This is a genomic window from Flavobacterium kayseriense (assembly GCF_014305095.1).
In the GTDB taxonomy this organism is placed as follows: domain Bacteria; phylum Bacteroidota; class Bacteroidia; order Flavobacteriales; family Flavobacteriaceae; genus Flavobacterium; species Flavobacterium kayseriense.
This window is the reverse complement of the sequence record NZ_JACRUI010000002.1, coordinates 173015-230685: the sequence shown is the minus strand read 5'-3', so window position 1 is coordinate 230685 and position 57671 is coordinate 173015. Positions and strand designations below refer to the sequence as shown.

Genomic DNA, 57671 nt, shown 5'->3' with positions numbered 1-57671 from the left:
ACACCACTAGCTTTAATATCAGTAGGATTGCAGCTAAGTTTTGATAGTAGGAGTGCACATTGGCGTTTTCTTGGTTTGGGTTTATTCTTTAAACTAATACTAATGCCCGCTATATTTTATGTTGGTTATATTCTGATCTTAGGTCAACAATCGATGATGATAGATGTCGTTATAATGGAAACGGCTATGGCGCCTATGATTACAGGTTGTATTCTAGCTTCGACTTATGGCTTGAAACCCAAGTTAAGTAGTATGATGATTGGATTTGGAATTCCGTTATCCTTCCTCACATTAGCCTGTTGGTATTTGCTACTTCAAATTTCACACTAGTTATTTAGCTTTATTTTATGTTATGTTTGGCTTTAGTCGTGTTTATTTTTAGTAATTTTAAGTAACTAAAAAACAAAACAAAAATGGCAACGATACGATTAGGAGATATTGCTCCAGATTTTACAACAGAAACTACACAAGGCACAATTCAATTTCATGATTGGCTAGGTGATTCATGGGGAGTACTTTTTTCTCATCCCTCTGATTTCACACCGGTTTGTACTACTGAATTAGGAACAGTCGCTAATTATTACCCTGAATTTGTAAAAAGAAATACAAAAGTTATTGCCTTAAGTGTTGATGGAGTAGAATCTCATTTAAAATGGATAAAAGATATTGAGGAAACTCAAAATGTAACTGTACAATATCCCATTATTGCGGATGAGAGTAAAACCGTTGCGTCATTATATGATATGATCCATCCCAATGCAGATGATACTTTTACAGTGCGCTCTGTATTTATTATAGGCGCTGATAAAAAGGTAAAATTAATTTTGACCTATCCTGCTTCTACAGGAAGGAACTTTGATGAATTACTTCGCGTAATTGATAGTTTGCAACTAACAGCAAATTACAGTGTTGCTACACCTGCAAATTGGAAAGATGGTGATGATGTTGTTATTTCTCCTTCTATTAAAGATGAAGATATACCAGCAAAATTCCCGAAGGGTTTTAACCGCATTAAATATTATTTAAGAATGACTCCGCAACCTAATAAGTAGTTGCTTTGTTTCTCAAAAAGAAGTGCCACGAAAATCATTTTCGTGGCACTTTTTATTCTTAGAATCTAACACTTTGATAGTTTTCACAAACCTAAATTGATTTTTGCATATTGTAAAAGCAGAATTGTTTTTGCATCTGTTATTTCTCCAGTTGCAATCATTGCATAAGCTTGCTCGTATTTCATCTCTAGTACTTCTATGTTTTCTTGCTCTTCCTCTAATCCTCCACCGTCATTTACTTTCATCGATTCATTGTACTCACCAACAAATAGATATAAGATTTCGGTTAAAACTCCCGGTGACATATAGGCTTCCATCACTTTTTGAACCTTTGTTATGCGATAACCTGTCTCTTCCTCCGTTTCTCTAATGATACATTGCTCAGGCTCGTCTAAGTCCAATAGTCCTGCACAAGCTTCTATTAGCATTCCGTTTTTATTACCATTTAAGTAAGTAGGTAGTCTAAATTGTCGAGTCAAAATAATATTTTTGTTTTCAGAATTGTACAACAAAATAGCTGCACCATTGCCTCTATCATAGACCTCTCTTTTTTGAGTAATCCAAGAATTGTCATTTTTTTTATAATCAAAAGTTACTTTGTTAAGTAGGTACTTATTGTTTGAAAGTAGTTCTGTTTTCTGAATTTTTATTTCGGGATTGTACATAAATTGTTTTTCTTAAAAATAAAAAACGCTCTGAAATTTCAGAGCGTTAGTTTATGTTATTTCAATATCGTTTGTTTTCTATCTGGACCTACAGAAACAATTTTTATTGGTACTTCAATTTCTTTTTCGATGAATTCGATGTATTCTTTTAGCTCTATCGGTAACTCCTCATAAGTAGTCATTCCCGTTAAGTCTTGTTTCCAACCTTTAAATTCTTGGTAAACAGGAGTAACGTTTTCTGGCTCTATGTTGTACGGGAAATGTGCAATGTTTTTCCCTTTGTAATTGTACTCTGTACATACCTTTAAAGTTTCAAAACCAGAAAGAACATCACCTTTCATCATCATTAATTGCGTAACTCCATTTACTTGTACAGCATATTTTAGTGCTACTAAGTCTAACCATCCACAACGTCTTTGTCTACCTGTTACAGAACCAAATTCGTTTCCTACACGTGCCATTGTTGAACCATCTTCGTCAAAAAGTTCTGTAGGGAATGGTCCGCTACCAACTCTAGTAACATAAGCTTTAAAAATTCCGTATACTTCTTTGATTTTGTTTGGAGCAATTCCTAAACCTGTACAAGCACCAGCAGCTGTAGTATTTGATGAAGTTACAAATGGATACGTTCCAAAGTCAACATCTAGTAATGAACCTTGTGCTCCTTCACATAGAATTGATTTACCTGCTTTTTGAGCTTGGTGTAAATACTCTTCACTATCGATAAAATCTAATTTTTTTAAGTCTTCAATAGATTCGAAAAATTCTTTTTCTAGTTCTTCTAAATTGTATTGAATGTTTACATCATAAAATGCAATTATAGCTTCATGCTTGTCAGCAAGTGCTCTATATCTTTCTTTGAAATCTTCTAGTTCAATGTCTCCAACACGAATTCCATTTCTACCCGTTTTGTCCATATAAGTTGGGCCAATTCCTTTTAAAGTAGAACCAATTTTCGCTTTCCCTTTTGAAGCCTCAGAAGCTGCATCAAGCAAGCGGTGTGTAGGTAATATTAAGTGCGCTTTTCTAGAAATAATCAATTTTGATTTTAAGTCTAAATTAAATTTAGCTAAACCATCAACTTCACTTTTAAAAACAACAGGGTCGATAACAACTCCGTTTCCAATGATGTTTACGTTATTGCCGTGAAAAATTCCAGAAGGGATCGTTCTAAGAACATGTTTTATACCGTCGAATTCTAAAGTGTGTCCAGCATTTGGTCCACCCTGAAAACGAGCTATAATATCGTATTTTGAAGTAAGTACATCAACTATTTTTCCTTTTCCCTCATCTCCCCATTGTAATCCTAGTAATAAATCTACGGTCATTCTATTTTATTATTTGTAGTTAATTTTTTTATTGATACGTAACTAAATGTTACAATTGCTCTTCTGTAGTAATGCTATCTTCGATCGCTGTTTCAGTCTTAGGCTTTTTCTTTACACCATATAAATACAAGGAATGATTGGTGATTTCGATATCAAATATTTCTTCTATCGTTTTTTTAATCGTTTGTATCCTTGGATCACAAAATTCTATTACCTCACCGGTGTCAGTCATAATGATATGATCATGTTGCTTGTCAAAATAAGACTTTTCGTAATGTGCTTGATTTTGACCAAACTGATGTTTTCTAACTAATGCACAATCTAATAGTAATTCAATTGTATTGTATAGAGTAGCTCGGCTTACGCGATAGTTTTTGTTTTTCATTTTGATATAAAGATTCTCGATATCAAAATGTTCTTCACTTTCGTAGATTTCCTGAAGGATAGAGTAACGTTCAGGAGTTTTTCGGTGTCCTTTTTGTTCAAGATACATTGTAAAAACATTTTTTACAATTTCTTGGTTTTTGTTGTTATCTGTGGAAATGAGTGTCATATCTGGCAAAGATAAATTTTTATTTTAATAGTTATCAAGTTAAAACAGAGATAAGCGAATAAATTTGTGACTTTTGAAACAACTTTTCGATTTTAGAATACTCTTTTAACTATTGATTTCATGAATATTATATGCTAATTTACTAGTTTTTATAGACTCGAGTTACTTTATCTATACCATCTATCTTCTTAATGTTATCAATTAGTTTTTTCAAAATAGTTATGTTTTGAACAATAACGGTTAGTTGTCCTTTAAAAAGGCCTGCGTCTCCATTCAAGGAAATACTTTGAATATTCACATTCATATTATTTGAAATTACCTTAGTCAGTTCATTGGTAAGTCCTAAAGTATCCATACCTGTAATGTTAAGTATCGCTTTAAATTCTTCTTGAGAGGAGTCTATCCACTTGGCTTGCATGATGCGATACGCGTAATTGGATTGCATGGAGATCGCATTCGGGCAATCTTTTTTATGCACTTTTATGCCTTCGTTTATGGTTACAAAACCAAATACTTGATCGCCTGGTATTGGGTTGCAACAAGTAGATAATTTGTAATCTAATTTATCTTGGTCTTTGCCAAAAACTAATAGGTCATAGTTGTTACTGAGTACTTGTTTGTGAATGTCAGCATCTGCGGTTGGTCCGGTACGCTTTATCTTGTTTTTAAAGAAATTGATTAAAGTATTGCTTTTTTGCGCAGCAAAATCTTTAAGCTGTTGGTTTTCGATCGAGCCGACACCTACTCTGTAAAAGAGGTCTAAACTTGTTTTCAGCTGAAAAAAGTTCACTAACTCATTAACAACCGTTTCGTTTAAAGTTATTTTAAGATGCTTTAATTTCCTTGTTAGAACTTCTTTTCCATCTTCGGCAATTTTCTTAGTGTTCTCATTAAGAACATTTCTGATCTTATTTTTTGCTCTAGAAGTGGTAACGTAATCAAGCCAGTTGATTGTGGGTTTTTGATTTGGAGAGGTGATGATTTCAACTTGATCACCGCTTTTTAATTCATAATTTAATGGAACTAATTTTCCGTTTACGCGGGTACCTCGTGTCTTTATACCAATTTCGGAATGAATACTAAAGGCAAAATCTAGTGATGTTGCTCCTTTAGGTAATGATTTAATATCTCCTTTAGGTGTAAAAATATAAATCTCTTTTGAATAAAGATTCATTTTAAAATCTTCAACAAAATCGACAGCACTAGACTCTGAGTTTTCGAGAGCCTCTTTTAGTAAATTTAACCAAACGTCTAATCCGCTTTCTTCGGTAGCTCCATTTTTGTACTTGTAATGTGCTGCATATCCTTTCTCGGCTATTTCATCCATTCGCTCGCTACGCACTTGTATTTCGACCCATCGACCTTTTGGTCCCATAACGGTAATGTGCAAGGCTTCATACCCAGTTGACTTGGGTGAGGAGATCCAGTCGCGTAATCGGCTTGGACTGGGTCTATAATGATCTGTTACAATCGAGTATATTTTCCAAGCAAGAAACTTTTCGTCGTGAGGAGATGATTTGTACACGATTCGCAAAGCAAATTTGTCATATACTTCATCAAAGCTCACATTTTGCGCTTTCATTTTTCTGCGGATAGAGTAAATCGACTTTGGTCGGCCTTTCATAATGTAATCGACACCTTCTAAATTCAAGGACGATTTGATTACATCAGAAATGTCTTTTATATAAGCATCTTGCTGCTCTTTTGTTTCTCTTATTTTGCCTACGATATCATTATAAACAGCAGGCTCAGTATATTTTAACCCTAAATCCTCTAGTTTTGTTTTGATGTTATAAAGCCCTAGGCGGTGTGCTAAAGGAGCGTAAATATACAAAGTTTCAGAAGCGATTTTAACTTGCTTGTAATCGACCATAGAGTCCATGGTTTGCATGTTGTGCAATCGATCAGCTATTTTGATCAAAATAACGCGAACGTCGTCATTAAGTGTCAAAAGCATTTTCCTAAAGTTCTCTGCTTGCATGGAGACATTCATGTCTTTTTGCACTAAAGATATTTTAGTAAGGCCCTCTACTAGTTGCGCTACTTTTGGGTTAAACATTTTTTCGATATCCTTTACCGTAATTTCCGTGTCCTCTACAACATCATGCATTAAGGCAGCAGCAATCGAAGTGGCACCAAGACCAATCTCTGACGCTACTATTTTTGCGACAGCAATAGGATGAAATATGTAAGCTTCACCTGATTTTCGTCGTTGCTCTTTATGAGCATCTACCGCTACGTCAAAAGCCTTGCGAATTAGTTTTTTATCCTCAGTGGATAAAGTTTGATAACTAATGCGCAGCAACTCTTTGTATTCTTGAGCAATGGCTTTATTTTCTTTTTCTAAATCTATTTCGATCATAACAGCAGGATTTACTTCCTAAAAATAGCGATAAGTTGTCATATACGCAAGCATTATTACTGGCGTGAAACAAAAAATCTTCTAATGATTATAAGACGATTTATTCTTTAATTTTCTTAAAATTTAAATCTTGAAAGTCGTAACTAAAATCTGTTAGTTCAGATATTGCATTCATTTTTAGAGTTGTAGCAAGTCCGTTAGCATTATATGCAAAATTAAGATGCGCATCTGCATGAAAATAGGCGTTGTTCCATTTTACCACATAGTTGCCATCTTTGTAAAAAAACACTTCTCCTGCAAGTTGAGATGAGCGCTGAGATTGAAAATAGATCTTGCCTTTTTTCTCAAAAATGGTAACGTTACCAAACCAATTGTCGTTATAGGCTCCAATAATTTTTTTGAAATCTACTTTAATCTTTTCTTTTTTATTTTGAGCAACCTTTGCCCATACTTCGTCAGTAGTTTTATCGGCAGTTTCTTCATTTGCTTTTGCTCTGTTGCTGTATATACTAACATAATCTTCCGAAGCAATTCCAAGGTAACTGTCCTTAATCGTATTGGTAATGGCGTTAAATGCTGCTCCAGATTGTTGGTTAGTAAGTACAATAATTCCAAGTTGTAATTCAGGAATATACGTTGTTTGCGTAACGATTCCTTCTAAACCGCCCGTATGAGTTACTTGTTTAAATCCTTTTACATCGCTTACAAACCAACCTAAACCGTAACCGTTGAAGTGAGTATTGTATGGCGCTCTGGTCTTGGTTGGGATAATAGTTTGTAATTGCCACATTTCATCATGTTCCTTCTCCGAAAATAATTGTTTGTTTTCAGGGCCATATTTTCCATTATTCATTTGCATAATAGCCCATTTGCTTAGATCATTGACACTTGAATAAATTCCTGCTGCTGCATCAAAGAGTTGGTTTTGGTAACGTCTAATAACTTTTAGCTTGCCGTTCATGGGAACGTGAGGTGCAATAATATTGGTAGAGTCTTTTAATCGCACGTAAGATGCTGCACTGTTGTTCATTTCCAGAGGTTTCATGATACGATCCTCGATAAAATCGCACCAGCTTTTTCCGCTAACTTTATGAATAACTTCTCCGGCAACTATGTAAAGAAGGTTGTCATAGTCGTATTTCGTTCTAAAAGCGGATACTGGTTTTAAGTACTGTAAATTCTGAACGATATCTTGGGCTGTAAAATCACTTCCGTCAGGCCATATCATTAGGTCTCCCGCTCCTAAACCTAATCCGCTTCGATGCGTTAATAGGTCTCTAATAGTAAATTCCTTAGTCACATAGTCGCTATACATTTTAAAATTAGGCAGGTATTTAACTACTTTGTCATCCCATTTTATTTTTCCTTCATCGACTAATATTGCTAGTGCGGCACTTGTAAACGCTTTACTGTTTGATGCAATTCCAAATAAAGTATTTGCATCTACTTTTTCATTAGTTTCAATCGATTTGACACCATAACCTTTGGCTAGGACCAATTTTCCATCTTTGACAATTCCAACTGCTATTCCAGGAACATTAAATGCAGTTAAAGTTTTGTTTACTAGCGCATCAACTTGTGGTTCTGTTATTTGTGCAAACGAAAATGTGACGCTTATTAAGGCGGTAACGATAAATATTCTATTTTTCATAAAGTTTTTTTTTAGTTTTTTAAAATCCTCTTTGTCTTTTTGCTTCAAAGATTAATATAGCTGCTGCAACCGATACATTCATACTATCGATTTCGCCTTGCATAGGAATAATAATGTTTTGTGTAGCAGCATCTCGCCATTCTTGTGTTAAGCCAGTAGCCTCTGTTCCTACCACTAATGCTGTGGGAGTTGTATAATCCTGAGTATGATAGGAAGTGGAGTGTTGTAGTGTGGCGCAGTAAAAATTTATTTTTTGTTCTTCTAGAAAAGCGATGATTTCTGCGGTTGTACCAGTGGCAATTTGGTTTGTAAATAAGCAGCCTACACTCGAACGTACAATGTTAGGACTGTATAAGTCACTTTTCGGATTTGCAACTATAACTGCATCGAGGTTTGCTGCGTCAGCTGTGCGAAGCAATGCACCTATATTTCCGGGTTTTTCCGGAGCCTCAGCAATCAAAATTAAAGGATTCTCAGATAATTTTAAATCAGTTAATTGCATCGATTTTGTTTTGGCTACAGCCAAAATACCTTCGGTCGTATCTCGGTAAGCTAATTTTTGAAAAATAGCAGTGTTAATTTCGATTAATTCTGCTGATTTCGATAACTTTCGGGCTTCGATTTCACTGCAGATATCTGGAGCGAATAAAATGGTTTCTATTTCGTAACCGCCTTTTTGTGCCAACATAATTTCGCGTTTTCCTTCAATCAGGAAAGTACCACTTTGCTTGCGATTTCGTGCCTTTTCTTGTAATAAAAGTAACGTTTTTATAAAGGGATTTTGAGTGGAAGTGATTTGTTTCAAGAGATTCTAGATTTAATTGCTATTTACAGAACAAAGATACGGAGATAATGCAGTTTTATAAAATTGAAACCGATTATTTAGTGTTCGCTCGTAGATTAAGGTATTAAGTTCAAAAAGCTACTTTGTCCCGCTATTTTTAGCTAATTTTGCCAGCATTGCGTGTTGCGTTTTGTAATTCGTCTTAATTAAAAAAAAAGAAACTCATGTTTCATTTGTTAGACATTATTGGTACGATTGCATTTGCTATGTCAGGTGCTTTGACTGCTATTAGTAAAAAGTTAGATCCTTTTGGAGTATTTATAATTGCTTTTGTAACAGCTGTAGGTGGCGGAACTTTGCGTGACGTTATGATAGGTCGTACACCAGTAGGCTGGATGCAAGATTTAGAGTATGTTTATGTGATTGCATTGGCCTTTGTACTATCTATTTTATTTCGTAGGAAATTTGATAAACTACGTACCTCATTGTTTTTATTTGATACTATTGGTTTAGGAGTTTTTACTTTGATAGGTCTCGAAAAAGGAATAAATATTGGTTTACATCCTATTATTTGTATTGCATTAGGAACTATGACGGCTTGCTTTGGCGGTGTAATTCGGGATATCTTGTGTAATGAAATCCCGGTTATTTTTAGAAAGGAAATATATGCTACCATTTGTATTCTTGGCGGTATCGTTTTTTTTATGCTTAAAAAATTACACCTAAACGAAGATATTTTATACTTAAGTACATCAGCAGTCATTATCTCCATTCGATTAATGGCAGTGAAATATAAATGGTATTTACCTGTTTTGGATAGAAATTAAAAAGGGTTACTTTCACAATATCAAAATTATCAACTTGAAAAAATACTTAGTACGACAATACGAATCGAAAGATTATCAGGATTGGAATGCCTTTATCGGCAAAGCCAAGAATGCTACTTTTCTCTTTAATCGTGATTTTATGGAGTACCACAAGGAGCGTTTTGATGATTTTTCGTTGCTGATTTTTGATGATAAAAAATTAGTTGCTGTTCTGCCTGCAAATAGAGTTGGAGCTATCGTTCATTCACATCAAGGCCTGAGTTATGGTGGTTTAATTTACTGCGAACAACTCAGTCAAACTGCTGTTTTAGCTATTTTTAAAGTAGTAATGTTGTTTTTAAATAGGCTTGATATACAAATCGTAAACCTTAAAATAACCCCTTCAATTTACCATCATAAACCTGCTGAGGAATTGCTTTATGCGCTGTTTTTGGTCGAGGCCAAATTAATTCGCAGAGATGTCTTATCTGTAATTGATTTGTCTAATGCAGGGACTTATTCGAAAATTAGAAAAAGAGGAATAAAAAAAGCCATCTCCAAAGATTTAATGATCAAAGAAGAGGTTGATTTTGATGGTTTTTGGAATGAAATATTAATTCCAAATTTGAAACTTAGACATAATATAGTACCAGTTCATTCCTTAGAAGAAATTAGTCGCTTAAAGTTGCTTTTTCCAAATAACATTCGACAATTTAATGTGTATGATGCGGGCGAAATTGTGGGAGGCACGACTATTTTTGAATCTGAAAAAGTGGCGCATAGTCAATACGTTTCTAAATTTGGATCAGAAGAAACAGGCAGTTTAGATTTTTTGTTTGATTATTTACTACAAAAAGAGTTTGCAGGAAAACGCTATTTTGATTTTGGTATTTCGAACGTTGACCAAGGCAAAAAACTGAATGAAGGATTAACGTACTGGAAAGAAAGTTTTGGAGCGAGTACAATTGTTCAAGATTTTTATGAACTTGAAACAGCTAATTATTTTAAATTAGAAATGCCAATTATATGATACCTTTCCTAGACTTAAAAAAGATAAACGCGGCGTACGAATATGCTTTTCAAGATAAACTGAAGTCAGTTTTAGCAAGTGGTTGGTATGTTCTAGGAAATGAAGTAAAAGCATTTGAAACGCAGTTTGCTGCTTACTGTAATGCAAAATACTGTATAGGAGCGGGTAATGGTTTTGATGCTTTAGTGCTAATATTTAAGGGGTATATTCAATTAGGTAAATTGCAAAAAGGAGATGAGGTAATTGTACCAGCGAATACCTTTATAGCAAGTATTTTAGCCATTATGGAAGCTGGATTGGTTCCCATTTTGGTCGAGCCAAAATTAGAAACTTATAATTTAAATACTGATTTAATATCTGGAAAAATTACATTTAAAACCAAGGCTGTTTTAGCCGTTCATCTATATGGACAATTGGCCGAAATGGAGGCGATACTAGCTATTGCAAAGGAACATGACTTTTTAGTTATTGAGGATGCCGCTCAGTCTCACGGTGCTTATTTTGAAGAAGAAAGTAAAAGTGGGCTTGTCAAGAGGGGAGATGCGCAGGCTTATAGTTTTTATCCGGGGAAGAATTTAGGTGCTTTAGGTGATGGTGGAGCGGTAGTGACGAATGATGAAGCGTTGGCCAAAGTTGTATCAACACTCAGGAATTATGGCTCTGAAACGAAATATTATTATGAATTTCAAGGTGTGAATTCTCGGTTAGATGAATTGCAAGCGGCTTTTTTAAATATTAAATTACCTAATTTAGACCGCGATAATGATAAAAGAAGAGTAATTGCTAGTAGGTATTTATCTGAAATTAATAATAAAAAAATAGTTCTTCCAAGTTGGGATAAATCAACTAATCACGTATTTCATTTGTTTGTAATTCGAACTAAAAACCGCCAAGAATTGCAAGAGTATTTGCACCAAAACGGAATTGAAACGATTATACATTATCCTGTTCCGCCGCACAAGCAAAGCGCACTAACTGCGTATAATAATTTATCTTTTCCAATCACAGAACAAATTCATGATGAAGTTTTGAGTTTGCCCATAAGTCCTGCTTTAACAAACGAAGAGGTAGATCTTATTGTAAAAATTATAAATCAATATTAGATAGTATGCGGTACTAATTTTGAATCGAATAAACAATGAAACAAGTAAAGGATACATTTAAATCTTATCTTCCTGCCTCAATATGGTGGTTTCTTGTTGTTGCCAAAAGTAAATCTATAAAAAAATACCAATCAATTTGTAATTGGTTCTTGATTATGCAAGCGCCTAGTAAACATCGAAAAGCTTTGAGCAAGGTTCGAGCAAAGAATAAAGTGAAAGTTGCTTTTTTTTTGACATATGAATCAGTTTGGAAATACGACTTACTCTATAACTTACTACTTGTACATCCTAGGTTTGAACCTGCACTTTTTGTTTGTCCAGTTGTGAGTTTTGGTCGAGAATACATGTTGTTAGAAATGGAGAAAACCTATCAGTCATTCATACAAAAAGGGTACGAAGTAACCAAAACGTACAACGAAAAGGAGTATTTAGATATTAAAAAAAGTTTTCAGCCAGACATGATTTTTTATACCAATCCATATGAGGGAGTTCAAGATTATAGATATTACATAAAGCAGTTTTCTCATACTTTGACCGGCTATGTTCCTTATGCTATTATGACTACCAAATATGAGTTGTTTTACAATACGGATTTTCATAATTTAGTATGGAAAATATTTTCAGAAACACCTATCCATCAACAAATAGCACATGAAAAACAGATAAATAAAGGTCAGAATAACGTCTTGACCGGATATCCTGGTTTCGATTCCCTGCTAATTCGTAAGAACCCTAATTATTTAGTTTGGAAAAACACAAGCAATGAGTTAAAAAAAGTTATTTGGGCTCCACATCACTCTATGAACGAACTCAATCAAGTGTCTAATTTTTTAGAATATTGTGATCTGTTTCTGGAATTAGCCGCAACCTATAAAAATCAAATTCAGATAGCCTTCCAACCGCACCCGTTACTCCGTAAAAAATTAGAACAAGATCCCAGTTGGGGTTCAGATAAAACAAAGGCTTATTATGATAAGTGGGATAATTTAGATAACGGACAATTTAAAAGTGGTGATTATGTTGATCTTTTTTTAACTTCGGATGCTTTAATTCACGATTGTGGATCTTTTATGGCCGAATATTTAGTTGTTGGTAAACCTGCTCTTTTTATGATCAGAAAAGAGTCTGTTATGGAACAATGGAGTACTTTTGGTCAACAAGCAATCGAGGTGCATTATCAATCGAGAAACCAACAGCAGCTCATCGATTTTATTGAAAATGTGGTTTTAAAAGGACAAGACGAAAAAAAAGAAGTGCGTGCTGAATTTGTCAATGATATACTTTTAAATAAAAATAAAGTTACCGCATCCCATAAGATAATTCAGTTTTTAGAGCGGGAACTGTTATCGTCTTAACCATTTTAAATTTAAATAGCACTAAATGAATATAGCTGTCATCTTGGCCGGAGGTATAGGAAGTCGATTAGAAAAAGCATTGCCCAAGCAATTTTTTAAAATTGCAGGAAAAATGGTTTTGGAACATGCTGTAGATGCTTTTGAGAAAAATATTTTGATCGATGAAATTGCAGTAGTTGTCAATGAGCATTACATATTTATGATCGAAGATATGATTCTTAAAAACGAATGGACCAAAGTGAAGCGTATTTTAATTGGAGGTAAAGAACGCTATCATTCTAGTTATGCCGCAGTTAAGGCTTATGCTGCTGATGAAGATGCTAATTTAATATTTCACGATGCTGCTCGTCCGTTAGTAAGTCAACGCATTATTAATGATGTGGTCAAAGCTTTAGATAAGTACAATGCGGTTGATGTGGCTATTCAGTCAGCGGATACAATTATAGAGGTTGAAGGCAAAATAATAAAGGAAATTCCAGACCGAATAAAAATGCGAAGGGGACAAACTCCGCAAGGTTTTAAGCAAAAAGTAATCGCTAGTGCCTATGACCTTGCTTTCACTGACAAAGATTTTAAAGCTACTGATGATTGCGGAATTGTAAAAAAATATTTGCCCACAGAACAAATCGTTGTTGTTGAAGGCGATGAAGTAAACATGAAATTAACGTATCTGGAGGATACTTATATCTTAGACAAACTATTTCAGTTAAGATCAGGCGAGATTCATAATGTACCCCTGAACAAGGAATTACTTGATAGTAAGGTGATGGTCGTTTTTGGAGGAGGTTCAGGTATTGGAAAATCTATAGTTGATTTAGGAATTGCAAAAGGAGTTAAGGTTTACAGCTTTTCTAGAAGTCAGAATAATGTTGATATATCTAATTTTGATGCTGTAAAAAAGGCACTACAAGAGGTGGTTGCCAGTGAAGGTAAAATAGACTTTGTAGTAAACACAGCTGGTATATTGCACAAAGAACCATTAGCAACAATGGAACATCAAGCAATTTGTGATTCAGTGAATACTAATTATTTAGGGATGATAAATATAGCTCTGGCTTCAGTAGACTATCTCAAGAAATCTCAAGGTAATTTGCTGTTTTTCACGTCTAGTTCTTACACAAGAGGCCGTGCTTTTTTTAGTATATATTCATCAGCTAAAGCAGCCACTGTAAATTTTGTCCAAGCAATTTCACAAGAATGGGAACCCTTTGATGTTAAGGTAAATTGCATTAATCCAGAGCGAACAAAAACTCCTATGAGAACAAAAAATTTCGGAAATGAGCCTGAATCGACTTTGCTAAATCCAGATGTAGTAGCAATCCGAAGTATTCAAACTTTATTGTCAGGTTATACCGGTCAAGTAATAGACGTTCGATTAGAAAGCGAATAGTTAATAAATACCAATACACTACTAATGCAAAAAACCTCATTAAAATCAGCTGCTGTAAAAGGAGTCTTATGGTCTGCGGTTGACAAATTTGCAGGTCAAATGGGGCAATTTATAGTTAGTATTGTACTAGGAAGATTGTTAATGCCCGAGGATTTTGGTTTAATTGGTATGCTTGCAATTTTTATAGCTCTGTCACAAACGTTTATTGAGAGTGGTTTAGGTATGGGATTAGTTCAAAAACAAGAGAGAACAGCTCTAGATTTTTCGACCGTATTCGTATTTAACTTACTTATAAGTGTACTGTTTTACTTTGTTTTATTTGTAATGGCACCTTATATAGCTGTTTTTTTTCGCCAGCCACAGCTAGTAGATTTGACTAGAGTTTTAGGATTAAGTTTATTTATAAATGCTCTTGCGATTATCCAAAGAACGAATTTAACTATAGCTATGGACTTCCAATCTATCGCTAAAAGTAATCTTTTTGGTGTTGCGTTGGGAGGTTTAGCAGGCGTGCTTTTTGCTTTAAACGGCTATGGCGTTTGGTCTTTAATAGTCCAAATGTTGATAGGTTCAGTAACAACTGCTATTGCATTGTGGTTTTACGGAAAATGGAAACTATCTCTTATATTTTCAAAAAAATCTTTCCAAAAATTATTTGGCTATGGATCTAACCTTTTAGTAGCTAGTCTATACACACAAACACTGAACAATATATACAATATTTGTATTGGTCTCTATTATTCCACAACATCTTTGGGGTATTATACAAGAGCTAAAACATTCGCTGATATTTCTGCGGGTACCATTGGCACTGTTTTACAACAAGCAACATTTCCCGTATTTAGTTCCATTCAAACAGACAAGCAACGGTTAGTCTCCATATTTGGTAGAGTGATAAAAATGGCAGCTTTTTTAAATATTCCTTTGATGACATTCATCGCTTTATTAGCAAAACCAATTGTAGTTTTGTTACTCACAGAAAAATGGATGGCTTTAATTCCGATGTTGCAATGGATGATGTTCGCACGAGTTTTTCTACCCATGAGCGCAATAAACATGAATGTCTTAAATGCAGTAGGACGATCTGACTTGTTTTTGAAAGTAGACTTAAGCAAATTACCAATAACGCTGCTTGCTCTTGTAATTACAATTCCGATAGGAGTTAAAGCTATGATAATAGGCCATGTAATTACTGCAGCAATTTCATTTGCAATAAATGCGTATTTACCAGGAAAATTATATGGATACGGTCTTGGGAGACAATTAAAGGATATGTTTCCTGTACTAATTGCAACAATAGGAATGGTCTTAATTATTGTCGTAATTCTGGCTACTATTGATGATTTGGCGCTGCAATTGGTCTTAAGTGGGTTTTTAGGATTATTTGCCTATCTAGGTATTTGTCGCATGCTGAAAATAGAGGAACTTAACGAATTTTTAGAATTACTTTTAAAACTTAAAGTAAAAGTAATGGGCACTCAAAAGTGAATATGAATTGCAAGTGCTTACTCTTCATTCCAAGCGGAGAGATATCGTGCAGCAACTGTTCTATAATTGTGTTCCTTCTCAATAAATTGTCTTGCACGCACACTGATGGCAGTAATTTGCTGATGATTTTCGATGAGATATGACAAGGAACTCACCAGTGATTCAACGTTTGGCAAAGCATTAATACAAACAGGATCATTTAATTGATAATACTCTTCAAATTCTTTTTCAGCACCTGTAAAAACAACTTTGCCTTTTGACATTGCTTCTAAGGCATTGTAACCCTGATCATACGTAAAGACCTGATCAAGTACAATATGACTTTTATTGTAAAGATCAATGTAGGTTGCGTAGGGTACACTTCTGGCAGTAATTATTTCGACATTTTTAGAGTATTTATTTTCAATAATCTTTAAAGCATCTTCAAAATATCCGTTGCCTTTTTTAAAGTAATTGGCCTCATTTATCCCGTGAAAAATAATAATTTTATTCTCAATCTGCATAGGGCTGTAAGCCAATTTGTCAATATTTATTGGGTAAGGAATTAATTTCTTGGCTCGTGGATGATTTTCTAGCGGAATAGCGTAATCTAAATCTCCGGGTATGACTGCTGTACTATTTTTGTATACAAAATCATGTAATTCTTGGAAGGGTTTAGTTGTATAGCGCAATGTGTACGGGCAATGGCCTATTTTTGGATTTGCTTCACATGGCGTAAGAACCGAATAGCGAAATTGTCCTTCAAGCATATATTTTACGCTTACAAAGTCGTCGCCACAGGATGATAAATATACTTTTTTATTATTTTTAAAAATATAGCCAAGCATTTTCTTTTCTAAAAAAATAGTCGACTGTAAGGGATATTCGTTAATTAATTGAACCACATCAAAACCAACTAGTTTTTTTCTGTTTTTAAAAAAGCGATAAGCAGTTTCAATTTGTGCAAGATCACAGTTGAAGAGTCGGTAGACGCCTTGTCTGATTTTATTAAGCCAGTAATTTTTTTTAAAAACTTTCGCAAAAACAGAAATATCTAAGGGGTAATCCTTAAAATCATTGTCTCCAATAATAACTACATCATGTCCAAGTGCAAGTAAGCCTTCCTTTAAAGAATTATGGAATCTGCTGTATTCGCCCACTAATAAAATCCGCATGAATAGTTATATTTGTTTTCGAAATTAGTGAATTTGCTTTATGACTCAAAAGAAAGAGTACAAAATATGTCTTATTAGCGAACAATTAGCCTCAGGCGGGGCAGAGCGCTGTGCTGCTTTGCTGTCTCAGTTTTTCGAAAGTAAGGATATAAAGGTACATCATATCATTGTTATCGATAAGGTAGATTATGAGTTTACAGGGGAACTGTTGAACCTTGGTAAAATTAAAAGCAGCTCTAATACTGTTTTTAATAGGTTAAAAAGATTTTGGGTTTTACGAAAGTATTTACAAACAAACCACTTTGACTTCATTATCGATTTTAGAGTAAAAAACAATCAATTTCAGGAATTAATTACAACAAGGTTGCTGTACAAAGCTCCTTATGTTATGACTGTTCACAGTTATATGACCGACTTGTATTTTCCTAAATGGCATTTTTTGGCAAAACGTATCTACAGCAATGCTCTGGGGATCGTAACTGTATCACTAAAAATAAAAGATAAAATAAGCAGTGAGTACGGATACAAAAATATAAATACAATCTATAATCCGATTGCGATGAATGAAATTTTATCTAAATCTGAGCAACAAATTGAATTAGATTTTGACTACATAATTAGTGTAGGACGAATGGACGATACTGTAAAACAGTTTGATAAATTGATTATGGCTTACGCCGAATCTAGATTGCCCATTAAAAAAATAAAATTAGTAATTCTAGGTGATGGGTTTCTACGTACCGCACTACAGCAGCAAGTAAAAATACACAATTTGCAGGATGTGATTGTGTTTTTAGGCTGGCAACAAAATCCCTTTACCTACATGAAAAATGCGAATTTCACCGTTTTATCTAGCAAAAACGAGGGTTTTGGTACTGTTTTAATAGAGTCTTTAGCGTGTGCTACACCTGTGGTTGCGTTTGATTGTTTGTCTGGACCTAGTGAGATTATACAAGATAGACAAAACGGACTTTTAGTGGAGGATCAGAATTTTGAAAAACTAACACAAGCCATGAATCTAATGATTGAAGATGCCGCTTTATACCAAACTTGTAAACAAAATGCAGTTGCTAGTGTACAACAGTTTTCACTGGAAAATATAGGAAAACAATGGATAGAATATTTAAAAATTGATGTAAGTTAGCTTTATGAATGTAGCATTGATTGAAATTCCTAAAATAGAAAATATTCTTGGCACAATAGGTGTCATTGAAAATGATACGATGCCTTTTGAAATGAAAAGAGTTTATTATTTATATGATATTCCCACTTCAGCTAGTCGTGGCGGACATGCGCATAAGGAGTTAAGACAAGTGTTAATTGCTGTATCTGGTAGTTTTGATGTAATTGTCAAAGATGGTGTGACACAAGAAAAAATAACCTTAAATAAACCAAACGTAGGTTTACTAATTAATACAAATATTTGGAGAGAATTAGATAATTTTTCCTCTGGCGCTGTTTGTTTAGTTTTGGCTTCGGCAGTGTTTGATGAGACCGATTATATTAGAGACTTCCAACAGTTTCTAGAATACATTCAATAATTTAATAGCTTGTAAAACGATATCCTTTATTGACAAAGTATCTTTTCGTTTTTTGAATCACTCTCAGAAAAAACGATGGAGTATTTAGTAAAAGCCGTTGTTTGTAATTTAGCCCTGAAATTTTAGGATCCTCATGAATCCTTGTTTTTAGTACTTGATAGTTTACTAAATCATTTTCGATTTTATACATTTTAGCAAATATATAGCGGTGAAAATCCAAGTATTTTTTTAGACTGAAATTTGTCTTGGCTAGAATTTCATACGAATCTAGGTTGGGTAGTACTTTGTTTTTTAGAGTTGAAGTGGTAATTTGATTTTCAGAATTCACGGTGTATTTTACCAATGAAGAAGTAGAATAAGCAAGTTGGAAAGTAGTATTAACTCTAATATTAAAATCAACATCTTCCCCAAAGGTGATTTTCTCTTCGTAGCATCCAATGGAATTAAATACAGCTTTGCTGACACATAAGCTTGAAGGACAGTAAATAGGCTGATTTAAGCTTGACTTGAAAAAGTCATGTACCAGAAAATTGCTTCCAGGAAATTGTAGCTTCGTTCTTGGCGTGAGCGAGACAGTTTTACTATAAATTTCTAAATAATTTGTAGCGAACAGCTTCGCCTCTGGATACTTATCGATTAAGCCTACTATTGTTTCAAGGTAATTGACATCCCAACAATCATCAGCGTCCAAGAATGCAATGTATTGTCCTGAGGCCATTTTAATTCCACTATTTCTTGCCGCCGATAGGCCTTGGTTTTTTTTGTGCTGTATGATTTTTACTTTGGCGGAAGCCAAGGTATTAGCAATTTTTAAACTGGAGTCAGTAGAGGAGTCATCAATTATTAAAATCTCAAAGTCAAAAAAGCTTTGATCAAGAATACTCTGTAGGGTAGCCTCGATAAAATTTTCTTTATTGTATAGTGGAACGATGACCGAGAAAAAAGGCATTTATTTTGTGTTTAAAGAACAAAAGTAACCAATTTTATAAACGTCAAATAAAATCATTGAGGGTTTTTTAGAAAGTAAATTCTTTTCTAAAAGTACTGCGATACAGTTGTAGAGCGTTCCGGTAATGGTTACTAATTTTAATTTTTGTAAAATATAAAAAGTGCTAAGTAGTTTGGTCGATAATGAGGGTTGCACTTTTTTTATTGATAAAAGTGTTTGTAAAGCTTCTTTCGTTTTTAATAAAAAAAGATTGGAGTTCTCTAAATTTAAATGATACACTGGATTGTCAATTTGGTCAATTAGTATGTTTTTATTTTTGAGTGTGTCGATAAAAACCCTGTCTTCGTAACCATAGGTTGTAATAGTTTCATCAAGCTGTAAAGATTCAAATAGAGATTTTCGAATGAGAAAATTAGATAAAAAGGAAGATTGATAAGGGCACCTCTGTCTGTGATCTATTGTTTTTACTTCTCTTTTTTGACCATAAACCCATCGAAGCAATTGGTCATTTTTAGGTCTCGTTTTGGCATAAGATAGACCTCCAAAAATAGCCATACAAGAGGATTGCTTTATTAGTTTTAAGTAAGAAGTGATAAATAGTTTGTTTTTTGGAAAAGTATCACAATCTAAAAATAAAAGCCATTCATAAGTTGCTGAAGCTGCTAATAAGTTTCTAATCTTACTTCGACCAATATTTTTATCCAGAAATAATATGGAACATTTTTCTAATCCTGAAATGGTACTGTTTTCATCCTTAAAATGTGAAGAACAGTCGTCAATGCAAATAATCTCAAATTCGATATTGCATTCCGTACACTGTCGCTGCAACTCTTTTACTAAAAGTACTGCGCTGTAATTGTATATCGGAATAAGGATGGAGATCATTACACGGTTCTCTGAACTACTTCAAAGATCTTAGTGTCTTCACATTTTAATGTTTTCGCAGGGAATTTCATTAACAAGGCATAATCATGAGTTGCCATAATGATTGTTTTTCCGTTTTCATTGATTTTACGTAAAACCTCAAGGACCTCGGTGCTAGTTTGAGGATCTAAGTTTCCGGTTGGTTCATCAGCAAGTATAAGTTCGGGATCATTAAGTAATGCTCTTGCTATTGCCACACGTTGTTGCTCACCACCAGAAATTTGGTGTGGCATTTTACCAGCGTATGCTTTCATACCTACTTTGTCTAGTACTTCATCAATTTTACGATCCATTTCATTAGCGTCGATCCAACCTGTAGCTTTTAAAACAAAAAGCATGTTGTCTTTGATGGAGCGATCTGGAAGTAATTTAAAATCTTGAAAAACAATTCCTATTTTTCTTCTTAAAAAAGGAATTTCATCTTCTTTAAGTGTATCTAAACTGAAATCTACAACATGTCCTTCACCTTCTGTCAAGGGTAAATCAGCATATAAGGTTTTCATTAAACTACTTTTCCCTGATCCTGTTTTCCCAATGATGTATAAAAATTCACCACGATTTACTTCTAAATTGACGTTAGATAAAATTACTTTATCCTCTTGATAAATAGTTGCGTTTTTTAAAGACAGAACTGCTTGCGACATAATTTGAGTTGTTTATGGTGTAAAAGTAATTATCAATTATGAATTTTCGCTTATCAATTATTGATTTTTTATAGAATGTTAAAAATTTGTTTATAATAAAATAGATTTACAGCCCGTTATAAACAGTATAATGCAATACATTTGAATATCTAAATAATAAAAACAATGCGTAAAATTTCAGGGCTCTTATTTTTATCGATTTTTGGTGCATCGCTATCAGTTTCAGCGCAAAAATCTGCTATATATACTCATGATTTAAAGGATTACAATAAAGCAATCGCCTTATATAATGACAATCAATATGCATCTGCTCAGCTGATTTTTAATAAAATAAAATTAGAAACAAGTGACGAAGAGCTAAAGTCGGACTGCGCTTATTACGATGCTTCTTCGGCTATCAGGCTGAATCATGCTAATGCTGATGATAAAATGGAAAGCTTTGTGACAAATTTTCCAACAAGTGCCAAGAGTAATCAAGCTTACATAGAAGTTGCACATTACTATTTTGATCAAGGGAGTTATCCGCAAGCTTTACAGTGGTTTCAAAAAGTAAATGAAAACCAACTAAGTTCAACTGATCGTGATAAATTTAATTTCCAAAAAGGGTATGCTTTTTTTAGTTCAAAAAATAAAAAAGAAGCAACTACGTATTTCAATAAGGTTGTAAATACTAAAGAATATGGTTCTCAGGCCAAATATTACTTAGGTTTTATTGCTTATGAAGGAGATGATTACAAAGAGGCGACAAGATATTTTGACGAAGTATCAGGCGAAGAAAAGTACAAGGAGAAGCTTTCCTATTACCAAGCCGATATGAATTTTAAGTTAGGAAACTTTCAGAAAGCGATTGAATTGGGAGAAAAGGCCATGCCTAAATCTTCTGCCTTAGAAAAATCAGAATTGAATAAAATTATTGGAGAAAGTTATTTTAACTTAAAGCAATACGATAAAGCAATTCCATATTTAGCACAATATAAAGGAACAAAGGGAAAATGGAATAATACTGATTATTACCAATTAGGGTACGCTTATTACAAACAAAAGAATTTTGAAAATGCTATTTCTCAGTTTAATAAAATTGTTAACGGAAAAGATTTTGTTGCTCAAAATGCTTATTACCACTTAGGAGAGAGTTATTTAAATTTAGATAAAAAGCAAGAAGCGCTTAATGCGTTTAAAAATGCATCTGAGATGCCTTTTGATACCGCAATTCAAGAGGATGCAAGTTTGAATTATGCCAAATTAAGTTATGAATTGGGAAATTCATACCAAAGTGTGCCTTCTATATTGCAAGCCTTTTTAAAGAATTATCCAAACAATGCAAGTAAATCGGTGGTAGAGAAACTATTAATTGATTCTTATATTTCATCAAAAAATTATAAAGAAGCTTTAGTGCTACTTGAAAAAAACAGAAGCCCCGAAAATAAACTAGCCTATCAAAAAGTGACTTTTTACAGAGGTTTGGAAATGTACTTAGATAGAGATTATGTGGGTGCGGCTAAAATGTTCAAAACTTCGATTTCCGGACAAATAGATCCTGAGTTTACTGCAAGAGCTACATTTTGGAAGGGAGAGACAGAGTACATTTTAGCCGATCACAGTAACGCAGCGGTTAGTTATAAACAGTTTGCTGGTATGGCAAAGGCAAGTACAACACCAGAATACAAAAATAGCAGTTACAACTTAGCTTATGCCTATTTTAAGCTAAAAGAGTATGATCAAGCAGCGACTGCTTTTCAATCTCATATAGATAGAGTAAAAGAGGATAAAGTACGTTTGACTGATGCTTATTTAAGATTAGGGGATTGTCTTTTTGTTACAACCAAGTACTGGCCAGCTATGGATGCTTACAACAAGGTAATAGATTTTAAAAGTGTTGATTCAGATTACGCTTCATATCAAAAAGCAATTTGTTATGGCTTTGTTTCTAAAAATGATAAAAAAGTAGAAGAGTTAAATTCGTTTTTAACTTCGTATCCAAAATCAAGTTTAAGAGATGACGCAATGTATGAGTTGGCTAGCACTTACGTTGCAAACGGTAAACAAGACTTGGGACTTAAAACATACGATCGACTAATTAATGAATACCCAAAAGGTTCATATACTGCAAAAGCAGTCTTGCGTCAAGGATTGATTTATTATAACTCAGATCGAAATACAGAAGCTTTAACTAGATTTAAAAAAGTGGCCGCTGATTTCCCTAAAACTCCAGAAGCTTTAGAGGCGGTTTCAACTGCTAGATTAATTTATGTTGATAGCGGGAAAGTAAATGAATATGCTAGTTGGGTCAGGACGTTAGACTTTGTAGCGGTAACGGATGCTGATTTAGATAATGATACATTCGAATCGGTTTTGAAACAATTCGAACAAAACAATACGAGACAAGCGATCTCAGGATTTATGGCGTACAATGCAAGTTTTCCTAGAGGGATTCACGCGTTAAAGTCTAATTTTTATTTGGCACAATCTTATTTTGCCGAAGGTCAAAAGGACAAATCAATTGCTAACTATAGCTATGTAATTAATGAACCAAGGAATGAATTTACGGAGCAATCACTTGCTAGACTGTCACAAGTTTTATTAGATAGTAAGGCAAATGATAAAGCGATTCCAGTATTGATTCGCTTAGAAAATGAGGCTGATTTCCCTCAGAACAAAGTTTTTGCTCAATCGAATCTAATGAAATGTTATTACGAAAAGAAAGATTATGCAAACTCAGTGGTTTATGCTGATAAAGTCCTAAATAATCCTAAAACAGATGATAATGTAAAGAGCGATGCCCAAATAATTATAGCACGTTCAGCGATGCAGACGGGTGATGAATCAAAAGCAAGAGCAGGGTATGCAAAATTGTTAACTATCGCTAAGGGAGAATTAGCGGCTGAAGCTTTGTATTATGATGCCTATTTTAAAAACATTGATGGCAAATTTGAGCCTTCGAATGTCGCGGTACAAAAATTAGCCAAAAATTATTCGGCTTACCGTTATTTTGGTGCAAAAGGATTGATTATAATGGCTAAGAATTTCTACGGTTTAAAAGATAGTTTTCAGGCTACTTATATTCTAGATAATGTAATTAAAAATTTTACTGATTATGCTGATGTCGTAGCTGAAGCGCAACGTGAATTAGATCGTATAAAAGGCGAAGAGTCTAAAACTAATTCCTCAATTGTAAAATAAAAGTTTTTTTATTATTGGCGTTTGCCAAATAAAATTTTTAAAATCAAGAAAATGACTATCCCTTTTTATATTGTTGATGTTTTTACTGAAAAAAAATATGCGGGTAACCAACTCGCAGTGTTTTTTGATGCAGGGCAGTTAACAGTAGCACAAATGCAGGAAATTACGAGAGAAATTAATTTTGCTGAAAGCACATTTGTAACTGCTTTAAATACTGAAAGTAAAACTGCTAACGTTAGAATATTTACTCCAGCTAGTGAAATGCAATTTGCTGGGCATCCTGTAATAGGGACATCTTGGGTAATCTTGCATAAATTATGGAAATTAGATAGTAACAAGATTACTTTAAACGTTCCAGTTGGTCCAATCGCAGTTAAGGAAATAAATGATCAATTATGGCTAAAAGCTGCGCAACCCGAATTTTTAGATTTATTTATGAAAGAAGATTTTGCTTCTTTTAGTAATTTGAGTACTACTGATTTTGATTTGCGTTTTGTTGTTCAAGAGGTTACTACTGGTAGCGCATTTGTAATAGTGCCACTAAAAAGTAAAAAAGCTTTGGAAGCAATTCAACTCGATAAACAAAAAACATCCGATTGGTTAAATGGTAACTGCAAAACGCAACACAAAGCATTGTATTTTTTTAGTTTAGAAAACGAGGAATTACATACTAGAATGTTATGTATAGAACACAATCAAATTATTGAAGACGCTGCCACAGGAAGTGCTAGTACTTGCCTGCAAGCCTTTCTACTAAAATATCATGCACCAGTTATTAATTTAATAAATCATCAGGGAGAAAGTGTTGGTCGTCCTTCGCAAATTTATTTTGATGGTAGTGTTCAAGATAGTGATTATGATATTACGATTGGCGGTAAAGTACAGTTTATAGCTCACGGGGAGTGGCAAGTCTAGTGATGAAACTAGGGGGGAATAAAATTAAGAAACAGCATGTATTGCAAGGGATAGAGATTTATAGCCAAGTAATACAATAAAATATAACAAATAAACATATGAATTTCAATTTCCAAAATAAGATTATTCTAGCGTTGCTTTTAGTAGTTTTTCAAATTTCTTTTGGCCAAAAAAAGGAAGAGACAATTGGCTCAGAAGTAGTAAATGTTGTAAAACCATATACGCCTAGTATTTCGGATGCATTTAAAATTAAAGAAACTCCCAATCTTGATGATGATGGAAATGCCAAGAAAGAAACGATTAGATATAGTATTTTTTCCTTTCCGGTTGCTTCTACGTTCACACCATCAAAAGGAAAAGCAGAAGGAGTTGACAAAACTAAAAAAGAACCTTTGTACAATAATTATGCAACACTTGGATTTGGTAATTACCGCGTTTTTAATGGGGAGTTATTTGTAAATCAAGAATTAAATAATACGGACTATGTTGCAGGTGTATTTCGCCATCTTTCTTCGCAAGGCGGGATTTCGGGCGTAGAATTAGACGATCGTTTTTATGATACCTCTTTAGGATTGACTTATGGAGCAAATTATAATAATATGTCTTGGAATTTTGATCTTGGTTTTCAAAATCAAATTTACAATTGGTATGGATTACCTCAAGACTTTGGTGCTACTTTAACCCCTTCTGATCGATCTACGTTATTGTTTGGTATCGATCCACAGCACAATTATAATACACTTTCGGCAGGAGCGAAGATTGAGTTTAATGATGGTATTTTAAAAGAGGCTACCACAAAATTTAGTCGTTTTACAGATAACTTTAAGTCGGCAGAAAATCGTTTTTATATCAAACCTTCACTACAATTTAATGTGATGGATCAGTTCATAAAAACAAATATTATTGTTGATTACGTTGGCGGAAGTTTCGAGAAAAATTATCAAAATACAAATACGGAGGCTATCAAGTATGGTTATACTAACTTAGGTTTAGCGCCTAGTTTTGTTGTGTTAAAGAACGATTGGACGCTGAATTTGGGTGCATCAGTATTTTACAGCATAGACAGCCAAAACAGCAGTAATAAACTTTATGTCTATCCTAATATTAATGCCTCTTATAAAGTGGTCGGTGACTTAATGATTTTTTATGCAGGAGCAGAGGGAAGCTTAGAGCAGAATTCTTACCAAGACTTTGTAGGTCAAAATGCATTTTTATCTCCAACTTTGAATGTAGCTCCAACAGATAGACAATATGATGTTTTTGCTGGTTTAAAAGGAAAGCTAGCTTCTAATGTGAGTTATAATATCAAAGGTTCTTATGAATTAGAAAAAAATAGAGCATTGTTTAAAAGCAATAATTACACGGAGAATAGTAGTAATCAAGATTATTCTTTTGGAAATTCGATGCAAGTGGTTTATGATGATATGAAGACTTTACGTTTTTCAGGAGACCTAAAAGCTAATTTTTCTGATGCCGTAACTTTTGGAATTGGAGGAGTTTTTAGTGATTATACAAATGCTTTTCAAGCAGAAGCCTGGAATTTACCAACAATACAATTGAACTCTTCGTTAGATGTTATAATTACAGAGAAATGGTATGCAGGTGCTACCGTATTTTATGTTGGAGATAGAAAAGATTTAAAAATAAACAATGATATTGTATATGCCGTGCCTCCTGCTCCAGTTACTTTAAAAAGTTATTTTGATGCTAATGCGCATGTAGGTTACAAGTACAACAGCCAGTTAACAGGATTTGTGAGAGCAAATAATATTGCTAATCAAGGATATCAAAAATGGTTGAATTATCCGGTTCAAGCTTTTCAAATTGTGTTAGGGGCCAATTATAAATTTGATTTCTAGTAAAAAGTATGAAATTAAAAAGAGGGCTATGTTTGTTGCAAACATAGCCCTCTTTTTGTTTTTGGCAAAATGTTTTATTTGGTAAAAGGAACAGCTACTCTTACTTTATCCCATCCCATGTTCAGTACAACACCATTATCACTTGGAGTAAAAACCATAGATAGAGCTTCAAGAGAGTCAGTCGCTGTGGTTACAGGCACGCTAATACGGGCAACATCATTTGCCTCTTTATAGTAGTACGATCCCCAAACATTAAGGTCTTTGTTGATAATGATAGTGTAATTGTCTTTACCAGGAATCGCGTATAGTGTATATGTTCCTGCTTTAACTGTTTTTCCATCTAATTTCATGTCTACATACAAAGTGATTTCAGTAGCTTCATTTGCCCCTGTTCTCCATACTTTTCCCTCAGGAGCTAACTCACCTAAACTACGTCCATTTAATAACGGACGGCTATAGGTAACCTTTACTAATTTATCCGCAATTTTGTAATCAGTAGGGAATGCTGCCACGTCCATTATACTTTTATCTAAAGCAGGGAATTTTTGAGCGGTTGCATTCGTCGATAATAAAACGGTAAATGCAAATGCAGCAGTAGTAATAAATGTCGATTTTTTCATAATAATTTGTTTAATTTGTTGCTAAAATTATGGATTGTGTATTAAAATCTACAGTAACAGATGTTAAATTTTAGATAATTGCCTACTAACAGCTGCTAATAAAATGCTAATTTTAGTATCTTGTTGCGCTTCCAAATAGAACTTAACTTGAATTTTTAGGAATTAAAAAATGCAAATGACTTTTAAACAAAAAATTTACGATTATTATGAACAGCTTGTACAAGATCGAATTGATGTTTTTAGAGATATGATCGCTGCCTTGACGGAAGATTCTAAAAATGATGCTAAAGGTTCAGCCGGAGATAAACATGAAACGGCCTTATCAATGATGCATTTAGAACAAGAAAAGCTAAATACAAAATTGCGAGAAGTGGTCCAACAGAAAGCAGTTTTAGATAAAATTAATCCAGAAATTGTCGCTGAGATTGTTACTTTGGGTAGTTTGGTAAAAGCAAATGGAATTTTTTTGTACCTGTCATTAGCTTTACCTAAAATAAACATTGAAGGAATAAATGTTATCGCGTTATCTCCTCAATCCCCGCTTGGTAATAAATTGATGGGAAATAAGGTAGGTTACACCTTTGATATTGGAACAACAAAGTATCTTGTAGAGGAAATCAGTTAGGTAATGTTCCATATTTATTAATTGTTCATGCATTGTTTTAGTCATCTTTTTTTATCTTAGCCAGCACAAAAAAGACCGATTCATGAAAAAAATTATTTTACTTCTCTCTTTAGTATCGCTTACCTCCTGTCTTAAAAAAGATAAAATTACTGTAGATACTATAATCACTGATGCCACAATATATACCGTTAATAATAATTTTGATAAAGCGACTGCAATAGCTATTCAAGAAGGTAAAATAATAGCTATTGGTACAGCTGAGGAGCTTGCAGAAAAATACCAATCTAGAAACACCATCAATGCTAAGGGCAAGTTTATTTACCCTGGTCTGTTTGATGCACACTGTCACTTTTACAATTTTGGCCTTACGCTACAAGAAGTCGACCTTCGAGGAACAAAAAGCATGGCGGAGATTGTTGCTAGAATTCAAGCGTTTCAAAAAGTAAAAAAAACTGATTTTATAGTGGGAAATGGCTGGGATCAAAATGATTGGGCTGTAAAAGAATTTCCTTCAAAGGAAGACCTCGATAAGTATTTTCCTAATACTCCTGTTGTTTTGAACAGAATAGATGGACATGCCATTATTGTTAATAGTAAAGTTTTAGCTTTAGCCAATATTACTAAAGACACAAAAGTATCAGGCGGTCAAATAGAACTAAAAAATGGAGAGCCAACAGGAATTTTGATAGATAATCCAATGGAATTGGTTTTTAGTATTATTCCGAAGCCAAGTCGCAAAACACAAATCGCAGCTTTAGTAGATGCAGAAAAAATTATGTTTGATTATGGACTAACAACAGTAAATGATGCAGGTTTAGATCATAAAGTAATCGATTTGATTGATAGTTTACAAAAAGAAAAAGTACTTAAACTAAATGTATATGCGATGGTAAGTGCTAATCCTGAAAACTTGGATTTGTATTTGAAAAAAGGTGTTTATAAAACAGATAATTTAGATGTTCGTTCTTTTAAAATGTATGGTGATGGTGCTTTAGGATCAAGAGGGGCAGCGATGCATAAGCCTTATTCTGATAGCCATACTCAACTTGGAGCATTAATTACGCCTATTGCTGATATGAAAACCATAGCCAATAAAATTGCAGCTTCTAATTTTCAATTAAATTCTCATGCCATTGGTGATTCTGCAAACACCGTCTTGCTTAAAATTTATAAGGATGCATTAACAGGGAAAAAAGACCGCCGCTGGAAGATAGAGCATGCTCAAGTAGTGAGAGAAGCTGATTTCGATTATTTTAAAACTGGAATAATTCCATCAGTACAACCTACGCACGCCACATCTGATATGTATTGGGCTGGAGATCGTTTAGGGAAAGAGCGTCTTAAAAATGCTTATGCTTATAAAAAATTGCTTCAAAAAGCAGGAGTCATCGCTCTAGGAACTGATTTCCCGGTAGAGGAGGTAAATCCTATGCTAACATTTCATGCTGCTGTAGCTAGAAAGGATAGTAAAGGGTATCCTGCTAAAGGCTTTCAGACTGAAAATGCTTTGTCAAGAGAAGAAACTGTGAAAGGAATGACAATATGGGCAGCGTTTTCAAATTTTGAGGAAAAAGAAAAAGGTAGTTTAGAAGTAGGTAAATGGGCGGATCTCGTAATCTATGATAAGGATTTAATGCAAATTTCAGAAAGCGAAATTCTAAATATGAAGCCAGTGAACACCTATCTGAAGGGACAAAAGGTAAAGTAAATAAAAAGTGAATTATAAGTGAATAAGCCTGCTACTAACTATTTATAAGTGGCAGGCTTATTTTTTATGTCTTGTAATTATATTTTTGATGTAAATCAGGTTTTTTTGTTTTAAATTGAAAGCATATAGACTACTTATGTTTTGTAATTATAACTAATATCCCATCTTTGCTTTAATAAAATAAGTAAAGTAATAAGTAATATATATAGTTATGTGCGGAATAGTATGTGCCTTTGATTTGAAGCAGAATGCAGAAACCTTGAGACCACAAGTGTTAGAGATGTCAAAAATAATTCGTCATCGAGGACCAGACTGGAGCGGAATTTTCAGTAATGAGAAAGCAATATTATCTCACGAACGTTTAGCGATTGTTGATCCGGCATCTGGAAAGCAACCGTTGTTTAGCGAGGATGGGAAATTAGTTTTAGCTGCTAATGGTGAGATTTACAATCATAGAGAGTTGCGGAAGCAATTTGCTGGTAAATATAACTTTCAAACAGAAAGCGATTGTGAAGTAATTCTAGCTTTATATAAGGAGAAAGGACCTCATTTTGTAGATGAAATGAATGGTATTTTTGGTTTCGCAATTTACGATGTAGATAAGGATGAGTATTTTGTGGCACGCGATCATATGGGAATAATTCCACTTTACATTGGTTGGGATCAGCATGGAACTTTTTATGTGGCTTCTGAGTTAAAGGCGTTAGAAGGCTATTGTACAAAAATCCAATTATTTCCTCCGGGACATTATATGACTAGTAAGGACGGCGAATTTGTGCAATGGTATAAGAGAGACTGGACAGAGTATGATGCGGTAAAAGATAATGAAACCAATATTCAAGATATTAAAGTAGCTCTTGAAGCTGCCGTTCATAGACAGTTAATGAGCGATGTGCCTTACGGAGTATTACTTTCTGGAGGATTAGATTCTTCTATAACTTCAGCTGTTGCCAAAAAGTATGCTCAAAAACGAATTGAGTCTGACGATACAACAGATGCTTGGTATCCGCAACTGCATTCTTTTTCAGTAGGTTTGGATGGTTCACCAGATTTAGCTGCTGCTCAAATTGTGGCTGATCATATAGGTACCATTCATCATGAAATTAAATTCACAATTCAAGAAGGTTTAGATGCTATTAAAGATGTAATTTACAACCTTGAAACCTATGATGTGACTACTGTTAGAGCCTCTACACCTATGTGGCTAATGGCTAGGGTAATAAAGTCTATGGGTATAAAAATGGTGTTGTCTGGTGAAGGAGCTGATGAGTTATTTGGTGGTTATTTGTATTTTCATAAAGCACCTAATGCACAAGAATTTCACGAAGAAAATGTACGTAAATTAAGCAAACTGCACATGTATGATTGTTTACGTGCAAATAAAAGTTTAGCAGCATGGGGAATTGAAGGTCGTGTGCCATTTTTAGATAAAGAATTTATGGACGTTGCTATGCGCATTAATCCTCAAGATAAAATGATAAACAAAGAACATCCAATGGAAAAATGGGTGCTTCGTAAAGCTTTTGAAGATATGTTGCCACCAAGTGTAGCTTGGAGGCAAAAAGAACAATTTTCTGATGGAGTGGGTTACAGTTGGATTGATACGCTGAAGGAAGTTGTTGCAAAAGAAGTTTCGGATGAGCAACTTGCTAATGCGAAATACAAGTTTCCATTGCAAACACCTGCTTCAAAGGAGGAGTATTACTATCGTTCTATTTTCACGGAGCACTTTCCTAGCGATGCGGCGGCCTTATGTGTACCGCAAGAAGCAAGCGTAGCTTGTAGTACTAAAATTGCTTTAGAATGGGACGAAGCTTTCAAAAACATGAATGATCCATCTGGTAGAGCAGTGGCAAACGTGCATGATGATGCTTATTCGAAAGCATAAAAAAAGAATCAGTTTTTAGGGTTAAATATTTGGTTAGGAAAACAAAACGTTCTCAAATTGAGGACGTTTTTCTTGTCTTTTAAAGTAGGAGTTGAGTTTTGTTTAAAAGTATTAAAAAATGCTTTTTTGTTAATTATTTAGCTTTCTTTTTTATATTTGGCTTTTGCTTTAACTTTAAAACAATAGTTTCGTGCATTTGTGAAGGGAGTTGTGTTTTTTTAATTTGGAAAATAAAATAATAATAATATGTGTGGAATAGTAGCTATTATAGGCAAAGGTAAAGACCCAGAACTAGTGAGAGAGCTTTCTAAAAGAATGTCACACAGGGGGCCAGATGAAAGTGATTTGTTTCTTACTGAAAAAGGTAATATCATAAGTAGTGAGCGGTTGTCTATCATTGACTTGAATTCAGGTAAGCAGCCTATACAAGGAACTGCTACTGCCTGGATGGTACATAATGGAGAAATCTATAATCATCAAGAATTAAGGAATACCGTGCTTGCATCACATTCTTTTCGTACAAAGTCAGATTCGGAAGTAATTGTTCATTTGTATGAAGAATATGGATATGATTTTTGTAATTTGTTGGATGGGGACTTTGCTTTTGTAGTCATAGATGGTGATGATTTTATGGCAGCTAGAGATCCGTTGGGAGTTAAGCCCTTGTATTATGGTTTAGACGAGCGCGGAAGGATGTATTTTGCTTCGGAGATGAAGACAATTACAGATCAATGTGTGACTCTGTCTACCTTTCCTCCGGGACATTTTTACACGGCAGGCTCCGGTTTTGTAAAATATTATAAGCCTGAATATGAAGATTATCTAAAGGCAGATCAGGAATTAAATTTAGATGGAATTAATAGTGCTTTGACAGCAGCTGTTCGTAAACGTTTAATGGCAGATGTGCCATTGGGAGTTTTGCTTTCAGGTGGATTGGATTCCTCTTTAATCGCTTCAATTACTGCAAGACTTTTAAACGAGGAAGGTAAAAAACTACATTCGTTTGCTATAGGGTTAGATACACATGCACCAGATATTATCGCAGCAAAAAAAGTAGCTGAATTTATAGGTACAGAGCATCATGAGGTGTTTTTTACAGTGGAAGAAGGGATTGCTTTGTTGGATAAGTTAATATGGCATTTGGAGACTTATGATATTATCTCTGTCAGAGCAAGTGTTCCAATGTATTTTCTGTCTAAAGCAATAACTGATTTAGGTATTAAAGTGGTTTTGTCTGGAGAAGGGGCCGATGAGGTTTTTGGAGGTTATTTGTATTTTAGAAATGCTCCATCTGCGGAAGAATTTCAGAAAGAAACTATAGAAAGAGTTCAAAAGTTGTTTACTGCAGATTTACTTCGTGTCGACAAATCTACTATGGCACAAGGTCTAGAAGCGAGAGTTCCTTTCTTAGATAAAGATTTTCTAGACGTTGTAATGAGGATAAATCCCGAGGAAAAACAACCTAAAACTTATGATAACAAAGAAAAGTATATAGTTCGTAAAGCATTTGAAAATACTGAAAACCCTTACTTACCGAGTGAAATTTTATGGAGACAGAAAGAACAATTTAGTGATGGTGTAGGTTATGAGTGGATTGATCAGTTGAAGGCTTATTGCGCGAGTCAAGTTACTGATGTGCAATTAGCAGGAGCTGCAGATGAATTTCCATACAATCCACCAACAACTAAAGAAGCCTATTTGTATCGTACTATTTTTCATAAACATTATCCTGAAACAAATGCAGCTCAAACAGTTAGAAAATGGATACCTAGATGGCAAGAAAACGAGGATCCAAGTGGTAGAGCAAATGCTGCCCATGTTGGTTCGGCTGCAAATGCTAACAAATAGTTTTGCGTAATTATAGTTAAAAATATAGTTTTGATAAAAAAGAAAACGTTCTCTTGTTTGAGAACGTTTTTTTTATGCTATAAATCAACAATATGTTAATAACTTAAGGCCTTAAAAGGGGAATTTAACGGTTATCTAGATTACATTTTTATATATTTGCGTGTTAGACAAAATTTCATTTACAATAAATTATATGAGCGAAGAAATTAATAAGAATAATTATTCAGCAGATAGTATTCAAGCATTAGAAGGAATGGAGCATGTAAGAATGCGTCCATCGATGTATATTGGAGATGTGGGAGTTCGAGGACTGCATCATTTAGTTTATGAAGTAGTCGATAACTCGATCGATGAGGCAATGGGAGGTCATTGTGACACTATTCGAGTTGATATAAATGAAGATGGGTCGATTACAGTTGAAGATAATGGTCGTGGTATTCCGGTTGGAATTCATAAAAAAGAGGGAGTATCTGCGCTTGAGGTTGTAATGACTAAAATTGGTGCTGGAGGTAAGTTTGATAAAGACTCTTACAAGGTTTCTGGAGGTTTGCACGGTGTGGGTGTGTCTGTTGTAAATGCATTGTCAAATCACTTGAGAGCTACGGTTCATAGTAGTGATGGTAAAGTATACGAGCAGGAATATGAAAAAGGAAAAGCGTTATATCCAGTAAAACAAATTGGTGAAACGACTAAAAGAGGAACGATTGTAACTTTTTATCCTGATCCTAGCATTTTTACGCAATCTATCGAGTATTCGTACGATACTTTGTCAGCACGTATGCGTGAATTGTCCTATTTGAACAAGGGAATTACGATCACTTTTACAGATAAAAGAGAATTAGACAAAGACGGTAATTTCGTTTCAGAGATTTTTCACTCAACAGAAGGTTTAAAAGAATATATTCGTTATTTAGACGGGAATCGTGAGCCAATTATTGCACATGTAATCTCAATGGATAATGATAAAGGAGATATACCAGTTGAGGTAGCGTTGATTTACAATACAAGCTACTCAGAAAACATCTTTTCTTATGTAAATAATATTAATACTCACGAAGGAGGAACACACTTACAAGGATTTAGAACAGGTTTAACAAGATCGTTGAAGAAGTATGCAGATGCTTCGGGAATGTTGGATAAACTTAAGTTTGAAATCGCTGGAGATGACTTCCGTGAAGGGTTAACAGCCATTATTTCGGTAAAAGTGGCTGAGCCTCAATTTGAGGGTCAAACCAAGACTAAATTAGGGAATAGGGAAGTTGTATCACCTGTAAGTCAGGCGGTAGGAGATATGATCGAAGCGTATTTGGAAGAAAATCCAAATGATGCTCGAATCATAGTTCAAAAAGTTATTCTTGCTGCTCAAGCGCGTCATGCTGCTAAGAAAGCGCGTGAAATGGTGCAACGAAAAACCGTAATGGGTGGAGGTGGATTGCCAGGGAAATTGTCTGATTGTTCTGAGCAAGATCCTGCAAAGTGCGAAGTGTATCTTGTCGAGGGAGATTCGGCTGGAGGAACTGCTAAACAAGGCCGTGACCGTGCTTTTCAAGCAATTTTACCGTTACGTGGTAAGATTTTGAACGTTGAAAAAGCAATGCATCATAAAGTATTTGAAAACGAAGAGATTCGCAATATATTTACCGCACTTGGTGTTACTATTGGAACTGAAGAAGATAGTAAAGCCTTGAATATTTCTAAATTACGTTACCATAAAGTAATTATTATGTGTGATGCCGATGTCGATGGTAGTCACATTTCCACTTTGATATTAACATTCTTCTTCCGATTTATGAAAGAATTAATTGAGGAAGGTCATATTTATATCGCTGCTCCGCCTTTATATTTAGTTAAAAAAGGAAACAAAAAGGAGTACGCTTGGAATGATGTACAACGTGATCAAGCCAATGAAAGAATGGGCGGAAGTGCTGCTATTCAGCGTTACAAAGGTCTTGGGGAGATGAACGCAGAGCAGTTATGGGAAACAACAATGGATCCTAACTTCAGAACTTTACGTCAGGTTACCATAGATAGTTTGGCTGAAGCTGACCGCGTGTTCTCTATGTTGATGGGTGACGAAGTACCACCAAGAAGAGAATTCATTGAGAAAAATGCAGTTTACGCTAACATTGATGCTTAATATTATAAATACGATTAAATTTTAGATATAATCTCAAAAATATAAATATAACCAAATTAACTAATAACCGAATAAACTCAAAATTATGAAAGTAACTATTGTAGGAGCAGGAAATGTAGGAGCTACTTGCGCAGACACTATTTCTTATAGAGGAATTGCTAGTGAAGTAGTACTATTAGATATAAAGGAAGGATTTGCTGAAGGTAAAGCTTTAGATATAATGCAATGTGCAACCAATACAGGCTTTAATACAAAAGTGGTGGGTGTTACTAATGACTATTCAAGAACGGCAAATAGTAATGTAGTCGTGATTACGTCAGGAATTCCAAGAAAACCTGGAATGACTCGTGAAGAGTTGATTGGGATAAATGCGGGTATTGTAAAAACAGTAACCCAAAGCGTTTTAGAATATTCTCCAGAGGCTATTATTGTGGTGGTTTCTAATCCTATGGATACGATGACGTATTTAGCGTTGAAATCTACTGGGTTACCTAAAAATAGAATTATAGGGATGGGAGGCGCTTTAGATAGTTCTCGTTTCAGAACCTATTTATCAATGGCATTAGATAAGCCAGCTAATGATATTTCGGCTATGGTGATTGGTGGTCATGGAGATACGACTATGATTCCGTTGACTCGTTTAGCGTCTTATAATGGTATACCAGTTTCTCAATTTCTATCAGAAGAGGCGTTACAAAAAGTAGCGGCTGATACTATGGTAGGTGGTGCAACATTAACTGGTCTATTAGGGACATCAGCTTGGTATGCTCCTGGAGCGTCGGTTGCGTACTTAGTCGATAGTATTTTGAACGACCAAAAGAAAATGATTGCTTGTTCTGTTTTTGTTGAAGGAGAATATGGTCAAGAGGATATTTGTATTGGAGTTCCATGTATTATTGGTAAAAATGGAGTTGAAGAGATAGTAGATATCAAATTAAACGAAGATGAAAAAGCTCTTTTTGCAAAAAGTGCAACTGCTGTTCGTTCAATGAATGATGCGCTTAATGCAATTTTAAAATAAACTATTTGTAATATAACGGAGAAGACTGCACTTTTGCAGTCTTTTTTTTGAGATTAATTAATAAATAAATTGGTTAATCTTTTCGTTAATTATATATTTGCTCGGTTTAAAAAAATAATAGGAATCTTCGAGAGACTTTTTTTTGTATAATTGTCGCCTGAAGGCTTGTGTTATAAGGTTTGAAACAAACATAAATAATAAAAAATAATTAATTTTTAGTAATAATGCAGAATAAAGGACTTATTAAATTCTTCGCAATTCTATTTGCATTGGTAAGTATTTACCAACTTTCGTTCACTTTCGTGGCAAATAAAGTAAAAAGTGATGCAAAATCTTTTGCGGATGGAAACCAAGAAAAAGAGCTTAAATATTTAGACTCTATCGGAAAAGAGAGCGTGTTTAACTTAGGTTTTACAGATTTTACTTTTAATGAAGTAAGTGACAAACAAATTAATAAAGGCCTAGATTTAGAAGGAGGTATAAATGTTATACTTCAAATTTCAGTTAAGGACATTTTAAAAGGTTTGTCTAATAATTCTAAAAATCCTGTTTTTAATAAATCGATAGCAGATGCTACCGCGAATTTACAAGGAAACAAACCTTATATTGATAAGTTTTTTGAAGCTTTTGAAGCGAATTCAAAAGGAACAGTAAAATTAGCTTCTCCAGATATCTTTGCAAACAGAAGTTTACAAGGTGAAGGTGGGGTTGATTTTCAAATGACAGATGCTCAGGTTCAAAAAGTTATTAAAAGAAAAGTTGATGAATCAGTTGAAAGTGCTTTTGGAGTACTTAGAAAACGTATCGATAAATTTGGTGTTACACAACCAAACATTCAAAAACTAGGAGAGTCTGGTCAAATTCTTGTTGAACTTCCGGGTGCGAAAGATGTTGATAGAATCAAAAAATTATTACAAAGTACAGCTCAATTAGAATTTTGGGAAACATACAAAATTGAGGAAATAGGTAATTTCTTAATGGCTGCTAATGAGTCATTGAAAAAAACAGAAATTAGTAAGGTAGAAACTAAGCCAGCAGTAGCTAAGGATTCTTTAAGCGCTTTATTAAGTGATGCTAAAGATACTGCAACTGCTCAAAAAGGGAATAATCCTTTATTAGACAAAATTATTGCTCAAGGTGGAGGACCAGTTCTTGGACTTTTTTCACCAAAAGATACTGCTACTGTAAACGGTTACTTTAAAAGAGCTGATATCAAAATTTTATTAGGAGCAGACCAACGCTATGTTAAATTTGTATGGGGTAAACCTACAATTATCAAAGACGCTAAAGATAAAGATATTGATGCAGTAGAACTATATGCATTAAAAGGAAATAGAGATAATGTTGCTGCTATGAGTGGTGGTGTTGTTACTGACGCAAGTGATTCATTTGACCAATTAGGTAAGCCTGCAGTGTCAATGCAAATGAATGGTCAAGGTGCAAAATCTTGGGAAGAATTAACAGGAAGAGCTTACACTCAAAAAAGTAATATAGCAATTGTCCTTGATAATATTGTATACAGTGCTCCTGGAGTTTCTAGTGGGCCAATTGCTGGTGGAAGATCGGAAATCTCAGGTAACTTTGATGTAACAGAAACTAAAGATTTAGCAAACGTATTAAGAGCTGGAAAACTTCCTGCTTCGGCAGATATTGTACAATCAGAAGTTGTAGGTCCATCTCTTGGACAAGAAGCTATTGATAATGGAACTACATCTGCAATCGTTGGATTACTATTAGTATCACTTTGGATGCTTGTTTATTACGGTAAAGCAGGTTGGTATGCAAATATTGCATTAGCAGTTAACTTACTTTTCTTATTCGGAATTTTAGCTAGCTTAGGTGCTGTACTTACATTACCTGGTATTGCTGGTATCGTTTTAACAATGGGTACCGCGGTAGATGCAAACATCATTATTTATGAAAGAGCTAAGGAAGAGTTAAGAGCAGGGAAATCGCTAGATGAAGCGGTGAAAATCTCTTATAGCTGGACTGGAGCAATGCGTTCTATTGTAGATGCAAACGTAACGCATATTTTAATTGGTGCAGTTTTATTTATTTTTGGTTCAGGACCAATTAAAGGTTTCGCTACAACATTATTAATTGGTATTATTACCTCATTATTTACTTCTATTTTTATCGCTAGAATTTTTATTGATAAGGATATTGCTAAAGGAGTTAATTTATCTTTCGTTACTAATTTTTCTAAAAACTTCTTTACGAACTTCAATTTTGATTTCTTGAAAGTGAAGAAAGGAGCCTATGTTTTTTCTGCGATAGTTATTATTGTTAGCGTAGTTTCTTTGTTTACGAATGGATTAGATCAAGGAGTAGATTTTGTTGGAGGTAGAACTTTTCAAGTACGTTTTGAAAAACCAGTTGAAACAGAAGTTGTTAAAAAACAACTTGCAGACGTTTTTGATGGAAGTGCTGAGGTTAAAATCTTTGGTAACGACAATCAATTAAAGATTACAACTAAATACAAAGTGCAAGAGAGTGGAACTGAGGCTGACGAAGAAGTAAATAAATTATTGTTTGAATCTTTAAAGTCTTACTACAGTCAAGATTTAACTTATGATAAATTTGTTAATTCTTATGAAGGTAAGAAGTTTGGTATCGTACAAGCTTCTAAAGTTGGACCTACAGTTGCTGAAGACATTAAAACTAATGCTTATTGGGCTGTACTTGGATCACTACTTATTGTATTTTTATACTTAATTATTAGTTTTAGAAAATGGCAATATGGTTTAGGAGCAATCGCTGCTGTAGCGCATGATGTTGTTTTTGTTTTAGGGATATACTCGTTGTGTTATAAATTTATGCCTTTTGGTATGGAAATAGACCAACATTTCATTGCGGCTATACTTACAGTTATTGGGTACTCAATGAATGATACCGTGATCGTATTTGATAGGGTTCGTGAATTCCTAGATGGTAAGGTAAAAGGTAATTTTGGTGAGATCGTAAATAAATCTATCAACTCTACAATGTCAAGAACGATCAATACATCATTAACAATGATTTTGGTGTTATTGATTATGTTCATCTTTGGGGGAGAATCAATTAGAGGATTTATCTTTGCAATGTTAGTAGGTATCGTGGTTGGAACTTATTCTTCATTGTTTATTGCGACGCCAGTTTTAGTTGATACTATCTCTGCATCGGATAAGGAATTGATCGAAAGACAACACCAAGAAGGTTAATAATTAATTCAAGATTACACTATAAAAAAAGGGTCCAATTTAATTGGACCCTTTTTTTTGCTTACTATATTTTCATGAATGCTTTTAACAAGGCTGCATCCTATAATCAAATTATTAATTAGTGTTTGTGTTCTTAGTTTTTCGAAATACCTCTATACTTTTTATTCCATTCATTTTTTAACACCTAATAGAGTCTTCTTCTATTAGGAACTGATGAAGTTACGGTTTGGCAGTTTTGATCTAGCTCATCGATCCTAACGTATTCTAAATTGATTTCCATCATTTGAGCGTTGATTATGAACATGTACACCATAATTATAGTACAGTTGTTTTTATGGCTTACATTGTATCTAAATGGGTTGTAATAAGTATACTTCTTTACATTGGATAATTTCAATAAACAAAAAAAAGCTTCTCACTGAGAAGCTTTTTTTTGTTTAATCTATTACTGTTTAGTTATTGTTTAGTTATTGTTGCTGCTTTTTTGCTGTGAATATAAAATAAAAGCCAATTAAAATAAATGGGATGCTAAGCCACTGTCCAGTTGAAAGAAGCCCTAATGCACTTTCAATGCCTCCTTGGCTTTCCTTTACGGATTCAACTACCATTCGTACAGAGAATAACAATACTAAGAATAGTCCAAATAGGTAACCAGATTTAAGTCTTGTTTCTCTTTTCCAATAGAGAAAAAACAAAATGGCAAATACAAATACATAGGATATTGCTTCATACAATTGGGTAGGATGCTTTACAGGAACTTGAGCCAATAGGTTTGCAAATTGAGGATCCGTCGCTATCGCTTTGTAAGCTTCAGTTGGATTTGCTATTTGAGTGGCATTCACGGCATCATTTGGTGTAAATTGATCACGAAGAAACCGTATTCCAAAAGCAGAGGTAGTTTCCTTACCGATTATCTCAGAGTTAAAGAAATTACCTAATCTAACGAAAATAGCGCCACTTGCAACTGCGATTACTACGCGGTCAAGTATCCATAATAATGGTCTTTTTAATACTTTTTTGCTAAAATAGTACATTGCCACAATAATAGAAATGGCAGCACCATGACTAGCAAGACCTTGAAAACCGGTGAATTCCCAGCCCGAAATAAATCCAAATAAAACACCATTTACATCTTCTCTAATGGGTAAAAGTATTTCAATAGGGTGATTTCTAAAATATTCCCAATCGTAAAAAAATACGTGGCCTAAACGCGCTCCCATTAAAGTAGCTAGAACGGTCCAAATAAAAAGTGAATCTAGCTTCTCTATTGATTCGCCCTCTCGTTCAAAAATATTTTTCATGATGTACCATCCCAAGCCAAAGGCAACTACAAACATTAGGCTGTAGAAACGAATCATAAAAAAACCTAGATCAATTCCTTCTGATGGGTTCCATACTATATTTAAAGCGTGTGTCATTATTTTTTATTTTTAGTAAAAATACATCTTTTGCAAGTTTTAAAAATGTAAAATATAAGTAAAGTGTAAGGTTATTTACTTGCTCAATTCTTGTTTAGGATTGTTTGTGCTTGCATTGTTTCAAGGGAACAGGATCATATCCCTTTGGCCCCCAAGGATTACAGCTTACGATTCTTTTTAAGCCTAGAAATGTGCCATAGAATAAGCCATGAACCTTCAAAGCATCAATCATATAGGTGGAGCATGTTGGCTCAAATCTACAAGAGGCTGGTGTTAAAGGTGATATCACAATTTGATAAAAACGAACAACTACCAAAAACGGAAATATGAGAATCTTTTTTAGCATTGTTTGTGAATTAAAGGAATTTTATACTGTAAAAGTTGTTCCTTCTTTACCATCTTTCAATTGAATACCTAAAGTGATAAGTTGGTCTCTAATTTGGTCAGACAAAGCAAAGTTTTTATCAGCTCTAGCTTGGTTACGCATACCAATAAGCATGTTTACCGTACCTTCTAATTTGTCAGAACTACTATCAGCAACCTTTTCATCCTCTAATCCTAAAACATCAAATACAAAAGCCTGCATCGTAGCTGATAAAGTAGCTAAATCAACTGCATTTAAGGTTTCTTTCTCATCGTTGATCAAATTGATGTAACGTACTCCTTCAAATAAATTAGCAATTAAAATAGGTGAATTAAAATCATCATTCATGGCATCGTAGCAAGATTGTTTCCATGCTTCTATTGCTAATGAACTAGTAGAACTACTATTTAAATCTTTTAGTGTTTCTAAGGCTTCCATTAAGCGTTTGTATCCTTTCTCTGCTGCTACAATTGCATCATCAGAAAAATCTAGGATACTTCTATAGTGCGCTTGTAGCATAAAAAATCGAGCAACTGATGCTGAGAATGCTTTGCTTAATATATTATTTTTACCTGTTAAAATCTCTCCAGGTAAAATATTATTTCCAGTAGATTTTGCCATTTTTTTACCGTTTAGAGTAAGCATATTAGCGTGCATCCAATAATTTACAGGAGTTTGTCCTGTACAGGCTTCATTTTGTGCAATTTCGCACTCATGGTGTGGGAACTTTAAGTCCATACCACCGCCATGAATATCAAAATGATTCCCTAAATATTTTGTGCTCATAGCAGTACACTCTAAGTGCCATCCTGGAAAACCGTCACTCCATGGTGAAGGCCAGCGCATAATGTGCTGTGGTTCGGCTTTTTTCCATAAAGCAAAATCTTGTGGATTTCTCTTGTCTGTTTGACCGTCAAGATCGCGCGTATTGGCCAACATATCTTCAATGTTACGACCGCTTAAACGCCCGTAATGATTAGTTTTGTTGAATTTTACAACATCAAAATACACAGACCCATTGGCTTCATATCCAATTCCTGAGTCAATTATTTTTTTAATAATCTCAATTTGCTCAATAATGTGACCAGTTGCAGTGGGTTCAATACTTGGAGGTAAAAAATTAAAAGCTTTCAAAATGTCATGAAAATCTATAGTGTAGCGTTGCACTACCTCCATAGGTTCTAACTGCTCTAAACGTGCTTTTTTTGCTATTTTATCTTCTCCATCTTCTGCATCATCTACGATATGACCAACATCAGTAATATTTCGTACATAGCGCACTTTGTATTCTAAATGTAAAAGGTATCGAAATATGACATCAAATGACATAAAGGTTCTCACGTTTCCTAAATGCACATTACTGTAAACGGTAGGTCCGCAAACATACATACCAATGTTTCCTTCGTTAATGGGCACAAATGTTTCTTTCTCTCCTGAGAGAGAATTGTATATTTTTAGAATTTGACTTTTGTATAAAGACATGTTTGTGTTTTAGGAGCTAATCCTGCTTTTCGCTGCAATCTTTTTATTTTTACAGAAAAAATAAAAAGGATTTTCACTTCAATCAGGGCTAGGCAATTATGAAATTAATCAAATAATGTGCTTAATCTAGAATTTTGTATCTAATTTAATATAGTCCAAAAATTCTCTACGAGCTTGTGGTTCTTTAAACTTACCACCAAACTCAGAGGTTACTGTGCTACTTTCTATATCACTAATTCCTCTTGAATTCACACAAAGATGTTTTGCATCGATAACACAAGCAACATCTTCAGTTCCTAAGGCTCTTTGTAGTTCTTGAACTATTTGCATGGTTAAACGTTCTTGAACTTGAGGCCTTTTAGAGTAATATTCTACGATACGATTCATCTTAGAAAGACCAATAACTCTTCCGTTAGATATGTAAGCAACATGCGCTCTTCCTATAATAGGTAAAAGGTGGTGTTCACAAGTAGAATATAAAGTGATGTTTTTTTCTACTAACATCTCTCCATACTTGTAATTATTTTCAAATGTAGAAGCCTTTGGTTTTTTCTCAGGATTTAAACCTCCAAAAATTTCTTTTACAAACATTTTTGCGACACGATTGGGTGTGCCTTTCATGCTATCGTCATTTAAATCCATTCCCAACGTCAAAAGGATGTTTTCAACGTCTTTTTTTATTTTTTCAATTTTTTCATCATCAGTAATGTCAAATGCATCTTCTCTTACTGGGTTATTTGCACTAGATGCTATGTGGTTGTCACCCATTTCATCTTGTAATTCGTCCTTATTTATCATTAAAAGCTACTATTATTGAGTGTATATTTTTAGGGCGTAAAGATAATTAATAAAAGCTAAACATTTTCTAAAGGTTTTATTAATTAATCATCTCTTTTAATGCCACTAATTAAATGCTGGTTTTATTTGTCACATGCGTAAAAAAATAAGGCAGTAACACATTATTCGTTACTGCCTTATCAAGTTTCATTTTGTCACTATCAAGTGATAAATAATTGTATAACTATTATGTTATTTAGCGTTGTATACGCTAATTGCTTCTTTTAAAATTTGCACCGCTTTAATTAAATCTTCTTTTTTCAAAACATAAGCTATTCGTACTTGATTAAGTCCTACTCCTGGTGTCGAATAAAAACCGGCTGCTGGTGCTACCATAACAGTTTCACCTTCAAAATCATAACTTTCTAATAACCATTGCGCAAAATGATCAGCGTTGTCAATAGGTAGTTCTGCAATACAATAAAAAGCACCTTTTGGATTCGCTACTTTCACACCTTCGATTTTATTCAACTCAGCTATCAGTGTGTCTCTGCGTTCTCTGTATTCTGAGATTACTTCGTCAAAATAACTTTGTGGTGTGTCTAGAGCTGCTTCTGCTGCTACTTGTGCAAACGTTGGAGGACTCAAACGTGCTTGTGCGAATTTCATTGCCGTAGCCATCAATTGTTTGTTTTTTGAAACAATACAACCAATTCGTGCGCCACACATACTATATCGTTTTGAAACCGAATCAATCATGATCGCGTTTTCTTCTAGTCCAGGAATATTCATAACAGAGTAATGAACGTCTCCGTCATATGTGAATTCTCGATATACCTCGTCAGCAATCAAAAATAAATCATGTTTTTTAACCAGTGCAGCGAGTTGCATCATCTCTTCTTTTGAATACAAATAACCTGTTGGGTTTCCTGGATTACAAATTAAGATTGCTTTAGTTTTAGGCGTGATCAATTTTTCGAAATCTGCAATAGGAGGTAAAGCAAAACCAGTATCTATTGATGAGATTACAGGGATTACAGTTACTCCCGATGCTGTCGAGAAACCATTGTAGTTAGCGTAAAATGGCTCAGGGATAATGATTTCATCTCCTTGGTCCATGGTGCTTCCCATTGCAAAAAGCAAGGCTTCAGAACCACCGGTCGAAATAATGATGTCTTCTGGATTTATTGGTAAACCCGATGCTATGTAAAATTGAGAAAGTTTGTTTCTATAGCTTTCAAATCCAGCAGAATGACTGTATTCTAGTATTTTAATGTCAATATTTTTAACAGCTTCCATGGCAACTTCAGGAGTTTTGATATCCGGTTGTCCAATGTTTAAGTGGTATACTTTATTTCCTTTTTTCTTTGCGATTTCTGAATAGGGAACTAATTTACGTATTGGTGACTCCGGCATTTGAGCACCTTTGTTTGATATTTTTGGCATAGTGATAATTATTAAATTGCAAATTTGCGATTTTTTTCTCGAATTATAGGTTGTACAACCCCTTAAAAATTGTTAAATATGGAATAAAATGTGAATTTTTAAGTAATTTTATAGAAACCTTTTTTATGAAGAAAATAGTGCTAAGTGCTTTTTTATTTATTTGTTTTAGTTCACTCATGGCTCAAAATGGCTTCGTTTTTAATAAAGAAGCGAAAAGAATAAAAATACCATTTCAATTAATCAATAATCTAATTTTTATCCCATTGCAGGTTAATGGGACTGAACTGACTTTTATGCTAGATTCCGGTGTACAAGAGACCATTTTATTTAGTTTAGAAGAAAAAGACAGTATAAGCTTATTGAATACGGAAACTATTGAACTTAAAGGGTTAGGGAGTAAAGATGCTGTAGCTGGATTAAGATCTACTGGAAATCAATTAAAAGTAAAAGGTATGGTTTCTGAAGACCACATGATATATGTGATTTTAGATGAATCATTTAACTTGTCTTCTAAAGTCGGAATTCCAGTAAATGGTATAATTGGATATCCCTTTTTTAGAAATAATTTGCTGGAAATAAATTATGCAAATAAAATGTTAGTTTTTCATCGTGACAGAACGAAATTTAGGAGAAAACTAGAAAAAAAGTATAAATCCACTACGATAACCATTGAAGGCAATAAACCTTATGTGCAAGCAAATGTTACTGTGGGAAGTAGGGAAGTGCCAGTTAAACTTTTAATAGATACGGGACACAGCGATGCCTTGTGGTTATTTGAAAATAAATCAGTTGATATAAAAGTCCCTTCAAAAAATTTTGATGATTACCTTGGTAAAGGGTTTAGTGGTGATATTTATGGTAAGCGAGCATTAATTTCTGAATTTAAGATCAATGATTTTAAATTTGAAAATCCAATCGCAGCATTTCCAGATTCTACTTCTCTTAAACATGTTAAAATGGTTTCTGGCCGACTTGGTTCGGTTGGTGGTGAGATATTTAAAAGATTTTCTGTTGTATTTGATTACAAAAATGGACAGTTGTTTCTTAGGAAAAATTCAGATTTCAAAGCTTATTTTAACTACAATAAAAGTGGCATCGAAATAAGAAACGCGGGAATGCAATGGGTTCAGGAGACTATTTCTTTAAAATTAGAGACGAAGAAAAGCGATTATAACACAACTATAAATGATAACTTAGTTAATAATTTTAGATATAATTTTAAGTTAAAGCCCATATATGAAATTGACAATGTTCGAAAGAATTCTGAATCAGCTAAGGCGGGTTTATTAGCTGGTGATATTGTTAAATCAATTAACGGTAAGGAGGTTCAGAGATACTCCTTGAATGAAGTTAATTCTTTACTTAAAGCAGAAAAAGAGAAATGGATAACAATAGAGGTAATTAGGAAAGGCAGACTATTAAAATTTAGATTTAAACTGCTGAAAATTTTATAAAAAAAGTAGCTATCGAAAAAGGGTTTCCAATAGCTACTGTATTAATAGGATCTAAGAGTTATTTACTTACGACTTCTCCTTTTATTTTAAGAGGAATTCTACCTTCATCGTAATTAATTGCGTTAGATTCAACTGTGATTGTTTTTCGAATCGGACCTTCAGTCATGTTATACTTTACATCAATCTTTGAGGATTTACCTGGTAAAATAGTGTCGTTTTGCTTTGATAAAATAGTGCAATTTGATGTTGTTTGCACAGATGAGATAATTAAAGGTGCATCACCAGTGTTTGTAAATACAAAAGAACGTATTCCGTTGTCTTTTTCTTTGGTTATTGTTCCATAATCGATAGTATTGTTTTTATCTTTAAAATCAATTTTTGGTCCATTTTGAGCAAAACCAATACTACTTATCAGAAAACCTGCTACTAATGGTATTATTTTTTTCATTTCGATTTAATTTAATCAAAGTAAATATAGAATCTTTTTATTAGGAGACAAATTTTTAATTCTCTTTTTATAGTCTACTTTATTATTTACTTTTGTTCCCAATACAAAGTACAATAATTAGACCAAATATAAAAAGTTTGTTTGCTGCCTTAATTATTTCAGAATAAGGAGGATTGAATTTTGCTCCACTCTACGAATGAATAAGAAAGACAACGATGAAATAAATCAGTATAAAAAATGACAATTCCTGCACAATTTGAAGCAAAGACTATTGAAGATAAATGGTATGCTTACTGGATGGAAAACAATTATTTTCATTCAGAGCCAGATCATAGAACACCTTATACCATTGTAATTCCGCCACCTAATGTGACTGGAGTCTTGCACATGGGGCACATGTTAAATAATACTATCCAAGATGTTCTAATTCGTCGTGCACGTCTTAAAGGATTCAACGCTTGTTGGGTACCTGGTACAGATCATGCATCGATTGCTACTGAGGCTAAGGTGGTTGCCAAATTAAAATCAGAAGGAATCAATAAAGCTGATTTGACACGTGAGGAGTTTTTAAAGCATGCTTATGACTGGACAGACAAATATGGTGGGGTAATTTTAGAGCAGTTAAAAAAACTAGGAGCATCATGCGACTGGGAGCGCACCAAGTTTACTATGGATCCTGATATGTCAGCATCTGTAATTAAATCTTTTGTTGATTTGTACAACAAAGGCTTGATTTACCGTGGATACCGTATGGTAAACTGGGATCCTGAAGCAAAAACAACTTTGTCTGATGAAGAAGTAATTTTTGAAGAAAGACAAGGTAAATTGTACTTTATCCAATATAAAATTGAAGGATCGGATGATTACTTAACAATTGCAACTACGCGTCCTGAAACTATTTTTGGAGATAGTGCAATTTGTATCAATCCAAATGACGAACGTTTTGCACATTTAAAAGGAAAGAAAGCTATTGTACCAATTTGTGGTAGAGTTATTCCTATTATTGAAGATGAATATGTTGATATCGAATTTGGAACGGGATGCCTGAAAGTAACTCCTGCTCACGATATTAATGACAAAACATTAGGGGAGAAGCACAACCTTGAAATTATAGACATCTTTAATGAAGATGCTACAATGAATAGTTTTGGTTTGCATTACCAAGGAAAAGATCGTTTTGTAGTTCGTGATGAAGTTGCAGTAGAGTTAGAAACTATTGGTGCGCTTGCAAAAACAGAAATACATTTAAATAAAGTTGGAACTTCTGAAAGAACTAAGGCGGTGATCGAACCAAGATTGTCAGATCAATGGTTCTTGAAAATGGAAGACTTAGTAAAACCAGCAATCCAATCTGTATTGGTTGATGGAGATATTAAATTGCACCCAGCTCGTTTCAATAATACGTATGCACACTGGTTGAACAACATTCGCGATTGGAATATTTCACGTCAGTTGTGGTGGGGACAACAGATTCCAGCTTATTTCTACGGGGATGGCAAAGAGGATTTTGTAGTTGCTGAAAACATCGAAGATGCTTTGGTTTTAGCTAAAAGTAAAACTTCTAACGACGCACTCCTCACTACTGACTTAAGACAAGATGTTGATGCCTTAGATACTTGGTTTTCTTCTTGGCTTTGGCCCATGTCGGTTTTTGGTGGGATAATGGATCCAGAAAGTGAAGATTTTAAATACTATTACCCTACAAATGATTTAGTAACGGGTCCAGATATTTTGTTTTTCTGGGTAGCGAGGATGATTATTGCGGGTTATGAATATACCGATAAAAAACCATTTACAAATGTATATTTGACTGGTTTAGTTCGTGATAAACAAAGACGCAAAATGTCTAAGTCATTAGGAAACTCACCTGATCCATTAGATTTGATCGAGAAGTTTGGTGCCGATGGTGTTCGTGTAGGATTGCTTTTAAGTGCTTCTGCAGGAAATGATATAATGTTTGACGAAGAGTTGTGTAATCAAGGAAAAGGGTTTACCAATAAAATTTGGAATGCTTTTAAATTAATCAAAGGTTGGGAAGTTTCAGATGCTATCCCACAACCAGAATCTTCAAAAGTAGCTATCGAATGGTATGAAGCTAAGTTGCAACAAACCCTTTTAGAAATTGAAGACAACTTTGAGAAATACAGAATTTCAGAAGCATTAATGGGAACTTACAAATTAGTTTGGGATGATTTCTGTTCTTGGTTCCTTGAAATGATTAAACCAGCATACCAGCAACCTATTGATAGCAAAACTTTTGCAAAAGCGATAGAAATGCTTGAAAACAACTTGAAATTATTACATCCATTTATGCCTTTCTTGACCGAAGAGATTTGGCAGATACTAGCACCGAGAACAAAAGAGGAGGCGCTTATCGTTTCAACTTGGCCAGAAATGAAGTCTTTTAGTGCTACTTTAATTGCCGATTTTGAAAACACAATGGAAGTAATCTCTGGAGTTAGAACGATTCGTAAGGACAAGAATATTCCGTTTAAAGATGCTATCGAGTTAAAAGCGATTAACAATGATAATGTATCGACTTATTTTGATTCGGTTGTAATCAAACTAGGGAACATCACGACATTAGAATATGTAACTGATAAAGTAGATGGCGCGTTATCGTACCGTGTTAATTCAAACGAATACTTTATTCCAATCACAGGAAATATTAATGTTGAAGAAGAAATTGCTAAACTGAAAACAGAATTAGAATACACAAAAGGTTTCTTGAAATCAGTACAGGGAAAATTAACTAATGAGAAATTTGTTAACGGAGCACCAGAAAAAGTTTTGGCTAATGAAAGACAAAAAGAAGCAGATGCCTTAGCAAAAATTGAGACTATCGAACAAAGTTTAGCAGGTTTGAAATAGTAAAAGGTTGTAAAAGTACAAAGCCCATCTCAATAACTGAGATGGGTTTTTTTGTAGTTAAAAAAAGCATTTAAATAATAGATATAAAGTGAATAGATTAGTGTTTTGTTTGTGTTTTATCGACAAACGACAGAGCGCCTGTGTTTTAAAGAGTTTTTTTTCCTTTTAACGATTTTACTGTTATAACTTTTAAATACAGAGTACTTTTGTTCTATAACACCACTATAGCATTTAAATACTAATGAAAAAAGTTTATAATCCAACCTACGTTAAGGAATACTATGAAGGGTATTCGCTGGGAATAAATCCCTTTTCATCACAACACTGTGCACAAAATAATGAAGCTGTTTTTGCTGGATTTATGTCAGGACGCTCAGAGTATGAACGCATGAATGGAGATGTCAGTTTTGGTATTCCAAAACGAATAGTGACTGATAAAGTTTTAGAGGATTTTCTTTTAGCTGGAATGTTAGGTATGGCTATTGATACCGATAATTATACACCGCATCAAATCGATACAATTTTAGTGTGGTATCAAAGTGGAGTAGAGAAATATGATCCTTCTCAGTACGAAAAGTTGTTTGATGCTTTGGAAGAAGAAGGAATTTCTTTTAGTTAGCATCAACATTAAGTATGTTGCTAATTAGGATAGCATTGTTTTACTAAGTTTAATAACTTCAATAAAAAAACTCGTTTAGTATTAAACGAGTTTTTTATTGTTTCTAAAATTTAAAAGAAGATATGGATTAAAATTTATATCTCAATGATGTAAGTACTTGTCTAGGTGCAATAGGGTTTACACTGTAGTTTTCGTGAACTGTGTAATTTAGTTCATTAGTGACGTTAGATAGCTTACAAAGTATTGAGAACTTTTTCCAGCTGTAACCGGCGCTCAAATCTATAGTTGTATATCCCGAAAGTGGCACTTCTCTGTCTTCTGTCGATAATGAACCTGGATTATTGACATCGTTAGTATATCTATTATTCCAGCCACCAACTCTATCACCAATATAGTTTCCAATTGCTCCAATGGAAAGTCCTTTTAATTTTCCTGAAGGTAAAGTGTAAAAGAAGCTCAAGTTTCCTGTATTTGCAGGTGTTCTAGCCAAACGATCTCCTTCAATAAAACTTCCCGCTAAACCGCTGGTCTTGGTATAACGCATATCGTTATAGCTATATCCAGCAATTAGGCTAAATCCTTCAAATGGTCTTGCAGTAATATCAATTTCTATCCCTTCACTGCTAGTAGCACCGCTTAGTTCTTTTATGTTTGAATCTATATTTGTAGTTCCGTCAGCTTTGAATTCTGCAGTTTGTGCAAGGTTACTATTATTAATTTGGTACAAAGTAACATTAGTAGTCAGCTTACCTTTGAAGAAATCTTTTTTAATACCAAGCTCATATTGATCAATGATTGACGCTTCGATTGCCTCACCATTCACAGTATTTCCAGAATTAGGTGTAAAAGAGGAACTATAACTTGCAAATAGCGAACTAGTAGAAGTAGGCTGATACACTAATCCAACTTTAGGAGTAAAGGCTTGGTCTGGACGATTAGGTGTAGTTGTAAGTTCTGCAGGAATTTTAGTTAAGTTGTAGGTATCTACTTTAGCTTCTTGCCAAGACCAGCGTAAACCAGCTAAGACTTTAAATTTATCGGTAAGCGATATTAAATCTTGTGCGTAGATACCAAAACGGTTGGTATCTGTTTTTACTACACGTGTTGTAGTTGCATCTGGTATGCCTACACCTTGGTTGAAATTTTCAAAATCATAAATATTTCCGCTTCCGTAAGTTGTAGGGTTAAATGCAAAGTTGTACGATTGTAAAAAAGAATTTTCTAAATCTATTCCTGTAAATACCTGATGTTTTATTTTACCAGTCGCAAATGAACCTTGCAAGCTAATCTGTTCTCCAATAATTTGCTCTAAATTTTTAGTTTGACCTAAAGGACGGTTCCAGTTTCCGGCTGCATCCGGCTGAATACGTTCTGTTCCTTTTGATTCTCTTTCATAGTTTTGAAAAGAAGAATTAAAGTTTAACGTCCAATTATCATTAAAGTTATGATTAACTAAAGCAGATACTGTCGATTGAATAGTTTTACCATTTGACCATGTAGCTCCTAAATAAGTGCTTCGGGGTAAATCTACAATCTCTTTTCCTATTATGGCAGTACCAAAGTCAGGTGTCCAGTCGTCATTTAAATAATCTCCCTGTAAAGTGATTTCTGTTTTTGGACTCACTTTAAACAAGAACGATGGATTTACATAGAATCGCTCTTTTGATACAACATCTCTAAAGCTCTTAGAATTTTCATAGGATCCCGTAAAACGATATGCTATATAATCATTTAAAGGACCATAAATATCTATGGAAGGTTTGTAAAAAGAATAACTTCCCATTTGCATACTTACTTCTCCACCTTTTACAAATGATGGTGTTTTTGTTACCATGTTTAGAATGCCTCCTGGTGCTACGTTTCCGTATAAAAGGGCAGCACTTCCTTTCAAAATTTCTACTTTTTCTAAAGAAGAAACTTCAGGAATAGAACCGCTACTGAAGCGGAAACCATTTTTGAACATATTGTTAGCAGACATATCGTATCCTCTTGACCAAAATGATTCTTGAGCACCTCCACGAGCAGATCCTACATAAACACCATTAACATTCTTAATCACATCGCTTAAACGAATCGCTTGCTGTTGTGTTATAATTTCGCTGCCAATGATTTGTACACTTTGAGGAATATCGATAATTTTTAATCCAGATCTAATGGCCGAAACTGGTTTATGTTGTTTACTGCCATTAATCATGATTTCTTTTAGGACTTCTCCTTTATTCTTTTTAACAGTATCATTTATGGCTGTTAAAAAAGTATCATCAGGAGCGCTTTGATCTCCACTTTGAAAATTTTGAGCATTAGATGTTAAGGTAAATAGTAAGGCTAACCCTGGTAAAATTATATGTTTCATATCTTTTATTTAGAATAAGTAAAAATAATGATGCAAATATATAATGCGATTTTGAATCTGCAAAACTTATTTAGACTTAATATAAATAAAATTTTTAAGCAAATGTTTTTCAGTGAATTATGACTGCACTTTTATTCTTATTTAATCGGTATTTAGTCAAGAAAAGTGCTGAAACGACTACGTTAATTATTTCTAACCTATTTTTAAAAGCTGTTGCGATAGCAAATCGCTAGTTTTGTTTTATTATTAATTTTTCGATACCGATGATAAAGGCAAAACCCAATGTATAGGCAAGCATGTCTGACCAAGAGAAGGAATTTCCTAATATAATGGCAAGTAGTCGAGATTTTTGCAAACCAAGCGTAGATAAGAGATTAAGATATTGCGCTATTTCTATTATATAGCAAATAAGTAAGGCAATTGAGGCGGCACTTAAAATAGAATAGGGAAGTACTGTCTTGATAGCAGTATATAATAAAATAATTACAAGAAAATCCCCAAAATAAGGACGGATAAAATTGTCATGAAGGTAGAGAGCGATAGCAACTTCTAGTATGAAAATTGCTATCGCCCATATAAAGTAATAAATATTAAATTGAAATGACTTCACGGTTGTATTTTTAACTATAGCTGTCTACCTACTGGATAAAGTAAATAGTTCTTGTCATAGTATTTTGTTTTGCTATAAAACCATGCTAATATAGCGTTGGGATTGTTAGCAAACTTAGAATCAGTTGCTATTTTTAGTTCAAATTCTTTTTTAAGTTCAGGTGACTCTTGCAGCATTTTGATCGCCATCGGTTCCATAACGTACGACTCGACATATTCAGTTCGTTGAAAGATAGAAAGAAAGAACCCCCATCTAAAAAAAGAATCTTTGGATAGCGGTTCTAATAAAACCATCGCTAAATCGCCTAATGGCTGATCTGTAGTAATAAAAACAGATCCTTTAGGGTATACCCTTGTATTTGTCTCTGTTTTAGTTGTGCCGCTTACCTGCATATGACCTTCAAAAGGCTTCATTTGTTGGTTTTCATCTTCGACTTTTGCGTCTTCAATACGATACATCTCCAAAGTAAGTTCGTGTGCTTCTTCCAGCGTTTCCATTTTGATACCGTGTAGTTTTAAGCGCTCAATAACAACATCGCATGAGGCAGGAATCCAGTATCCTTTTGGTCGACTAATAAAATCAATTGGTTCGGTCGCTTTGTAGTTAACGATTTTTTGTTTGATTGGTTTGCCCAACCATTCTACATACTCTCCATCAGTAACAGTAGATTTTAATACTCTGGAGGCTATACCAGAGAAGACCAAACTATCTGCAGCTACTACAGGTGAGGTACTGCTTGTGAGGTCACTCAAATTATCAAATCGAACGGCAGTTTCCATTTGTGGTACTTTCCAAGCCATAGGAACTTTTAAATCTCTTTTGGTTTTATCAGCTTCAGTAATTTCTTGTAAGTTTTGTCCTTGCTTCGCTAGTAGCGATAAGGTACTTTCGAGTAAAATATAGGTTCCCAAAACTCTTTGTTTAAAGGGTTTTAAAGAGTGATTCTCGACTAATATAGAGGCCATATGGCGAAGATTTCCATAACTGTCAGAGAAGCGCGGCCCGCCAGATGTCACAATGTTTCCTTCGTTAAAATCTCTGTCATTTACGGCAAATAGCAATTGACCAGGAATATGGCCGTTTGACTTTAAATCCTTATCGGTATAGGTCTTAAAAGTAGTATCTAGCCATTGAGCAATACCAGGTGAGTTGCCTTGCAGCCCAATACCACCAAAGGTAATATCGTACTGGTAATCTGCGCCATCAGTCACATGTATATCCATGTAGAGGTCTGGGCTATAAACATTCATTACATTAACAACTGCTTTTATCTCTTTTGTGTCTAATTTGGCGTAATCTCTATTTAAGTTCAAATTTTGTGCGTTGGTGCGCCATCCCATATTTTCAGGACCTCTTTGATTAGGTCGGTTGTACGAGGAAGCGTTTTCATGAGCGTCGACACTTAATATTGGGATAAATAAGAAGTTAACCTTGTCAAGTAGATTACTTTTTCCGCCAAAAGCAATATCACGTAAAAGCATCATACCAGCATCTTTTCCATCTATTTCACCAGAATGAATTCCAGCTTGTACAAAAAGTGTTGGTTTTCCTGAATTTTTTAGTGCTTCGGCATCAAAGTTAGGTGTGTTTGTTCCTATAATCATGTAGATAAGTCGTCCTTCTACACTAGTACCGATAGTAACCATTGATAATAGAGGTGAAGCATCCGTTAGTTTTTTAAACCAGCTCATGGTTTCATCGTAATTAGGTGTTGTCTTAAAACCAGATTTTTCAGTTGGAGTGATCCAGCCATTTGTATTCTTAGCTATTAATTTTTCACTTTTACCGTGCCATTCTATACTTGGAGGTAATATGCTTTGCGCCCAATTGTCAGTCGTACTTAAAAACATAAAAACGATCAATACGGGTAATATTCTATTTTTAGTGCACATAGTTGAGTTTTAAATAATTTTGATTTTGAAGGATCTTTCTTTTATAAACAAGAAGTAAATATAACTATTTTAGTGAGCATGAAGATTTATTTATAATGCCACAAACAAAAAACCTCGCTTGTAATTGCGAGGTTGTAATTGAAATATAAAATATTTATTTTAGTTGCTTTTGACTAACGTATGTTTTTCCGCACTTGGTTTTTCTTCTATTACTCCTGAGATTGTAGTGATCATTTTGTTATTAGCTGCTTTTTGATAACTAATTTTTTGAGGGTAATCGTGCTTTGGGTTAACAAAAACAAGTTGGTTTTCGATAGGTGTATCTTGAGAGAAGGAAACAGCCTTATTGTGATTTTGTCCCTTTACGGTAGCTTTATACATTAGAGTTTCTCCTATTTGCTGTAAAACTATAGTTTCAAAATGAATGGTGTCTTTTGCATTGATGAAATAGGACTCGCCTTGGTAAGTACTATCGTTGGCTTTGGTCCAAATTTCTGATAAAACGCCATCAGCTGATTTGCTCTCCCATTTTCCTAAAAGCCAACTTGCAGTTTTGATTAATTCTTTTTCGCTCTTTTTTGAGTCATCGTTTTTACAACTAACAAGTGCCAAAAGAAGAAATAGAGATGCTATTTTTGTATACATTATTTTAAATGTTGAATGTTAAATCAAATCAGTATGCAATATTAGTAAAAAAATGAATAGCGCTAGATAATTGATGAAGTAGTATTTAAATACGAAATACAATTTGTTACTAATAATACAATTATCTGCTCCCAATCTTCAATATACTTTTAGATTAAAAAGATGGTTTAATAGCTCTCTTTCAATATTTGATAAACCAGTTCTTTGGTTGGTTTTTGAGTGCTTAATTTTGATCGAACTAAGTCAAAGGTAACTTTAAAGTCACAACCTGATTTATAGTGGCTACAGCCGTAAGCAGTATTTCCCTTCAGAATTTTCCCAGCTAAACATTTTGGACATTCCAATTCATTGGTTAAGGGTTTTTCTATCTTTTTCTTCGGCTCTAATTTTAATTGAAAGTCAACATCAAATCGCAAAAGACCTTCTACAATACCAGATTCTGTTTTGAAATCTTTTAAGTTAACAGTAGAACCTTTTTGTAGTAATCGCAAGTACTGATTCTCAGATATTTTTTTTTCGGCATACGTAAACGGTAGTAAAAACGTGCACCCTGATTTGTAGTTGGCGCAGCCGTAAGCTGATTTGCCTTTTATTAAAGTTCCTTTTTGGCATTTGGGGCAAGTCTCAGCTAAAATCCCTGCGGCTTTCTTTTTAACAATTTTCGCAACTTCTTTTTGGATGGTTCCTGTGTGCGATATATTAGCGCGTCGCGTTTCAGACCTAACTTCATCAACTAAAACGGCAATCATTTGCTTCATGTTGTTGATGAATGATGCTGCGGTGTACGTTCCTTTTTCTATATCCTTTAATTGCTTTTCCCATGATCCAGTCAATTCTGCTGATTTTACTAATTCGTTTTGGATAGTGTCAATCAATTGAATCCCAGTTGGAGTAGGCAAAACTTGTTTTTTATTTCGAATGATGTATTGCCTTCTAAAGAGCGTTTCGATGATGTTAGCTCTTGTTGACGGACGTCCAATTCCGTTTTCCTTCATTAATTCCCGTAAATCTTCATCATCTACTTGTTTTCCAGCAGTTTCCATGGCACGCAATAAAGTAGCCTCCGTAAATTGATTGGGTGGTTTGGTTTCCTTTTCCAAAAAAGAAGGTACATGTGGTCCTTTCTCACCTACAACAAAACTTGGTAAAAGATCTGCTTCTTTTTCTATGGTATTAGGGTCTTCAAAAACAACACGGAAACCTTTTTTCAGAATTTCTTTTCCGGTAGTTTTAAAAGTAACATCCGCTGCTTTACCAATTACGGTTGTGTTGGCCACAAGACAATCGTCATAAAACACAGCAATAAAGCGTTTGGTGATAATATCATACACTAGCTGCTGATTGTATTGCAATTTATTTTGAATCCCCGTCGGAATTATAGCATGGTGATCCGTTACTTTTTTGTCATTAAAAACTTTAGGAGATTTTTTTATTTTTTTTCCTAATAACGGCTGTGTGAGAGCAGCATAATTAGTTAGGTTTTGTAAAATACCGGGTACCTTGGGATAAATA

Annotated in this window: 45 protein-coding genes (2 of these 45 running past the window's edge); 23 read left to right on the top strand and 22 right to left on the bottom strand. The window is 34.2% G+C overall.

Annotated elements, in window-relative coordinates; all coding sequences use genetic code 11:
- Both H8R22_RS07340 and H8R22_RS07335 read left to right on the top strand, forming a co-directional pair.
- Window positions 1-330, top strand: partial view of an AEC family transporter gene (locus H8R22_RS07340; protein ID WP_187009809.1) — the 3' end only. 585 nt of this gene lie to the left of the window's left edge; only the last 330 of its 915 coding nucleotides appear in the window; its start codon lies beyond the left edge, outside the window; its stop codon occupies window positions 328-330.
- Between the two features lie 83 nt (window positions 331-413).
- Window positions 414-1052: a peroxiredoxin gene (locus tag H8R22_RS07335; protein WP_187009808.1), complete on the top strand. Its 639-nt coding sequence runs from the start codon at window positions 414-416 to the stop codon at window positions 1050-1052.
- 83 nt (window positions 1053-1135) lie between these two features.
- On the opposite strand, the gene H8R22_RS07330 is transcribed toward H8R22_RS07335, so the two are convergent.
- The 6 genes from H8R22_RS07330 to H8R22_RS07305 form a co-directional block, all read right to left on the bottom strand.
- Window positions 1136-1717 carry an NUDIX domain-containing protein gene (locus H8R22_RS07330; RefSeq protein WP_187009807.1) on the bottom strand — a complete coding sequence of 194 codons (582 nt, stop codon included), beginning with the start codon at window positions 1715-1717 and terminating at the stop codon, window positions 1136-1138.
- 56 nt (window positions 1718-1773) lie between these two features.
- Window positions 1774-3045, bottom strand: a complete 1272-nt coding sequence (locus H8R22_RS07325) for an adenylosuccinate synthase (RefSeq protein ID WP_187009806.1) — start codon at window positions 3043-3045, stop codon at window positions 1774-1776.
- Between the two features lie 49 nt (window positions 3046-3094).
- Window positions 3095-3598: a Fur family transcriptional regulator gene (locus H8R22_RS07320; RefSeq protein ID WP_187009805.1), complete on the bottom strand. Its 504-nt coding sequence runs from the start codon at window positions 3596-3598 to the stop codon at window positions 3095-3097.
- Between the two features lie 142 nt (window positions 3599-3740).
- Window positions 3741-5960, bottom strand: a complete 2220-nt coding sequence (locus H8R22_RS07315; RefSeq protein WP_187009804.1) for a RelA/SpoT family protein — start codon at window positions 5958-5960, stop codon at window positions 3741-3743.
- Window positions 5961-6060: 100 nt separating this feature from the next.
- On the bottom strand, window positions 6061-7611 hold the full coding sequence (locus H8R22_RS07310; protein ID WP_187009803.1) for a serine hydrolase: 1551 nt from the start codon (window positions 7609-7611) through the stop codon (window positions 6061-6063).
- 19 nt (window positions 7612-7630) lie between these two features.
- Window positions 7631-8416 carry a TrmH family RNA methyltransferase gene (locus H8R22_RS07305; protein ID WP_187009802.1) on the bottom strand — a complete coding sequence of 262 codons (786 nt, stop codon included), beginning with the start codon at window positions 8414-8416 and terminating at the stop codon, window positions 7631-7633.
- A gap of 203 nt (window positions 8417-8619) precedes the next feature.
- Between H8R22_RS07305 and H8R22_RS07300 the strand changes: the two genes are divergently transcribed.
- Genes H8R22_RS07300 through H8R22_RS07275 form a run of 6 tightly spaced genes read left to right on the top strand, consistent with a single transcriptional unit; the run spans window position 8620 to window position 15567 of the window.
- The gene (locus tag H8R22_RS07300; RefSeq protein ID WP_187009801.1) at window positions 8620-9222 is read left to right on the top strand and encodes a trimeric intracellular cation channel family protein; all 603 of its coding nucleotides are present in this window, start codon (window positions 8620-8622) and stop codon (window positions 9220-9222) included.
- A gap of 34 nt (window positions 9223-9256) precedes the next feature.
- Window positions 9257-10231, top strand: coding sequence for a GNAT family N-acetyltransferase (locus H8R22_RS07295; RefSeq protein WP_187009800.1), 975 nt, complete (start codon window positions 9257-9259; stop codon window positions 10229-10231).
- A complete protein-coding gene (locus H8R22_RS07290; RefSeq protein ID WP_187009799.1) occupies window positions 10228-11334 on the top strand; it encodes a DegT/DnrJ/EryC1/StrS family aminotransferase in 1107 nt (368 codons plus the stop codon). Before H8R22_RS07295 ends, H8R22_RS07290 begins: the two co-directional genes overlap by 4 nt.
- A 35-nt stretch (window positions 11335-11369) precedes the next feature.
- Window positions 11370-12689: a CDP-glycerol glycerophosphotransferase family protein gene (locus tag H8R22_RS07285; protein WP_187009798.1), complete on the top strand. Its 1320-nt coding sequence runs from the start codon at window positions 11370-11372 to the stop codon at window positions 12687-12689.
- A 25-nt stretch (window positions 12690-12714) separates the two neighbouring features.
- Window positions 12715-14079 (top strand): bifunctional cytidylyltransferase/SDR family oxidoreductase, encoded by a 1365-nt coding sequence (locus H8R22_RS07280; protein ID WP_187009797.1) that lies wholly within the window; start codon window positions 12715-12717, stop codon window positions 14077-14079.
- Window positions 14080-14103: 24 nt separating this feature from the next.
- Window positions 14104-15567: a lipopolysaccharide biosynthesis protein gene (locus H8R22_RS07275; RefSeq protein WP_187009796.1), complete on the top strand. Its 1464-nt coding sequence runs from the start codon at window positions 14104-14106 to the stop codon at window positions 15565-15567.
- 17 nt (window positions 15568-15584) lie between these two features.
- On the opposite strand, the gene H8R22_RS07270 is transcribed toward H8R22_RS07275, so the two are convergent.
- On the bottom strand, window positions 15585-16721 hold the full coding sequence (locus H8R22_RS07270; protein ID WP_187009795.1) for a glycosyltransferase: 1137 nt from the start codon (window positions 16719-16721) through the stop codon (window positions 15585-15587).
- A 40-nt stretch (window positions 16722-16761) separates the two neighbouring features.
- Between H8R22_RS07270 and H8R22_RS07265 the strand changes: the two genes are divergently transcribed.
- A complete protein-coding gene (locus tag H8R22_RS07265) occupies window positions 16762-17865 on the top strand; it encodes a glycosyltransferase (RefSeq protein WP_187009794.1) in 1104 nt (367 codons plus the stop codon).
- A gap of 4 nt (window positions 17866-17869) precedes the next feature.
- On the top strand, window positions 17870-18262 hold the full coding sequence (locus H8R22_RS07260) for a sugar 3,4-ketoisomerase (RefSeq protein ID WP_187009793.1): 393 nt from the start codon (window positions 17870-17872) through the stop codon (window positions 18260-18262).
- A 1-nt stretch (window position 18263) separates the two neighbouring features.
- Here H8R22_RS07260 and H8R22_RS07255 read toward each other — a convergent pair whose 3' ends face one another.
- Genes H8R22_RS07255 through H8R22_RS07245 form a run of 3 tightly spaced genes read right to left on the bottom strand, consistent with a single transcriptional unit; the run spans window position 18264 to window position 20779 of the window.
- On the bottom strand, window positions 18264-19211 hold the full coding sequence (locus H8R22_RS07255) for a glycosyltransferase family 2 protein (RefSeq protein WP_187009792.1): 948 nt from the start codon (window positions 19209-19211) through the stop codon (window positions 18264-18266).
- On the bottom strand, window positions 19212-20096 hold the full coding sequence (locus tag H8R22_RS07250; RefSeq protein ID WP_187009791.1) for a glycosyltransferase family 2 protein: 885 nt from the start codon (window positions 20094-20096) through the stop codon (window positions 19212-19214).
- Window positions 20096-20779: a cell division ATP-binding protein FtsE gene (locus H8R22_RS07245; RefSeq protein ID WP_187009790.1), complete on the bottom strand. Its 684-nt coding sequence runs from the start codon at window positions 20777-20779 to the stop codon at window positions 20096-20098. Before H8R22_RS07245 ends, H8R22_RS07250 begins: the two co-directional genes overlap by 1 nt.
- A gap of 165 nt (window positions 20780-20944) precedes the next feature.
- Here H8R22_RS07245 and H8R22_RS07240 point away from each other — a divergent pair, with 165 nt between their 5' ends.
- The 3 genes from H8R22_RS07240 to H8R22_RS07230 all read left to right on the top strand — a co-directional run bounded on the left by H8R22_RS07240 (window position 20945) and on the right by H8R22_RS07230 (window position 26733).
- On the top strand, window positions 20945-23959 hold the full coding sequence (locus H8R22_RS07240) for a tetratricopeptide repeat protein (protein WP_187009789.1): 3015 nt from the start codon (window positions 20945-20947) through the stop codon (window positions 23957-23959).
- Between the two features lie 51 nt (window positions 23960-24010).
- Window positions 24011-24874 (top strand): PhzF family phenazine biosynthesis protein, encoded by an 864-nt coding sequence (locus H8R22_RS07235; protein ID WP_187009788.1) that lies wholly within the window; start codon window positions 24011-24013, stop codon window positions 24872-24874.
- A 98-nt stretch (window positions 24875-24972) separates the two neighbouring features.
- A complete protein-coding gene (locus H8R22_RS07230) occupies window positions 24973-26733 on the top strand; it encodes a porin family protein (RefSeq protein WP_187009787.1) in 1761 nt (586 codons plus the stop codon).
- 74 nt (window positions 26734-26807) lie between these two features.
- On the opposite strand, the gene H8R22_RS07225 is transcribed toward H8R22_RS07230, so the two are convergent.
- On the bottom strand, window positions 26808-27353 hold the full coding sequence (locus H8R22_RS07225) for a DUF2911 domain-containing protein (protein ID WP_187009786.1): 546 nt from the start codon (window positions 27351-27353) through the stop codon (window positions 26808-26810).
- Window positions 27354-27528: 175 nt separating this feature from the next.
- Here H8R22_RS07225 and H8R22_RS07220 point away from each other — a divergent pair, with 175 nt between their 5' ends.
- The 7 genes from H8R22_RS07220 (at window position 27529) to secDF (ending at window position 39780) form a co-directional block, all read left to right on the top strand.
- Window positions 27529-27978 carry a hypothetical protein gene (locus tag H8R22_RS07220; RefSeq protein ID WP_187009785.1) on the top strand — a complete coding sequence of 150 codons (450 nt, stop codon included), beginning with the start codon at window positions 27529-27531 and terminating at the stop codon, window positions 27976-27978.
- An 82-nt stretch (window positions 27979-28060) separates the two neighbouring features.
- On the top strand, window positions 28061-29686 hold the full coding sequence (locus tag H8R22_RS07215) for an amidohydrolase (RefSeq protein ID WP_187009784.1): 1626 nt from the start codon (window positions 28061-28063) through the stop codon (window positions 29684-29686).
- A gap of 211 nt (window positions 29687-29897) precedes the next feature.
- Entirely contained in the window at window positions 29898-31574 is a 1677-nt protein-coding gene (gene asnB / locus H8R22_RS07210) for an asparagine synthase B (protein WP_187009783.1), read from the top strand.
- A 246-nt stretch (window positions 31575-31820) separates the two neighbouring features.
- A complete protein-coding gene (asnB, locus tag H8R22_RS07205; protein WP_187009782.1) occupies window positions 31821-33422 on the top strand; it encodes an asparagine synthase B in 1602 nt (533 codons plus the stop codon).
- A 193-nt stretch (window positions 33423-33615) separates the two neighbouring features.
- Complete coding sequence (gyrB, locus tag H8R22_RS07200; protein ID WP_187009781.1) at window positions 33616-35559, top strand: DNA topoisomerase (ATP-hydrolyzing) subunit B; 1944 nt, start codon at window positions 33616-33618, stop codon at window positions 35557-35559.
- Between the two features lie 85 nt (window positions 35560-35644).
- Complete coding sequence (gene mdh, locus H8R22_RS07195; protein WP_187009780.1) at window positions 35645-36580, top strand: malate dehydrogenase; 936 nt, start codon at window positions 35645-35647, stop codon at window positions 36578-36580.
- A gap of 224 nt (window positions 36581-36804) precedes the next feature.
- On the top strand, window positions 36805-39780 hold the full coding sequence (gene secDF, locus H8R22_RS07190) for a protein translocase subunit SecDF (protein WP_187009779.1): 2976 nt from the start codon (window positions 36805-36807) through the stop codon (window positions 39778-39780).
- 467 nt (window positions 39781-40247) lie between these two features.
- Here the strand turns inward: secDF and lgt are convergent, their stop codons facing one another.
- The 5 genes from lgt to H8R22_RS07165 form a co-directional block, all read right to left on the bottom strand.
- Window positions 40248-41198 (bottom strand): prolipoprotein diacylglyceryl transferase, encoded by a 951-nt coding sequence (lgt, locus tag H8R22_RS07185; RefSeq protein ID WP_187009778.1) that lies wholly within the window; start codon window positions 41196-41198, stop codon window positions 40248-40250.
- A gap of 94 nt (window positions 41199-41292) precedes the next feature.
- Window positions 41293-41544, bottom strand: a complete 252-nt coding sequence (yidD, locus tag H8R22_RS07180) for a membrane protein insertion efficiency factor YidD (RefSeq protein WP_187009777.1) — start codon at window positions 41542-41544, stop codon at window positions 41293-41295.
- 21 nt (window positions 41545-41565) lie between these two features.
- Window positions 41566-43044, bottom strand: a complete 1479-nt coding sequence (cysS, locus tag H8R22_RS07175; protein ID WP_187009776.1) for a cysteine--tRNA ligase — start codon at window positions 43042-43044, stop codon at window positions 41566-41568.
- A 126-nt stretch (window positions 43045-43170) separates the two neighbouring features.
- Window positions 43171-43842 (bottom strand): GTP cyclohydrolase I FolE, encoded by a 672-nt coding sequence (gene folE / locus H8R22_RS07170; protein ID WP_187009775.1) that lies wholly within the window; start codon window positions 43840-43842, stop codon window positions 43171-43173.
- Between the two features lie 231 nt (window positions 43843-44073).
- Complete coding sequence (locus H8R22_RS07165; RefSeq protein ID WP_187009774.1) at window positions 44074-45267, bottom strand: pyridoxal phosphate-dependent aminotransferase; 1194 nt, start codon at window positions 45265-45267, stop codon at window positions 44074-44076.
- A gap of 125 nt (window positions 45268-45392) precedes the next feature.
- Between H8R22_RS07165 and H8R22_RS07160 the strand changes: the two genes are divergently transcribed.
- Window positions 45393-46721 carry a retropepsin-like aspartic protease gene (locus H8R22_RS07160; protein WP_187009773.1) on the top strand — a complete coding sequence of 443 codons (1329 nt, stop codon included), beginning with the start codon at window positions 45393-45395 and terminating at the stop codon, window positions 46719-46721.
- A 58-nt stretch (window positions 46722-46779) separates the two neighbouring features.
- On the opposite strand, the gene H8R22_RS07155 is transcribed toward H8R22_RS07160, so the two are convergent.
- Complete coding sequence (locus H8R22_RS07155) at window positions 46780-47169, bottom strand: DUF1573 domain-containing protein (protein ID WP_187009772.1); 390 nt, start codon at window positions 47167-47169, stop codon at window positions 46780-46782.
- Between the two features lie 237 nt (window positions 47170-47406).
- Between H8R22_RS07155 and H8R22_RS07150 the strand changes: the two genes are divergently transcribed.
- Both H8R22_RS07150 and H8R22_RS07145 read left to right on the top strand, forming a co-directional pair.
- Window positions 47407-50040, top strand: a complete 2634-nt coding sequence (locus tag H8R22_RS07150; protein ID WP_187009771.1) for a valine--tRNA ligase — start codon at window positions 47407-47409, stop codon at window positions 50038-50040.
- A gap of 241 nt (window positions 50041-50281) precedes the next feature.
- Window positions 50282-50659 carry a hypothetical protein gene (locus H8R22_RS07145; RefSeq protein ID WP_187009770.1) on the top strand — a complete coding sequence of 126 codons (378 nt, stop codon included), beginning with the start codon at window positions 50282-50284 and terminating at the stop codon, window positions 50657-50659.
- A gap of 127 nt (window positions 50660-50786) precedes the next feature.
- Here the strand turns inward: H8R22_RS07145 and H8R22_RS07140 are convergent, their stop codons facing one another.
- The 5 genes from H8R22_RS07140 to H8R22_RS07120 form a co-directional block, all read right to left on the bottom strand.
- Window positions 50787-53012 (bottom strand): TonB-dependent siderophore receptor, encoded by a 2226-nt coding sequence (locus H8R22_RS07140; RefSeq protein ID WP_187009769.1) that lies wholly within the window; start codon window positions 53010-53012, stop codon window positions 50787-50789.
- Between the two features lie 229 nt (window positions 53013-53241).
- Window positions 53242-53622 (bottom strand): ribosomal maturation YjgA family protein, encoded by a 381-nt coding sequence (locus H8R22_RS07135; protein ID WP_187009768.1) that lies wholly within the window; start codon window positions 53620-53622, stop codon window positions 53242-53244.
- A gap of 14 nt (window positions 53623-53636) precedes the next feature.
- Window positions 53637-55514: a M14 family metallopeptidase gene (locus H8R22_RS07130; protein WP_187009767.1), complete on the bottom strand. Its 1878-nt coding sequence runs from the start codon at window positions 55512-55514 to the stop codon at window positions 53637-53639.
- Window positions 55515-55673: 159 nt separating this feature from the next.
- On the bottom strand, window positions 55674-56159 hold the full coding sequence (locus H8R22_RS07125; protein WP_187009766.1) for a DUF6265 family protein: 486 nt from the start codon (window positions 56157-56159) through the stop codon (window positions 55674-55676).
- Between the two features lie 167 nt (window positions 56160-56326).
- On the bottom strand, window positions 56327-57671 hold the 3' portion of the coding sequence (locus H8R22_RS07120; RefSeq protein WP_187009765.1) for a DNA topoisomerase 3. Its footprint extends 947 nt past the window's final position; only the last 1345 of its 2292 coding nucleotides appear in the window; its start codon lies off the right edge, out of view; the stop codon is at window positions 56327-56329.

What these genes read in the sequence shown, in the direction of transcription:
- H8R22_RS07255 (WP_187009792.1), bottom strand. Translation starts at nt 19,211, where the DNA reads ATGCCTTTTTTCTCGGTCATCGTTCCACTATACAATAAAGAAAATTTT.
- H8R22_RS07240 (WP_187009789.1), top strand. Translation starts at nt 20,945, where the DNA reads ATGCGTAAAATTTCAGGGCTCTTATTTTTATCGATTTTTGGTGCATCG.
- H8R22_RS07335 (WP_187009808.1), top strand. Translation starts at nt 414, where the DNA reads ATGGCAACGATACGATTAGGAGATATTGCTCCAGATTTTACAACAGAA.
- H8R22_RS07260 (WP_187009793.1), top strand. Translation starts at nt 17,870, where the DNA reads ATGAATGTAGCATTGATTGAAATTCCTAAAATAGAAAATATTCTTGGC.
- H8R22_RS07140 (WP_187009769.1), bottom strand. Translation starts at nt 53,012, where the DNA reads ATGAAACATATAATTTTACCAGGGTTAGCCTTACTATTTACCTTAACA.
- asnB (WP_187009782.1), top strand. Translation starts at nt 31,821, where the DNA reads ATGTGTGGAATAGTAGCTATTATAGGCAAAGGTAAAGACCCAGAACTA.
- H8R22_RS07215 (WP_187009784.1), top strand. Translation starts at nt 28,061, where the DNA reads ATGAAAAAAATTATTTTACTTCTCTCTTTAGTATCGCTTACCTCCTGT.
- H8R22_RS07300 (WP_187009801.1), top strand. Translation starts at nt 8,620, where the DNA reads ATGTTTCATTTGTTAGACATTATTGGTACGATTGCATTTGCTATGTCA.
- H8R22_RS07235 (WP_187009788.1), top strand. Translation starts at nt 24,011, where the DNA reads ATGACTATCCCTTTTTATATTGTTGATGTTTTTACTGAAAAAAAATAT.
- cysS (WP_187009776.1), bottom strand. Translation starts at nt 43,044, where the DNA reads ATGTCTTTATACAAAAGTCAAATTCTAAAAATATACAATTCTCTCTCA.
- H8R22_RS07225 (WP_187009786.1), bottom strand. Translation starts at nt 27,353, where the DNA reads ATGAAAAAATCGACATTTATTACTACTGCTGCATTTGCATTTACCGTT.
- mdh (WP_187009780.1), top strand. Translation starts at nt 35,645, where the DNA reads ATGAAAGTAACTATTGTAGGAGCAGGAAATGTAGGAGCTACTTGCGCA.
- H8R22_RS07160 (WP_187009773.1), top strand. Translation starts at nt 45,393, where the DNA reads ATGAAGAAAATAGTGCTAAGTGCTTTTTTATTTATTTGTTTTAGTTCA.
- H8R22_RS07330 (WP_187009807.1), bottom strand. Translation starts at nt 1,717, where the DNA reads ATGTACAATCCCGAAATAAAAATTCAGAAAACAGAACTACTTTCAAAC.
- lgt (WP_187009778.1), bottom strand. Translation starts at nt 41,198, where the DNA reads ATGACACACGCTTTAAATATAGTATGGAACCCATCAGAAGGAATTGAT.
- H8R22_RS07125 (WP_187009766.1), bottom strand. Translation starts at nt 56,159, where the DNA reads ATGTATACAAAAATAGCATCTCTATTTCTTCTTTTGGCACTTGTTAGT.
- H8R22_RS07220 (WP_187009785.1), top strand. Translation starts at nt 27,529, where the DNA reads ATGACTTTTAAACAAAAAATTTACGATTATTATGAACAGCTTGTACAA.
- H8R22_RS07155 (WP_187009772.1), bottom strand. Translation starts at nt 47,169, where the DNA reads ATGAAAAAAATAATACCATTAGTAGCAGGTTTTCTGATAAGTAGTATT.
- H8R22_RS07245 (WP_187009790.1), bottom strand. Translation starts at nt 20,779, where the DNA reads ATGTCGCAAGCAGTTCTGTCTTTAAAAAACGCAACTATTTATCAAGAG.
- yidD (WP_187009777.1), bottom strand. Translation starts at nt 41,544, where the DNA reads ATGCTAAAAAAGATTCTCATATTTCCGTTTTTGGTAGTTGTTCGTTTT.
- secDF (WP_187009779.1), top strand. Translation starts at nt 36,805, where the DNA reads ATGCAGAATAAAGGACTTATTAAATTCTTCGCAATTCTATTTGCATTG.
- H8R22_RS07320 (WP_187009805.1), bottom strand. Translation starts at nt 3,598, where the DNA reads ATGACACTCATTTCCACAGATAACAACAAAAACCAAGAAATTGTAAAA.
- H8R22_RS07285 (WP_187009798.1), top strand. Translation starts at nt 11,370, where the DNA reads ATGAAACAAGTAAAGGATACATTTAAATCTTATCTTCCTGCCTCAATA.
- H8R22_RS07250 (WP_187009791.1), bottom strand. Translation starts at nt 20,096, where the DNA reads ATGATCTCCATCCTTATTCCGATATACAATTACAGCGCAGTACTTTTA.
- H8R22_RS07130 (WP_187009767.1), bottom strand. Translation starts at nt 55,514, where the DNA reads ATGTGCACTAAAAATAGAATATTACCCGTATTGATCGTTTTTATGTTT.
- H8R22_RS07145 (WP_187009770.1), top strand. Translation starts at nt 50,282, where the DNA reads ATGAAAAAAGTTTATAATCCAACCTACGTTAAGGAATACTATGAAGGG.
- asnB (WP_187009783.1), top strand. Translation starts at nt 29,898, where the DNA reads ATGTGCGGAATAGTATGTGCCTTTGATTTGAAGCAGAATGCAGAAACC.
- H8R22_RS07290 (WP_187009799.1), top strand. Translation starts at nt 10,228, where the DNA reads ATGATACCTTTCCTAGACTTAAAAAAGATAAACGCGGCGTACGAATAT.
- H8R22_RS07270 (WP_187009795.1), bottom strand. Translation starts at nt 16,721, where the DNA reads ATGCGGATTTTATTAGTGGGCGAATACAGCAGATTCCATAATTCTTTA.
- H8R22_RS07150 (WP_187009771.1), top strand. Translation starts at nt 47,407, where the DNA reads ATGACAATTCCTGCACAATTTGAAGCAAAGACTATTGAAGATAAATGG.
- H8R22_RS07315 (WP_187009804.1), bottom strand. Translation starts at nt 5,960, where the DNA reads ATGATCGAAATAGATTTAGAAAAAGAAAATAAAGCCATTGCTCAAGAA.
- H8R22_RS07265 (WP_187009794.1), top strand. Translation starts at nt 16,762, where the DNA reads ATGACTCAAAAGAAAGAGTACAAAATATGTCTTATTAGCGAACAATTA.
- H8R22_RS07165 (WP_187009774.1), bottom strand. Translation starts at nt 45,267, where the DNA reads ATGCCAAAAATATCAAACAAAGGTGCTCAAATGCCGGAGTCACCAATA.
- H8R22_RS07230 (WP_187009787.1), top strand. Translation starts at nt 24,973, where the DNA reads ATGAATTTCAATTTCCAAAATAAGATTATTCTAGCGTTGCTTTTAGTA.
- folE (WP_187009775.1), bottom strand. Translation starts at nt 43,842, where the DNA reads ATGATAAATAAGGACGAATTACAAGATGAAATGGGTGACAACCACATA.
- H8R22_RS07310 (WP_187009803.1), bottom strand. Translation starts at nt 7,611, where the DNA reads ATGAAAAATAGAATATTTATCGTTACCGCCTTAATAAGCGTCACATTT.
- H8R22_RS07280 (WP_187009797.1), top strand. Translation starts at nt 12,715, where the DNA reads ATGAATATAGCTGTCATCTTGGCCGGAGGTATAGGAAGTCGATTAGAA.
- H8R22_RS07325 (WP_187009806.1), bottom strand. Translation starts at nt 3,045, where the DNA reads ATGACCGTAGATTTATTACTAGGATTACAATGGGGAGATGAGGGAAAA.
- gyrB (WP_187009781.1), top strand. Translation starts at nt 33,616, where the DNA reads ATGAGCGAAGAAATTAATAAGAATAATTATTCAGCAGATAGTATTCAA.
- H8R22_RS07275 (WP_187009796.1), top strand. Translation starts at nt 14,104, where the DNA reads ATGCAAAAAACCTCATTAAAATCAGCTGCTGTAAAAGGAGTCTTATGG.